The 57,186-nt window shown below is 60.9% G+C and carries 55 protein-coding genes and 1 tRNA gene (1 of these 56 only partly in view); 26 read left to right on the top strand and 30 right to left on the bottom strand.

Annotated elements, in window-relative coordinates; all coding sequences use genetic code 11:
* Both AABE20_RS05950 and AABE20_RS05945 read left to right on the top strand, forming a co-directional pair.
* Nucleotides 1–16, top strand: partial view of a hypothetical protein gene (locus AABE20_RS05950; protein ID WP_338332241.1) — the 3' end only. It extends 614 nt beyond the left edge of the window; the window shows 16 of its 630 coding nt (coding positions 615–630); its start codon lies beyond the left edge, outside the window; it ends in the stop codon at nt 14–16.
* A 193-nt stretch (nt 17–209) separates the two neighbouring features.
* The gene (locus AABE20_RS05945; protein ID WP_338332240.1) at nt 210–386 is read left to right on the top strand and encodes a hypothetical protein; all 177 of its coding nucleotides are present in this window, start codon (nt 210–212) and stop codon (nt 384–386) included.
* 72 nt (nt 387–458) lie between these two features.
* Here the strand turns inward: AABE20_RS05945 and AABE20_RS05940 are convergent, their stop codons facing one another.
* Complete coding sequence (locus AABE20_RS05940; protein ID WP_242401051.1) at nt 459–761, bottom strand: YggT family protein; 303 nt, start codon at nt 759–761, stop codon at nt 459–461.
* Between the two features lie 123 nt (nt 762–884).
* On the opposite strand from AABE20_RS05940, the gene AABE20_RS05935 reads away from it, so the two are divergent.
* A tRNA-Ala gene (locus AABE20_RS05935) sits at nt 885–960 on the top strand.
* Nucleotides 961–1,088: 128 nt separating this feature from the next.
* Here AABE20_RS05935 and AABE20_RS05930 read toward each other — a convergent pair.
* Both AABE20_RS05930 and AABE20_RS05925 read right to left on the bottom strand, forming a co-directional pair.
* Complete coding sequence (locus AABE20_RS05930; protein WP_338332239.1) at nt 1,089–1,478, bottom strand: hypothetical protein; 390 nt, start codon at nt 1,476–1,478, stop codon at nt 1,089–1,091.
* 112 nt (nt 1,479–1,590) lie between these two features.
* A complete protein-coding gene (locus AABE20_RS05925; protein ID WP_338332238.1) occupies nt 1,591–1,719 on the bottom strand; it encodes a hypothetical protein in 129 nt (42 codons plus the stop codon).
* A 147-nt stretch (nt 1,720–1,866) separates the two neighbouring features.
* On the opposite strand from AABE20_RS05925, the gene AABE20_RS05920 reads away from it, so the two are divergent.
* From AABE20_RS05920 to AABE20_RS05910, 3 genes are all read left to right on the top strand, one after another.
* Nucleotides 1,867–2,328, top strand: a complete 462-nt coding sequence (locus tag AABE20_RS05920) for a (2Fe-2S)-binding protein (protein ID WP_338332237.1) — start codon at nt 1,867–1,869, stop codon at nt 2,326–2,328.
* Nucleotides 2,325–4,535: a xanthine dehydrogenase family protein molybdopterin-binding subunit gene (locus tag AABE20_RS05915; protein ID WP_338332236.1), complete on the top strand. Its 2,211-nt coding sequence runs from the start codon at nt 2,325–2,327 to the stop codon at nt 4,533–4,535. The genes AABE20_RS05920 and AABE20_RS05915 overlap by 4 nt, the downstream gene beginning before the upstream one ends.
* Nucleotides 4,536–4,648: 113 nt before the next feature.
* Complete coding sequence (locus AABE20_RS05910) at nt 4,649–5,860, top strand: c-type cytochrome (protein WP_338332599.1); 1,212 nt, start codon at nt 4,649–4,651, stop codon at nt 5,858–5,860.
* A 124-nt stretch (nt 5,861–5,984) separates the two neighbouring features.
* On the opposite strand, the gene aldA is transcribed toward AABE20_RS05910, so the two are convergent.
* The 11 genes from aldA to AABE20_RS05855 form a co-directional block, all read right to left on the bottom strand.
* Nucleotides 5,985–7,430, bottom strand: coding sequence for an aldehyde dehydrogenase (aldA, locus tag AABE20_RS05905; protein ID WP_338332235.1), 1,446 nt, complete (start codon nt 7,428–7,430; stop codon nt 5,985–5,987).
* Nucleotides 7,431–7,532: 102 nt separating this feature from the next.
* Nucleotides 7,533–8,396, bottom strand: a complete 864-nt coding sequence (locus AABE20_RS05900) for a LysR family transcriptional regulator (RefSeq protein ID WP_338332234.1) — start codon at nt 8,394–8,396, stop codon at nt 7,533–7,535.
* A 13-nt stretch (nt 8,397–8,409) separates the two neighbouring features.
* Nucleotides 8,410–9,246, bottom strand: a complete 837-nt coding sequence (locus AABE20_RS05895; protein WP_338332233.1) for an aldo/keto reductase — start codon at nt 9,244–9,246, stop codon at nt 8,410–8,412.
* Nucleotides 9,247–9,421: 175 nt separating this feature from the next.
* Nucleotides 9,422–10,036: a thioredoxin domain-containing protein gene (locus AABE20_RS05890; protein ID WP_408740734.1), complete on the bottom strand. Its 615-nt coding sequence runs from the start codon at nt 10,034–10,036 to the stop codon at nt 9,422–9,424.
* Between the two features lie 36 nt (nt 10,037–10,072).
* Complete coding sequence (locus AABE20_RS05885) at nt 10,073–11,434, bottom strand: outer membrane beta-barrel protein (RefSeq protein ID WP_338332232.1); 1,362 nt, start codon at nt 11,432–11,434, stop codon at nt 10,073–10,075.
* A 179-nt stretch (nt 11,435–11,613) separates the two neighbouring features.
* The gene (locus AABE20_RS05880; RefSeq protein WP_338332231.1) at nt 11,614–12,111 is read right to left on the bottom strand and encodes a c-type cytochrome; all 498 of its coding nucleotides are present in this window, start codon (nt 12,109–12,111) and stop codon (nt 11,614–11,616) included.
* 2 nt (nt 12,112–12,113) lie between these two features.
* Nucleotides 12,114–12,704, bottom strand: coding sequence for a methylamine dehydrogenase (amicyanin) small subunit (gene mauA, locus AABE20_RS05875; protein ID WP_338332230.1), 591 nt, complete (start codon nt 12,702–12,704; stop codon nt 12,114–12,116).
* Nucleotides 12,691–13,296, bottom strand: coding sequence for a redoxin family protein (locus AABE20_RS05870; protein ID WP_338332229.1), 606 nt, complete (start codon nt 13,294–13,296; stop codon nt 12,691–12,693). The genes mauA and AABE20_RS05870 overlap by 14 nt, the downstream gene beginning before the upstream one ends.
* A complete protein-coding gene (locus tag AABE20_RS05865; RefSeq protein WP_338332228.1) occupies nt 13,293–13,883 on the bottom strand; it encodes a MauE/DoxX family redox-associated membrane protein in 591 nt (196 codons plus the stop codon). The genes AABE20_RS05870 and AABE20_RS05865 overlap by 4 nt, the downstream gene beginning before the upstream one ends.
* A complete protein-coding gene (locus tag AABE20_RS05860) occupies nt 13,880–15,076 on the bottom strand; it encodes an amine dehydrogenase large subunit (RefSeq protein WP_338332227.1) in 1,197 nt (398 codons plus the stop codon). Before AABE20_RS05860 ends, AABE20_RS05865 begins: the two co-directional genes overlap by 4 nt.
* Before the next feature lie 140 nt (nt 15,077–15,216).
* Entirely contained in the window at nt 15,217–16,104 is an 888-nt protein-coding gene (locus AABE20_RS05855; protein WP_338332226.1) for a LysR family transcriptional regulator, read from the bottom strand.
* A gap of 61 nt (nt 16,105–16,165) precedes the next feature.
* On the opposite strand from AABE20_RS05855, the gene AABE20_RS05850 reads away from it, so the two are divergent.
* The 4 genes from AABE20_RS05850 (at nt 16,166) to AABE20_RS05835 (ending at nt 18,840) form a co-directional block, all read left to right on the top strand.
* Nucleotides 16,166–16,669 carry a PACE efflux transporter gene (locus AABE20_RS05850; protein WP_338332225.1) on the top strand — a complete coding sequence of 168 codons (504 nt, stop codon included), beginning with the start codon at nt 16,166–16,168 and terminating at the stop codon, nt 16,667–16,669.
* A 146-nt stretch (nt 16,670–16,815) separates the two neighbouring features.
* On the top strand, nt 16,816–17,052 hold the full coding sequence (locus AABE20_RS05845; RefSeq protein ID WP_338332224.1) for a (2Fe-2S)-binding protein: 237 nt from the start codon (nt 16,816–16,818) through the stop codon (nt 17,050–17,052).
* A gap of 72 nt (nt 17,053–17,124) precedes the next feature.
* Nucleotides 17,125–18,087, top strand: a complete 963-nt coding sequence (locus AABE20_RS05840) for an NAD(P)H-dependent glycerol-3-phosphate dehydrogenase (RefSeq protein WP_338332223.1) — start codon at nt 17,125–17,127, stop codon at nt 18,085–18,087.
* A gap of 219 nt (nt 18,088–18,306) precedes the next feature.
* Nucleotides 18,307–18,840, top strand: a complete 534-nt coding sequence (locus AABE20_RS05835) for a Dps family protein (RefSeq protein ID WP_338332222.1) — start codon at nt 18,307–18,309, stop codon at nt 18,838–18,840.
* 129 nt (nt 18,841–18,969) lie between these two features.
* Here AABE20_RS05835 and AABE20_RS05830 read toward each other — a convergent pair whose 3' ends face one another.
* Together AABE20_RS05830 and AABE20_RS05825 are read right to left on the bottom strand one after the other, a co-directional pair.
* A complete protein-coding gene (locus AABE20_RS05830) occupies nt 18,970–20,601 on the bottom strand; it encodes a bifunctional aspartate transaminase/aspartate 4-decarboxylase (RefSeq protein ID WP_338332221.1) in 1,632 nt (543 codons plus the stop codon).
* A 136-nt stretch (nt 20,602–20,737) separates the two neighbouring features.
* Nucleotides 20,738–21,949, bottom strand: coding sequence for an AI-2E family transporter (locus AABE20_RS05825; RefSeq protein ID WP_338332220.1), 1,212 nt, complete (start codon nt 21,947–21,949; stop codon nt 20,738–20,740).
* 216 nt (nt 21,950–22,165) lie between these two features.
* On the opposite strand from AABE20_RS05825, the gene AABE20_RS05820 reads away from it, so the two are divergent.
* Complete coding sequence (locus tag AABE20_RS05820; RefSeq protein WP_338332219.1) at nt 22,166–22,927, top strand: TetR/AcrR family transcriptional regulator; 762 nt, start codon at nt 22,166–22,168, stop codon at nt 22,925–22,927.
* A gap of 53 nt (nt 22,928–22,980) precedes the next feature.
* On the opposite strand, the gene msrB is transcribed toward AABE20_RS05820, so the two are convergent.
* Entirely contained in the window at nt 22,981–23,388 is a 408-nt protein-coding gene (gene msrB / locus AABE20_RS05815) for a peptide-methionine (R)-S-oxide reductase MsrB (protein WP_338332218.1), read from the bottom strand.
* Between the two features lie 328 nt (nt 23,389–23,716).
* On the opposite strand from msrB, the gene AABE20_RS05810 reads away from it, so the two are divergent.
* Genes AABE20_RS05810 through AABE20_RS05795 form a run of 4 tightly spaced genes read left to right on the top strand, consistent with a single transcriptional unit; the run spans nt 23,717 to nt 29,509 of the window.
* Nucleotides 23,717–25,213 (top strand): sodium:solute symporter, encoded by a 1,497-nt coding sequence (locus AABE20_RS05810; RefSeq protein WP_338332217.1) that lies wholly within the window; start codon nt 23,717–23,719, stop codon nt 25,211–25,213.
* Complete coding sequence (locus tag AABE20_RS05805; protein WP_338332216.1) at nt 25,210–26,187, top strand: N-acetylmuramic acid 6-phosphate etherase; 978 nt, start codon at nt 25,210–25,212, stop codon at nt 26,185–26,187. The genes AABE20_RS05810 and AABE20_RS05805 overlap by 4 nt, the downstream gene beginning before the upstream one ends.
* A complete protein-coding gene (locus tag AABE20_RS05800; protein ID WP_338332215.1) occupies nt 26,187–27,251 on the top strand; it encodes an N-acetylglucosamine kinase in 1,065 nt (354 codons plus the stop codon). Before AABE20_RS05805 ends, AABE20_RS05800 begins: the two co-directional genes overlap by 1 nt.
* Entirely contained in the window at nt 27,248–29,509 is a 2,262-nt protein-coding gene (locus AABE20_RS05795) for a beta-N-acetylhexosaminidase (protein WP_338332214.1), read from the top strand. The genes AABE20_RS05800 and AABE20_RS05795 overlap by 4 nt, the downstream gene beginning before the upstream one ends.
* A gap of 31 nt (nt 29,510–29,540) precedes the next feature.
* Here AABE20_RS05795 and AABE20_RS05790 read toward each other — a convergent pair whose 3' ends face one another.
* Together AABE20_RS05790 and AABE20_RS05785 are read right to left on the bottom strand one after the other, a co-directional pair.
* Nucleotides 29,541–31,238: a Na+/H+ antiporter gene (locus AABE20_RS05790; RefSeq protein WP_338332213.1), complete on the bottom strand. Its 1,698-nt coding sequence runs from the start codon at nt 31,236–31,238 to the stop codon at nt 29,541–29,543.
* Nucleotides 31,239–31,335: 97 nt separating this feature from the next.
* Entirely contained in the window at nt 31,336–31,887 is a 552-nt protein-coding gene (locus tag AABE20_RS05785; protein WP_338332212.1) for a DUF4142 domain-containing protein, read from the bottom strand.
* 497 nt (nt 31,888–32,384) lie between these two features.
* On the opposite strand from AABE20_RS05785, the gene AABE20_RS05780 reads away from it, so the two are divergent.
* On the top strand, nt 32,385–32,882 hold the full coding sequence (locus tag AABE20_RS05780) for a hypothetical protein (protein WP_338332597.1): 498 nt from the start codon (nt 32,385–32,387) through the stop codon (nt 32,880–32,882).
* A 28-nt stretch (nt 32,883–32,910) separates the two neighbouring features.
* On the opposite strand, the gene AABE20_RS05775 is transcribed toward AABE20_RS05780, so the two are convergent.
* Nucleotides 32,911–33,816, bottom strand: a complete 906-nt coding sequence (locus AABE20_RS05775) for a LysR family transcriptional regulator (RefSeq protein ID WP_338332211.1) — start codon at nt 33,814–33,816, stop codon at nt 32,911–32,913.
* Between the two features lie 142 nt (nt 33,817–33,958).
* Between AABE20_RS05775 and AABE20_RS05770 the strand changes: the two genes are divergently transcribed.
* Together AABE20_RS05770 and AABE20_RS05765 are read left to right on the top strand one after the other, a co-directional pair.
* On the top strand, nt 33,959–34,732 hold the full coding sequence (locus AABE20_RS05770; protein ID WP_338332210.1) for an SDR family oxidoreductase: 774 nt from the start codon (nt 33,959–33,961) through the stop codon (nt 34,730–34,732).
* 238 nt (nt 34,733–34,970) lie between these two features.
* Nucleotides 34,971–37,241, top strand: coding sequence for a TonB-dependent receptor (locus tag AABE20_RS05765; protein WP_338332209.1), 2,271 nt, complete (start codon nt 34,971–34,973; stop codon nt 37,239–37,241).
* 36 nt (nt 37,242–37,277) lie between these two features.
* On the opposite strand, the gene AABE20_RS05760 is transcribed toward AABE20_RS05765, so the two are convergent.
* Both AABE20_RS05760 and AABE20_RS05755 read right to left on the bottom strand, forming a co-directional pair.
* Nucleotides 37,278–38,411, bottom strand: a complete 1,134-nt coding sequence (locus AABE20_RS05760) for an MFS transporter (protein WP_338332208.1) — start codon at nt 38,409–38,411, stop codon at nt 37,278–37,280.
* Nucleotides 38,412–38,600: 189 nt separating this feature from the next.
* On the bottom strand, nt 38,601–39,140 hold the full coding sequence (locus AABE20_RS05755; protein WP_338332207.1) for a DUF1269 domain-containing protein: 540 nt from the start codon (nt 39,138–39,140) through the stop codon (nt 38,601–38,603).
* Between the two features lie 201 nt (nt 39,141–39,341).
* On the opposite strand from AABE20_RS05755, the gene AABE20_RS05750 reads away from it, so the two are divergent.
* Complete coding sequence (locus tag AABE20_RS05750; RefSeq protein WP_338332206.1) at nt 39,342–39,740, top strand: hypothetical protein; 399 nt, start codon at nt 39,342–39,344, stop codon at nt 39,738–39,740.
* Nucleotides 39,741–39,892: 152 nt separating this feature from the next.
* Here AABE20_RS05750 and AABE20_RS05745 read toward each other — a convergent pair whose 3' ends face one another.
* From AABE20_RS05745 to AABE20_RS05735, 3 genes are all read right to left on the bottom strand, one after another.
* Complete coding sequence (locus AABE20_RS05745; protein WP_338332205.1) at nt 39,893–40,489, bottom strand: histidine phosphatase family protein; 597 nt, start codon at nt 40,487–40,489, stop codon at nt 39,893–39,895.
* 8 nt (nt 40,490–40,497) lie between these two features.
* A complete protein-coding gene (locus AABE20_RS05740; protein ID WP_338332204.1) occupies nt 40,498–41,430 on the bottom strand; it encodes a ribose-phosphate pyrophosphokinase in 933 nt (310 codons plus the stop codon).
* A 579-nt stretch (nt 41,431–42,009) separates the two neighbouring features.
* Nucleotides 42,010–42,198 (bottom strand): hypothetical protein, encoded by a 189-nt coding sequence (locus AABE20_RS05735; protein WP_253631991.1) that lies wholly within the window; start codon nt 42,196–42,198, stop codon nt 42,010–42,012.
* Here AABE20_RS05735 and AABE20_RS05730 point away from each other — a divergent pair.
* The 4 genes from AABE20_RS05730 to AABE20_RS05715 all read left to right on the top strand — a co-directional run bounded on the left by AABE20_RS05730 (nt 42,119) and on the right by AABE20_RS05715 (nt 45,568).
* Nucleotides 42,119–43,582, top strand: a complete 1,464-nt coding sequence (locus AABE20_RS05730; protein WP_338332203.1) for an MATE family efflux transporter — start codon at nt 42,119–42,121, stop codon at nt 43,580–43,582. The genes AABE20_RS05735 and AABE20_RS05730 overlap by 80 nt on opposite strands.
* 22 nt (nt 43,583–43,604) lie before the next feature.
* Nucleotides 43,605–43,814, top strand: a complete 210-nt coding sequence (locus tag AABE20_RS05725; protein WP_338332202.1) for a hypothetical protein — start codon at nt 43,605–43,607, stop codon at nt 43,812–43,814.
* Between the two features lie 9 nt (nt 43,815–43,823).
* Nucleotides 43,824–44,402, top strand: a complete 579-nt coding sequence (locus tag AABE20_RS05720; protein WP_338332201.1) for a YqaA family protein — start codon at nt 43,824–43,826, stop codon at nt 44,400–44,402.
* Nucleotides 44,403–44,560: 158 nt separating this feature from the next.
* On the top strand, nt 44,561–45,568 hold the full coding sequence (locus AABE20_RS05715; RefSeq protein WP_338332200.1) for an SDR family oxidoreductase: 1,008 nt from the start codon (nt 44,561–44,563) through the stop codon (nt 45,566–45,568).
* Nucleotides 45,569–45,675: 107 nt separating this feature from the next.
* Here AABE20_RS05715 and AABE20_RS05710 read toward each other — a convergent pair whose 3' ends face one another.
* From AABE20_RS05710 to AABE20_RS05700, 3 genes are all read right to left on the bottom strand, one after another.
* Nucleotides 45,676–47,556: a Hint domain-containing protein gene (locus AABE20_RS05710; protein WP_338332199.1), complete on the bottom strand. Its 1,881-nt coding sequence runs from the start codon at nt 47,554–47,556 to the stop codon at nt 45,676–45,678.
* A 119-nt stretch (nt 47,557–47,675) separates the two neighbouring features.
* A complete protein-coding gene (locus tag AABE20_RS05705) occupies nt 47,676–48,575 on the bottom strand; it encodes a 4-(cytidine 5'-diphospho)-2-C-methyl-D-erythritol kinase (protein ID WP_338332198.1) in 900 nt (299 codons plus the stop codon).
* Nucleotides 48,572–50,449, bottom strand: coding sequence for a tetratricopeptide repeat protein (locus AABE20_RS05700; protein ID WP_338332197.1), 1,878 nt, complete (start codon nt 50,447–50,449; stop codon nt 48,572–48,574). Before AABE20_RS05700 ends, AABE20_RS05705 begins: the two co-directional genes overlap by 4 nt.
* Before the next feature lie 181 nt (nt 50,450–50,630).
* On the opposite strand from AABE20_RS05700, the gene AABE20_RS05695 reads away from it, so the two are divergent.
* Together AABE20_RS05695 and AABE20_RS05690 are read left to right on the top strand one after the other, a co-directional pair.
* A complete protein-coding gene (locus tag AABE20_RS05695; protein ID WP_338332196.1) occupies nt 50,631–51,476 on the top strand; it encodes a uracil-DNA glycosylase in 846 nt (281 codons plus the stop codon).
* Between the two features lie 211 nt (nt 51,477–51,687).
* Nucleotides 51,688–53,628 carry a transglycosylase SLT domain-containing protein gene (locus AABE20_RS05690; RefSeq protein ID WP_338332195.1) on the top strand — a complete coding sequence of 647 codons (1,941 nt, stop codon included), beginning with the start codon at nt 51,688–51,690 and terminating at the stop codon, nt 53,626–53,628.
* 178 nt (nt 53,629–53,806) lie between these two features.
* On the opposite strand, the gene AABE20_RS05685 is transcribed toward AABE20_RS05690, so the two are convergent.
* Both AABE20_RS05685 and hpnH read right to left on the bottom strand, forming a co-directional pair.
* Nucleotides 53,807–55,108, bottom strand: coding sequence for a hemolysin family protein (locus AABE20_RS05685; protein ID WP_338332194.1), 1,302 nt, complete (start codon nt 55,106–55,108; stop codon nt 53,807–53,809).
* 254 nt (nt 55,109–55,362) lie between these two features.
* Nucleotides 55,363–56,574: an adenosyl-hopene transferase HpnH gene (hpnH, locus tag AABE20_RS05680; protein ID WP_338332193.1), complete on the bottom strand. Its 1,212-nt coding sequence runs from the start codon at nt 56,572–56,574 to the stop codon at nt 55,363–55,365.
* A 437-nt stretch (nt 56,575–57,011) separates the two neighbouring features.
* On the opposite strand from hpnH, the gene AABE20_RS05675 reads away from it, so the two are divergent.
* On the top strand, nt 57,012–57,186 hold a 175-nt coding region (locus AABE20_RS05675), incomplete at its 3' end, for a 1-deoxy-D-xylulose-5-phosphate synthase N-terminal domain-containing protein (RefSeq protein WP_338332596.1).

Here is a 57,186-nt window from a genome sequence, read left to right as displayed (position 1 = left end):
CGCAGCGCAGCCCTAGTCCGCCGGTGCGGCCATACACCACCCCAAAAATGCCACAAGGCCATGCAGCAGATAGCTGTTGACCCTCAAAACCAAAGGAGTAGTGTGACGCTGTCAGATTTGTGAATGAATCCGGCAGGTTCTGCACAGTAGGCATTCCGCGCCAGAACTCCAGCAGCTCCTGCCTTACAGGCTACAAAAGGGTTTTTGGAATGGGCATTTATCTGTGCGTAACACTTCTGGGTCTTGACCTGATCGCTTACCTGCTGGGTGGCAACACCGCTGCTCTGGGCGTTGCGGTTGTGGCATTCCTGGTTCCGGTTGTCATTATGAGCAGCTACACGCTGACCCACATTGAAAAAGACGGCACCCCCGACGCTCATCACTGAGCCTTTACGGGTTATCCGTTAAAAAAAACCGCCAGCCCGTAAGGTCTGGCGGTTTTTTTGTGCCCTGACTGGCTAGTGCAGGATCAGAGCGCGGAACACATCGGCCAGTAATGGCTGAATAACGTACTGAATCCCCAGCAGCACCACCATGGGGCTAAAGTCCACCCCACCGGGTGTTGGCAGAACCCGCCGGACCGGGGCCAGAACAGGCTCGGTCAGACGTTCCAAAAACATGCCTATCTTCCAGACAAGCTGGTTACGGCTATCGAGTATGCCAAACGCATACAGATTGACGAAAATACAGGATATAAGGAGAATCCAGCAATAAATCTCCAGTATCCGCGTCAGCACCATGAAGAGCGAAAACACAAACACGATAAAAAACCAGCTCCTTACGACCAGCCTGAAAAAGCATAACACCCTTGGTTATATACGCCTTACAATACAGCTTGACAGAAAAATCGTAAGCCCTGTAAATCACTCGCTAACACAACAGGCGGGGCTGTAGCTCAGATGGGAGAGCGCCTCGTTCGCAATGAGGAGGTCAGGGGTTCGATTCCCCTCAGCTCCACCAACCGCCTTGTTCTTGTGTGAGCTTCATTCAAAATTTGAATTGTCTGTAAACCCTGGCCTCTCAGGGCTGCTGCTTGCCGCGTCCAGCGATTGGCTCTGCCTGCCCATGACCTTGCCGCCATACCGGATTCAGCCTGCCGCAAGCGACCCATGCTCCAAAGCGGCAGTTGTGCCAATGCTCCGCACACCGGCTGCCTTGGCATTGGCCTGAAGGGCGTTTTGCAGGCTCTGCACCGCATCACGCACCAGTTGCACCATGGCATCCCTGTTCTGGTAGCCCCCCAGTTCCAACGAGTTCTGGTACAGGCTCCAGACAGTGGACCAGATAATGGCGGGTGTGAGGTAGAGAGACCACGCGTTATCCGCAGGAAGTGCGTTTTTAATGTCCTGCAAAAGCTGTGCAATTTCCTTCAGATCGAGCGAGATTGCCATATCCTCGCAGGCCTTGTTTTCAACACCTGCGGCAAGGTGCGCCAACTTCCACAAAAGCGCGTCCGGTGTACCTGGGGTGGTATTCATGCAGAATCGTCCTCTCATGGTTATGCAAAAGCATGATGGGCGTGGCCGCCAGACGGAGCAACGCCACCATCAGCGCAGCAGAGTTTCCACCAGTTCAGATTAAAGCGCGCAATCAGGGCGCACACCCCGCAAACACCCCCACCAGCATGGGCATGGCATGCCCCGCCTGACCTGCCTGTCCGCCCATGTGGCGGGTGCGTCCGGTAGGTTTACGCCCCTGCGCGCCAAGGTGGCTGAACACGCACACCCTACTCGCGCATATATGAATATATTCTTGAATATACAGATAATTTTTCAAAAAATCCGAACACTTTATCGGCCCTTCCCATTTCGGAAACAAACCAATTCCATTACATTAGGGAGTTCAGACCTGCCCCAAGGAGCCACTATGCTAAGCCTGAACATAAACGGACAATCCCACCAGGTGGATGTCGACCCAGACACCCCCCTTCTGTGGGTTCTGCGCGATGTTCTGGGCCTGAACGCCACCAAATTTGGCTGTGGCATAGCCCAGTGCGGTGCATGCACCGTGCATATGGATGGCCGGGCCGTGCGGGCATGCAACCTGCCAGTCGGGCTGATTGGGGAGCAACACATCAGCACGCTCGAAGGGGTGGACCCGACAGACCCGGTGGCAAAGGCCGTACAGGCAGCATGGGTAGCGCTGGACGTGGTGCAGTGTGGCTATTGCCAGCCGGGGCAGATCATGGCCGCCATTGCCCTGCTGCGCAGCGTGCCCAAACCCACGGATGAGCAGATAGACAGCGCCATGTCCGCCAATCTGTGCCGCTGCGGCACATATGTGCGTATTCGCGCGGCCATTCACCACGCGGCGGGAGCACTGGCATGAACACACCAACACCACGCCCCACCATGGCCAGCCGCAGGCAGTTACTAGGGGCCGGGGGCGCACTTGTGCTGGCCACATTCTGGCCCACCATGCGCAATGGCCGCGCACAAAGCGCTGCCCGCTCTGGCAGCCCATCCGCCGAACAGGGCATGCTGGTCGAAAACGCGCAGGGGATCTTTGCCCCCAATGCCTATATCCGCATTGCCGCAGACAACCGCATAACCCTTATTCTACCCAATGTGGAAATGGGACAGGGCATTTACACCTCGTCCGTCATGCTCATTGCCGAGGAACTGGGCATAGACATGGCACAGGTGGAAATTGAAGCAGCCCCCCCCGGAGCCGGGGCGGAAATTACGGGTGGTTCCACCTCGGTCATGACCGAGTGGCTCCCGCTCCGTCAGGCGGGGGCTACCGCACGCAGCATGCTGGTGCAGGCAGCCGCCACACGCTGGCAGGCACAGGTGGCGGACTGCACAACCCGCTCGGCCGCAGTAATCCATGTGCCCACAGGCCGCACCCTGCCCTTTGGCGCGGTGGCCGCACAGGCAGCAGCCCTGCCCGTGCCACAAAAACCCACACTCAAGGACCCCGCAACCTACACCTTGCTGGGCAAACCCCAACACCGCATAGACAGTGCGGTAAAAGTGGCAGGCCGCGCCGTTTTTGGCATGGACGTGCAGGTGCCGGGGCAAAAAATCGGCACCGTGGCCGCCTGCCCGGTCGAAGGCGGCACACTGGCCAGCATGGACCGGGCCGCAGCCCTTGGGGTGCATGGCGTGCAGGCCGTGCTGGTCAATACACCCAACAACACGGTGTGCGTGGTGGCCGACCATTACTGGGCTGCCCGCAAGGGGCTGCGGGCACTCAAACCCCAATGGCACTACGGCCCCAACGCCCACGTAACCACCCAGACCCTATATGACCAGTTACACGACGGGCTGAGCGGCCCCGCCATTGTGGCCAACACAAAGGGCGATGCCCCGGCCATTATTGCCCATGCCTCCACCACGCACACCGCCACCTACCAGCAGCCCCTGTTGGCCCACGCCCCCATGGAACCCATAAACTGCACAGCCCATGTGCGGCCTGATGGATGCGACATATGGACCGGCACGCAGATTGCCGACCGCGCGCGGGACACAGCCGCCGAACTGACCGGCCTGCCAAAGGAGAAGGTGGCCGTGCACTGCCAGTATATTGGCGGGGGCTTTGGCCGCAGGCTGGAGCATGAATACGTAACCCAGTGCATAGAATTCGCACGCCAGCTCCCCTACCCGCTCAAAATCATCTGGAGCCGCGAAGAAGACCTGACGCGTGACCGCTACCGCCCCGCCTATGTGGACCAGATGACCGCGGCACTGGATAACAAGGGCTTTATAACCGCCCTGACCCACCGCATTGTTGGCCCCGCCGTGGTCGCACGCTGGGACCCGCCCGAACTGACCAAGGATGGGTACGACGAGGACCTTTCCGTCGCCACCATTATTACCCCGTACACCTACCCCGCCTACCGGCTGGAATTTGCCCGGCGCGAGGCCCCCGGCATTGTCACCGCATGGTGGCGCGGCGTTGGCGGCACGCGCGGCCTGTTTGTGGTGGAAGGGTTTATTGACGAACTGGCCCACCGCGCAGGGGCGGACCCCGTAGCCTACCGGCGCACCATGCTGGCGCAAAACCCCCGCGCACTGGCCGTGCTGGACAAAGCCGCACAGGCCGCAGGCTGGAACACCCCCCTGCCACCGGGGCGCGCACGGGGTGTGGCCGTGCAGTTTGCCTTTGGCACCTACATGGCCAGCATTGCGGAAGTGGAAATGCCAGAACCAGACAACGTTATTATCCACCGCGTAACCGCCGTGGTGGATTGCGGGCGCGTGCTCAACCCCGATCAGGTTGTCTCGCAAATCGAAGGGGGGCTGATTTTTGGCTTCAGTGCGGCGCTTTATAACGAGATCACGCTCGAAGGGGGCCGGGTGCAGCAAACCAACTTCAACACATGGCGCGTCATGCGTATGAACGAAGCCCCCCGCACAATAGATGTCCTGCTCATGCCCAGCACAGAAGACCCCGGAGGTATTGGCGAGGTTGGCACCGCCGCCGCCGCCCCCGTTCTGGCCAACGCCATGGCGGCGGCACAGGGGCGGCGCTACCGCACGCTACCACTCCTTTCCCCCCGCAATGGGGCAACTGGCACGGAGCAGGGCTAATGCGTAACCTTTTACCCACGCGCAGCACCCCCGGCCTGTGTGGCGCTGCCCTGCCCCACCGCCCATTGGGCCGTGCTTATGCCTGCCTCCGTGGCACTTTTTCCGCCTGCCTTATGGGCGGCATAGCCCTGCTGGCCCCCACACCCCATGCCCATGCCGCCGCCTCCGCCAGCGTGGAAAACGGGCGGTATCTGGCCCGCGCGGCAGATTGCGAGGTCTGCCACACAGCCGAGGGCGGCACCCCCTATGCCGGTGGCCGGGCCTTCAGCCTGCCCGGAGTTGGAGTCATGTATGCCCCCAACATTACCCCCGACAAAACCGCAGGCATTGGCGCATGGACCGACCAGCAGTTTGTGGATGCGGTGCGCAAAGGGGTGTCCCCGGGTTGGAAGCACCTCTACCCCGCCATGCCTTACCCCGCCTATGCCCGCATGAGCGAGGCAGAGGTCAGGGACATACGCGCCTATCTGGCAACGCTCCCACCCTCAGCCCAAAAAACACCGCAAAATGCAATCAGATTTCCATTTTCCATACGTGGGCTTATGGTGTTCTGGAACATGCTCAACGGCCCCGCCGCCAACTACGCGGATGATCCGGCCAAACCCGCGGACTGGAACCGGGGGCGCTATCTGGTGGAAGGACCGGGCCATTGCGCGGACTGCCATACCCCGCGCACAGCAACCTTTGGGCTGGATGGCACACGGGCACTGGGTGGCAACGTGGTCAATGGCTGGCGGGCGTATAACCTGACATCGGACAAACAGAGCGGGCTTGGCGCATGGAGTGATCAGGACCTTGCCCAGTACCTTGCCACCGGCCACGCGGATGGCCACGGCACGGCTGCGGGAGATATGGCCGATGTTGTGGGCCACAGCCTGCGCTACCTGAGCGCTGCGGACATTCACGCCATGGTAGTATACCTGCGCAGTATTGCCCCCCTGCATACGGCGGAAGATACCGTAACGCGCACCACACCCTTGGCGGGGGATGCCACACTCCCCCAGAACACACGCGGCGCACGCCTGTATGCCTCTGCCTGTGCAGGCTGCCATATGCCCGATGGCACAGGCCGCCAGTCCAGCTTTGGCACCATAACGGGGGCACGCTCCCTGGGCGCGGATAACGGGCGCAACCTTGTGCAGATTCTTGTACAGGGCAGCGGCATGCAGACCACAACAGGTGTGCAGATTATGCCGCACTTTGCCGGTGGTGGGCTAAGCGAGCGCGATCTGGCCGACATTGCCAGTTTTGTTATGACCCACTTTACCACCGCAACGCCCCACAACATGGAACAGGCCGTCCATAACGCCAAAGAGGCACAATAGCGGGCACCTTTGCAAAACTGCGGCTGAACACGGACTGTATACAAACCGCACAAACAAAAAGGCTGCGGAGCCATAACGCTCCGCAGCCTCTGCTTTGGGCCTGTTAGCCCGCACCAACCACCTGTCAGGCGTTCAGGTAAATGGTTTTGGTCTGCACGTAGGCTTCCAGACCGTGCTGCCCGTCCTCCCCGCCAAGACCACTGTTTTTGTAGCCATGGTGGAAGCCCTGCGGTTCTTCCCCCGCACCACGGTTGACGTACACCTCGCCAAACTCCAACTCCCGCGTCATGCGCAGCACCCGGCCAAGGTCCTTGGTAAACAGGTAGGCTGACAGGCCATACTGGCTCTCGTTCGCCAGTCTCAGGGCTTCATCAAAGTCGCGCACCTTGAGCAGGCACAAAACCGGGCCAAAAACCTCGTGGTGCACAATATCCATGCCGTGGGTCACATTGCTCAGCAACGTGGGAGCATAGTAGGTGCCGTGGTCGTACGGACCACCTGTCAGTCTGTGGCCGCCCAGTTCCAGCGTGGCCCCCTGCGCAATGGCTTTTTGCACCATGGCGTCCACCTTTTCCAACTCCGCCAGACTGACCTTTGGCCCCATATCCGTGCCCTCCTGCATGGGGTCGCCTACTTTGAGTTTTTCCACGCGGGTACGCAGGCTTTTTGTAAACTGGTCGTACACCGCCGCATGCACGTAAGTCCGTTCGTTGGCGGTGCAGACCTGCCCGCCGTTAAAAAAGCGCGCACTGACCGCCGCTTCCACCGCGGCTTCAATATCGGCATCGTCCATAACAATAAATGGCGCCTTACCCCCCAGTTCAAGCCGCACTTCCTTCAGATTTTCGGCGGCTGCGGCCATAATTTTTTTGCCTGCGGGGGTGGAGCCGGTCATGGTAATAAACGGCACATTCGGGTGAGCGACCAGCGGCACACCAACATCGGGGCCATCGCCCGTTACCATGTTCAGCACGCCTTCTGGCAAGCCTGCCTCCTGCGCCAAAGCCGCCAGCGCCAGACCGGAAAGCGGGCTTAGCTCATGGGGTTTGACAACAATGGTGTTGCCAGCAGCCAGTGCGGGGCCAATTTTACGCGCGCACAAAGCAAGCGGGAAGTTCCATGCCGCAATAGCGCCCACAACACCGTGAGGTACGCGGTCGATCAGAATTTTTTCACCCTCACGCTCGCCGGGAATAATCTCGCCTTGCAAACGGCGCGTGTTTTCTGCGGCAAAGCGCAAAAGCCCTGCGGCAAAATCCACCTCCACCCGGGCCTCCGCAATGGGTTTACCCATTTCGGACGTAATAATGCTGGCCAGTTTTTCCTTGTCCCGCACAAGCAGATTTTCCAGCGCGTACAAGTAATCCGCCCTTACGGAAGCCGTTTTGGCACGCCACGGACCAAAAGCCTTGCGGGCAGCGGCCACAGCCTTGTCCACATCCGCAATGCTACCTTTGGCGGCAGCCGCCAACTCCGCGCCATTTGCCGGGTTTTTGATGGTTACGTACTGGCCGGATGCAGGTTTGACCCACTGGCCGTTTATAAACAGGTCATGTTTTTTAACAGACATTTCCAATAGTCTCCTTGCCGTTGTGGTCATGAGTATTGGGGATGGAACACCACTTTATAAAGTGATGATATGTGAGCAGATAGCTGACAAAAAATGAATGCCTTATGCCGTTTGACCGCGCAGGTGGTCCACCAGGCGCATAAGCAGCGGTGTTGCCCCATCGCGCCGCCACACGCAGTAGACCGGGGCTTCGGGCAGGTCTGGCGGGGTCATAACGTGCAGGCCCTGTGCGTGGGGTGCTGGTAGCATCACATCGGGGCTACAGCAGACCCCAAGCCCCGCACGCACACAGGCAAAAATAACCTGATAGGACTCAATCGTTTGAATCCGCCTTGGCGTGACCCTGTTTTTTTTCATCCAGCTTTCAAACACACTGCGGTAAAAACAGTCTGTGTTGAACAAAAGAACATCTGTGCTGGCCCAGTCGATTGCAGCAACAGAAGCCACATGAACTGGCGCCACAAGCCGCAAATGCTGCGTAAAAACCAGACAACTTTCCAGCAGGGGGTGTTCGATTGGCCCATCGGTCAAGGCCAGATCGACCTCACGCTCCATTAACATCCGCTCCAGCGTGTAACTTGCACGTTTGAGCAGTTGCAACTCCACATCCGCAAAAGCCTGCATGAAGGAGGGAAGCCGCTGGGGCAAAAAATGGTGTAACGCCACATCCAGCGCTCCAAGGCGGAGCACACCACGGGGCACGTCGGGTTCAAAAAAATGCTCAAGGGCCGAGGCTTTTTGCACAACCTCATGCGCCTGAGCGTAAAACGCCCGCCCCGCCGGGGTTTCAATCAGCCGCCCCTTTTCCCGCAGGAACAGGGGGTGGCCAACACTCTGCTCCAACTCCCGCAGGCGGGCCGTTACGTTGGAGGCAACACAGTTCAGGCGGCGGGAGGCCGCCACAATGGAGCCTGCCTCCATAACCGCGCAAAAAAACCTGAGCTGTGCAAGCTTGAGGCTATCCATGCCCCAACGGCTCTTAGAACTCTTCGTACGTTGCGGGGTCCTGCCCGAAGGAGCGTCCATCGGGGCGGGCCAGCGTTGCAATATCCTTCATGTCCTGATCGGTCAGTTCAAAGTCGAACACGGACATATTCTCAACCTGCCGTTCGCGGTGCGAGGCTTTGGGAATGGGCACGGACCCGACCTGCACATGCCAGCGCAACACAACCTGTGCCGGACTTTTGCCCAAACGTTTGGCAATACCCGCGATCAGGTCATCGGACAGGATTTTGCCACCACGGCCAATCGGGCTCCAACCTTCGGTCACAATACCGTATTTTTGGTGGTAGGCCCGCATGTCGTCCTGTGGGAAATAGGGCGAAAGCTCGATCTGGTTGATGGTGGGCAGAACACCAGTTTCGGCATTCAGTTTGTCCAGATGCTCGGCCAGAAAATTGCAAACGGCAATGGAGCGCACATAACCACGCTTTTGCGCTTCAATCAGGGCCTGCCATGCCTCCACATACAACCCCTGCTTGGGGTTGGGCCAGTGGATGAAGTACAGGTCGTAATAGTCCAGCCCCGCGCGGTAGAGGGATTCCTCAATACAGGTCAGGGCTTCATCATATTTGTGGTGGCGGCCAGGCAGTTTGGAGGCAATGCTCAATTCCTCGCGCGCGCGCCCACTGCGGCGGACGGCCTGCCCCACGGCCCCTTCGTTTTCGTAATTAAAGGCGCTATCGAGCGCGCGGTAACCAACGTCCAGCGCGCTCACCATGCCTTGCACGCCCGCAGCGCCGTTCAGTTTGTATGTACCAAAAGCTATAAGTGGAAAGCTCCGGCCATCGTTCAGGGTTAGTTCAGGAATGCTCACGCCTGCGTTCTCCTTGATTATGGATGGACCCCGCGCAGTCCCCCGCACGGATCATTCTCAACGCTTCTGTGTGCATGAAGGTTCCCCCATCCACAAGGCGGGAACAGGCAGGCCGGGTACGCATGGTCCACTGGCACGCAGCCCAAAACTGGGCCACCAACCCGGCCACACGGGCTTAAACGGCGGCCCGGCCAGCTTTGCGGGTGTGGGTAATATAGGCCTGCACCGTGCCAAACCCGCTCTCCCACGCATTGAGCAGGCTTTCCAGATGCTCACGGTTGTTCACAAGCCCGCGCGCGATCAGCACACCTTGCTGGTCCAGCAAAAAGGCGGCGGGGAGTTTGTCCACCTCCAGCGCCCGGCCCAATGCGGGATCATTGATAAACCGTGCGGGCAGTGTGCCGGTCTGCTGTGCAAAATGGGTTTGCACAACCGGGTTATCATCCCCCGCCAGAACCAGCTCCAACTGCTCGGTCGCACAGAAGTTGCGGGCAAGTGGGATAACCTTGCGCGAGATCGGGCAGGTGGCGGACACAAACAGAAGCAGGCGGGGCGTAGCCCCACCCGCCAGCGGCATGGTCTGCCCATCCAGCGTTGCAAATGTGCCTGTGGGGCAGGCATCCCCCGGCTGGGGGCCGCGCGCGTTGGTTAACGCGCCCACGGGTGCAATTTCCTGAAAAAGCCTGCGCAGCCTTAGCACCATGCGATACGCCACAAAAAACGCCGCACAGAGCAAAAGGCTGAGCATACCATTCACAAGCACAAGGGTTTGCAGGCCTGCCTGTGTCATGCCTCAGCCCCGCTGCCCATGATGGTGCGTGTGCGATCAGTAAGACCAGATGGCATCGCAACTGAACCAGAACATATTGTTGGTGCCGTTATTGGCGTAGTTGACGGTCGGGTCATCCGTGGGAGAAACACGGTTGAACGGGCGGGTGCCGTTGAGCGACTTGTCCAGCCGCACTTCGGGGCGGATGGAAAAGCTGCCGCGTGGCAGTTTGAGGAACTCTGGCCGGTAGGTCACACCCACGGTCAGTTCCCCATAAGTCGTGCCCGGTGCGGAATCGTAGGGATAGCTGCGCCCGCGCAGTTCGTTCACGTAGGACATGGTAGAGGTGTTATTGCCCACGACATCGCCGGTATTATCCCGGAAAATTTCGCCACGCGCATTGAAGGTGAGCGAGGGCGAAAAGTCATGCGAGAAGTAGGTGGTAATGCCGTACACGTCGTCCTGTAGGTAGTCGTCGTGGTAATAGGTGGCATTGAGCGTAATGGAGCTGGTGTCGTTCAGTTTGTATGTGGCCAGAATATCGCCAATATATTCCATTTTCTGGTTGGCCCGGTTGCCAATCTCATACACGCTCTGCTGTGGGCCAAGGTACCCGATTGCCGCCACATCCAGCTTGCCATCCATAAGGCCACTCAGTTGCACGCCAAAATATCCTTTGGGGCGCTTGTTGTTTTTGGCGCCGCCAAACGTGGTGGAGTTACCCGCGTTCACCCCCATAACCCACGCTACTGTGTCGGTCATGTGCCATGTGGCCAGCACGCCCACGGTTTCGAACGGTACAATGTAATCGGAGGAATAGTTGTAGGAATAAAACGGACGTTCCAGCGCATCCGTGCCTTCAAACCCCTGAATACCGTATTGCTGGCCAATCTGGAGGTCTATGCCGCCCTTGCTCAGCCATGGCAGATGCGCATCAATATGGGCCTGTGTTGGCGCCCACTGGTACATGCCCGTCAGGCTGCCATCGCCCATGCCAATGGTCGGGTTAAAGCGCGCATCCGAACCGTACAGCACCTCAAACACAAACCCTATGCCGTAGCCGCCGCCAATATCGGTCGTCGGGTGGGAGAGCGTGCCTGTAATCTGGTTCAGTGTGGCGGTGTTGGCCCGGTCCACGTAGGACTGCGCCCAGTTGCGGCCTGTATGGGTCCACGGGTTACCGTTAACACCGGCTTCGACCACAAGGTGGCCTTCCAGATCGTCAAACCATGTATGGTTTTTGGTGAGTTTAAGATTAACCTCTTCCTTGTCCGCCTGCGCTTTTTCCGCCGGGGTTTCCTCCAGCACCAGAGGGCGCGCGGCATCACCGGGGGTTATTTTTTCCTGCGCCAGAGCGGGCAGCGCCGCCAGTTGCATGGTCAGCCACATCCCTACGGGCAAAGGGCGGCGAAGAAACATTCGTTTTTAGCTCCACAAATCAGAACAAAAAGGTCCAACAAACCCAACAAAGCGGGGGACTATCGTGTGTGCTTGGTACAGGCTGGATGAGGACTGATCAAAAGTCATTTTAAGTTTTCATGTCATCTGGCGCTCTTGCTGCCCGTGCTGTGGCCTGCTGGCCACAGCACCTGTACCGCTCAACCCTTGTTCGGGCTGTGCGCGCAGGCCGCAAGCGAGCGTTCGAGCACATGGGCGCGCAACGCCATAAAATCCGGGCCAGAAAGCGGATGCGCCCGCCACGTATGCACCTCGGCCGCCGTATAGGGCTTAAAGCCCGGCGGTGTGCTGCTGCCACCTAATGTGATCAGCACAAAGTTCATAACATCGGCCAGTGTCTGGTCATCGCGGATGAGGGACATGGACACACCGGGCACACGCACCAGATAGGCCCGCCCTTCCTGCGTGCAGGCAAAGCTGCCCACACTATTGCGCAGCATGGGCACAAAGGTCGGGCCGGATATGCCCTCTATTCCGTGGCACCCACCACAATGCGAAACGTAAACAGACTGTGTGTGGCTTAAAGTTGTCGCCCCTGCCACGGCGTCTGGCGCCGCGTGGGCGCGCACGGCGCCAGCCATAAGGGCCAGCACCGTAACGCAGGCAGGCAGAACACAACGCAACAACGCTGCGCGCATGATCAGGAGGCTTTCCCGATCACGGCTGCGGTGGAGCAGTTGTACATTTCCGACGTGCCGGTGCCAAAGCACCAGATAATGTCGTTATTGGCCATGGGGCGGTAGGAGGGCTGGTCACCATCGGTGCCAAGGCAGGTCACCTCGTTACACGAATCCTGACCACAGCAGTCCCGGTAGGCAATCATGTAGGAATTGCCATCCTGCGGGTTGTAGCAGCTCCCGATCCACGATGTGGGGGACGGAGCCGTACCGGGCGGACAGCTATGCACACCACCACCACAGGAGGTGCAAAGGTTGCCGTCAATGGCGCAGTAACGCCAGTAATCGCACGCATTGGGGTCTTTGACCTGCGCTTTGGCCCCAAACGGCGTTGGGGCTTTGGATGCCACCTTGCCCGCGGCAGGCGTTGCGGCCGAAGCACGACTGACCGGCAGCAGGGGGAACAGCGGCACGGCAGCCGCCAGCCCACCCAGACGGGCGACCACGCCACGGCGGGACGTATGGCCCGCAAAATGGCGCAGTACAGTTTCGGTCAGACGGTCGAACAGAGACGTGCCCTGTTCCGTTTTTTGAGTGTGTTCAGAAGGCAACATGCGCATTCGCTCCTGTATCGGCTGGCGCTGCGGGGTGGGTGGAGGCCACGCCGTCCAGCACCCCTTCAATCTGCCGGCGGGTATTAACAAGTTTTTTGGCCAGTATGGTGCCGCGTTCATCCAGCAGCACCACCGATGGCATACGATTGATCTGTAGGACCAGAGCCAGTTCAACCCCGGTCACAAGGGGCACGCCCTGCATTTCCGGCCGGGCCTGCTGCATGGCTTTAAGTTCAGGCTCGGGGCCATCCCCCACAAACACAAGGTCCAGCCCGCGTTCGGCGGCAATCTGGCGCGCAATGGGGGAAACCCGTTTGCACACGGGGCATTCCGCCGCCACAAACAGCAGAAGCTGCCTGCGGCCTGCGGGTAAAACATCCCCCACGGTAAACGGCGCACCATCCAGCGTATGCAGGATCAGGCGCGGAACAACCTGCCCCACATCCAGACCGGGCTTGACCTCCTGGTCCCCCAGTGGGGCAAGCCGTTCGTGCAGCACGCCAATCTGGCGGGCCAGTGCAACCAGCACCACGGCCAGCACCAACAGCAGCAGCACCAGAACGGCCTGCCATACATAAAGCAGAACGATCATGCTCCGTGCTCCTGCCGTGCCGAACCGGGCACCTGCACCGGAGGCAGTACCTGCATGGCCTGCCACAACAGGTACACGCACACACCCCCCACAACACCTTGTGCCCATGGCAGGGGCAAAACCCCCTGCCCGAACGCAAGGCCCACAAACGGCACAAGGGCAACCCCCGCACAGGCCACAGTGCGCAGCACCACCGCCCATGAGAGCTTTTGCCCTGCAACACCGGGCGTGCAACCGCAGGACAGGTCCGTGCGCCCACGCAGCACATTCATGCCCATGGCGCAGGCGAACACGACCAGCAAAGCCGCTGCCGCAAGGCTGCCAGCAGATGCCCCAATACCCGAAAACAGCAGAACAGCTACGCCAGTTTCGGCCAAGGCAAGCGCCCATGCCGCACTTTCGTAAGACCACTCCGGCAGCAGACGGTAGGCGGCCAATGTGGCCAAAAACGTGTCATGCGCACGCAGTTTGGCAACACCAGCAACCAAAAACAGGGCACCTATGCCACCAGCACACAAAGCCGCAACCAGTTGCCCTGCCTCAGCGCACCATGCAGGCACCACAAAGACCGACGCCTGAAGGCTCATCCTTCACCCGGCGCAACCGTGAAAATCAAAGACGTGCCAAGCCCTTTCATGGTCCGCAGCAGCTTGCCGGTGCGGGCGTCGGAAATAAAGAAGTTGCCTTCCTCATCCGCTGTAAACATCAGCGGGCTTGCATCTTGCGTAACGCCAACCATGGTGCTGGCAACCTTGAGCGGCATACGGCGGATCCGCTTGTGGGTGTCCGTGTTGTACACCCAGACTTCCGTCCCGGCGTCCTTGTGGGTCCAGAAGGTGCCACGGTGCATGAGCACATACAGTTCGTGTGCATTTTTATGCAAAGCGGACATCTGCCACCCACCCGGGCGCCACGTCACCTCAAACGGTGCGGTGGCATCGGATGCGGGTTTAAGCCCGGCCCCTTCCTGCAAGGACCATGCAGGCTGCACAACGCTGCTGGCGGACAGGGTGGTTGGGTAAACCTTGCCGCTATAGCTGATAAAATACGTAGCACCATCTTTGGCTACACTGGGGCTTTGTTCAAAAATGCCGTCTTTATCGGGCTCAAAGAACGCAGCGCTGTGGGTCACACTGGCCTTGCCGTCAGCCTCGATGCTGACATTGGTCAGCGTACCATCCCCACACAGGGAGGAAAAACCGGCATTGCCCCAGGCGTAGGCCAGTGCGCAACCGGGAATTTCCACCGTATGGGTGACCTTGTGTTCCTTTGTGTCCACCACTTCCACCGCGTTGGCGGGGCTCATCTGGTACACATAGACCCGTGCGCCATCGGCACTGATGGCCAGATTGTTGCGCTTGGGTGTGACCAGCGCGCGCGAGGGCAGTTTTTCATCTGCTGTGAGTTTAAGGGTCTGGGCGTCGTATTCGGCCAGAAGGTCGTTGCGCGCACCACGGTTACCGCGCTCCCATGTGGTTTCCCCCACATAAAAGTGGCTGGCGTCGGGAGCGATAACCACGTTGGGGTTGTAGGCTGCCTGCACCATGCCCAGCAGTTCGCCACGGTCGGCGTCCACCACATCCACACGGCCATCCTTGTTATGGGTGTAAACCGCGTCTTCCACCAAAATGGTGTGGGGGCTGTAGGGCTTTAGGGTGACCACGTCGCTCTGCTCGGTTTGCAGGACGGGTTCGGCGGCCTGAACGGTGGCTGCTGAAAAAAAGGCCGCACTGCCAAGGAGCAGGCCAAGCCATGATTTGCGGGGGCTAAGAACGGACATGCAGACCTGTTTTTTCTCTCGTTTCCATCAGGATTTTCGTATCATAACCGTTACTGTTGCCTTTTCAACACAAAATTAAAGACACACGTCGGGAACCTGACACAACTGCGGATCAGCCGGGCGGAACAGCCCGCTCCAGTCTAAAAATTTCCTTCTTTTTTGAAGAATCGTTGCAAAAGCCACCGTGCCGCAACCCCGTACGACCCCTTGGCGTGCCAGACCACCGCAAGGGGCACCAGACGGTCGCCTGCATCAAATTGTTGCTCAAGTACAACTATATCGGGTGCGGCGGGGGAGGCCGCCAGAACATGGTCGGACACAAAAGCCCAGCCTATGCCGTGGCGCACCAGTTCCAGAATGACCCAGTGGCTTTCCACCCACCAGACCTCGCCCGCCACGCGCAGGTAATGCCGCTCGCGCTCGCGCCCACGCGCGGCCACCAGAATCTGGCGATGGCGTTTGAGGTCCTCCCACGCCACGGGGCCACCTTGCGCCAACGGGTGGTTGCGCCCACACACCAGTTTGAGCGGCACCCGCCCAATGGTGCGGAACGCAAGTTCGGGCGGCATGCGGTGCTGCTGCCACATAACCCCAAGCTGTGCGGCGCCATCGCGCACAAGCTGGCCGACATCCTCCATGAGCGGGAACAGGATTTCCATTTCCACATGGGGGAAGGCCTGTGCAAATTCGGCAAAAACCGGGCCAAGGGCGTGTTCTGGGTACAGTTCGTCTATGGCGACAACCAGCTTGTTCTCCACCCCGCTTTCCAGCGAGCGGGCAACGCCGATCAGGTGTTCGCGCCGGTCCAGCACCACGCGGGCCTCGCGCAGCAGGCGTTCGCCATCCACACTCAGCACCGGGGTGCGCCCCGTACGCACGAACAGGACCACCCCAAGGTCCACCTCCAGATTGGCCACATGCGTGCTTATGGCCGACTGCGCACGCCCCAACGCGCGGGCCGCGGCGGAAAAAGACCCGGCATCCACCGTGGCCACAAAAGCTTCAAGCTGTTCGAGAGAAACGTTCATCCATCTGTTTTTCTGATAGGTTCCATCTTTCCTTTGCTATCAGGCGCGATAGATTGCCGCCATGTCAACTTACTCATCCACCCACCCCACGGCCCTGAACACGGCAGGGCGCCCCACACCGCAAGCCGCCCTGCCTGCGGTGCCCATGCGCTCGGGCATGGACCGCCTGCGCCATGTTCTGTTGTTCGAAGCCTTTGCGCTGGCCATAACCATTCCCTCTGGCAGCGTCCTGTTTGGCCTGCACGAATCCGCCATGGGCGTTATTGGCATTGGCAGCGCCATAACCGCCATGGTGTGGAACTACCTGTACAACATTGCCTTTGACCGGGTGATGGGCCGCCTCTACCACACCACGCGCAAGACCATGCGGGTGCGCGTGGTGCATACTCTGGTGTTCGAGGCCGGGTTGCAGCTCGCACTTGTGCCGGGCATTGCGCTGTACGCCCATGCCTCCATGGTTGCCACATTGCCGCTCTCGCTCTCGCTTGCGCTGTTTTATCTGGCCTACGCCTTTGTGTTCAACATGGCTTACGACCGGCTCTTCCCCCTTCCCCACCGGGGCTGACCCCACGCCGGGGCACGGGGCTGGGCACTGCCCTGCCCCGATCACTTTTTTGGGGAGCGGGGCACAGTCTTGTGCGGAAAGTGTTGCGACTAATTCTCATTTATGGTTGAGTAGGATTCAGACTCGCAATCTTGAGGTGCAAAGTAATGGTTGTCTGCTCCTGCAACCTACTGACTCATAAAGACGTTGAAGCCGCCGTGGCCGATGGCGCAAACCACCCGCGTGAGATTTATGCCGCGCGGGGGTGCAAGGCCCAGTGCGGCAACTGCGTTAAAGGCGTTGTGTGCCTACTGCGCGAAGCCAAGCTAAGGCACATGCAGCAGGCCGAACTGGCCGCCCATGCCGCCCGCCAGCAGGGTGTGGCGCTGGCAGCCTCCGCCTAAGCGCCAACACGTCCACCAACCCCAGCTTTACCACGCTTGCACAGTGGCCGGGCTTCTGGCACCGATGCGGATATGAGCGATCCAGTTTTTGTTTTGGGCGGAGGTGCATGGGGCACCGCACTGGCCCTGCATACCGCGCGCACCGGAGCGCCGGTGTACCTGTGGGCGCGCAACGCCCAGACCCTACCCAACGGGGCCATGCCCCGCCTGCCGGACCACCCGCTCCCCCCCACCGTTCACCCCTGCTCCACACTGCCCCACGTTGCCCCACGCTGTGTGCTGGTCGCCGTGCCTACGCAGCATTTGGCCTCCGTTCTGCCCATGCTGCCTGCTGGCATTGCCGCCATCCTGTGTTGCAAGGGCATAGAGCGCACAACACTGGCTTTTCCGCTGGATATTCTGGCGCGTGAACGCCCCGATGTGCCCGGCGCCGTGCTGTGCGGCCCCAACTTTGCCCGCGAGATTGCCGCAGGCCTGCCCGCTGCCGCCGTACTGGCCGCACAGAACGCCACGCTGGCGCAAAGCCTGAGCAGCGCGCTCTCCACCCCCCTGTTCCGCCTTTACGCCAGCACAGACTGCGTGGGGGTGCAGTTGGGAGCGGCCGCCAAAAATGTTATTGCCGTGGCCTCCGGCGTGACCATTGGCGCAGGACTGGGCGAAAACGCCCGCGCCGCCCTGATTACCCGTGGACTGGCCGAAATAACCCGGCTGGCCATAGCCCTTGGCGGGCAGGCTGCCACACTGGCGGGCCTTGCGGGGCTGGGCGACCTGCTGCTGACCTGCACCGGGGCCTCTTCTCGCAATTATCAGATGGGTCTGGCACTGGGGCAGGGTATGACAACCCACACAGCACTGAACAGCCTGCCCGGCGTGGCCGAAGGGGTTACAACAGCCGCCGCCCTGCAAGCCCTTGCCCGCGCACATGGGGTGGAAACCCCCATTACCGACTGCATTGCCGCCTTTATGGAAGGGCAGATAACACTGGAGCAGGCTACGCACAGCCTGCTCAGCCGCCCGCTTAAAAGCGAGGTGTAACCAACCCGCACACGGCATGCTCCGCACGGCACCTACGCACAGGCCGGGGTCAGGCAGAAGGCTGGCGGAATAGGGTTACGGGTTTGTCACGTTTATGTGAAAGCCGGAGTCTTTGCCCGTGCGGGGTTGCATCCGCGCACAGGCTTTCCACGTTGAGTGCAGCGGCGGAGGAACTCCCCGGTCCGCAGACTGACATTTATTGGAAAGGCTGGCATTCCCATGACCAAACCCAATGCTTCGGAACTCCACATCAAGGAATATCTTGGCACCCCCACAGACCTGAAGGCCGACAAGGTCAAGGCTGTTGCGGCTGGTCTGGCCGAGGTTCTGGCTGATGTGTTCGCCCTGTACATCAAAACCAAAAACTTCCACTGGCATATGAGTGGCCGCCACTTCCGCGACTACCACCTGCTCCTGGACGAGCAGAGCCAGCAGATTTTTGCCATGACCGACCCCATGGCCGAACGTGCGCGTAAAATTGGCGGCACAACACTCCACTCCATTGGCGAGATCAGCCGCAAGACCGCCATTTTGGATAACGATGCGCTCTACGTGACCCCCGAGGACATGCTGGCCGAACTGCGTGAAGACAACCTGACCCTGACCAAGCGCCTGCGCGCAGTGCATGACCTGTGTGATGATGCACACGATGTGGCCACAGCCAGCCTGCTGGAAAACTGGATTGACGAAACAGAGCGCCGCACATGGTTCCTGTTTGAAAGCACACGCCCGGTTTTTGGCAAAAACGACTGACGCACCTGCCCCTCACGCCCCCCAAGGTGGGGCAGAGGGGCCTGAACTGGCACGCTGGAGCAGGGTTATCCCTGCCCCGGCCCAGACTGCTCCGGCTTGCGCCGCCCTTGATCCTGACCGCCCCCGGCCTTAGTGCGCCAAAGGAGCGGGGGCCTCGGCCTTAATCCCTTTTTCCGTGCAGTAACGCGCGTAATATTCATCCGCCATGCGCCGCAGGGCGGTGCCTATGGCTGCGTACTGGTATTCGTTCAGATTAGCGAGCGAGGCACGGGCCGAAGGGCGTTTGACAGCAAACCCATCTCCGGGCAGCAGTACAACGCCTGTTTCCTCCGCAATGCGGAACAGGATGGTCTGGTAATCGACCTTGGTGATCAGCCAGCGGGCAAAGCGGCGGCCATAAAGCTGGGTCACCACGTTGGACAGGTCGATGAGCGTATAATAATGGGTGCTGCCCTCATCCTCCGGCGCTTTTACGCCAAGGTCGCGGTACAGGGCCAGTTCGCGCCGGTGCAGCAGGCGTTTGAGCGCGGATTTATAGGCATCGCGCCCATCCATAAGCGCAAAGAGTGCGAACAGCACCATCTGCACCTGCTGTGGGGTGGACAGGCCCGCCGTGTGGTTAAGGGCCACGGTGCGGCTGTCGGCAACCAGCCGGTCAATAAACTTCAGAGCGCGCACATCAGGCGTCAGGGAGGCGTAACGCCTGTCCAGTTCCTGCTTTTCGGCATCGGGCAGAGCGGCCAGTGCGCGGTCCAGCACGTTGTTCTGGTGCATGGCCACAACCCCAAGCCGCCAGCCGGTGGAGCCAAAATACTTGGAGAACGAATAGACCAGCACCGTATTGTGCGGGCAAATGGCGTAAATGGAGCGGAAGTCATCGGCAAAGGTGCCGTACACATCGTCGGTGACAATAATCAGATCGGGGCGTTTTTTAACAATTTCGGCAATACGGGCCAGCCCCGCATCACTCATACGCACCGATGGCGGGTTGCTGGGATTGACCACCAGAAAAATTTTAACCGCAGGGTCAAGCAGCTTGTCCAGCTCCTCCGGCGGGTACTGCCACCCGGCTTCGGGGTCTGCGTTAATGGCCACTTCCTGCAACTGGTAGTCCCGCAGTTCGGGAATTTCCACGTAGGGGGTAAAGACCGGCATGCCAATGGCGGCCTTATCCCCCGGGCGGATCAGCCCGTTCTGGCGCAGGGAGGCAAAAATATAGCTGATGGCCGCAGTCCCCCCTTCCAGCGCAAACAGGTCTGTTGTGCCCTCGGCCATGGTGCCGCCTGCCATTTCGTGCAGCAGGTAGTGGCGGACCACTTTTTCCGCGTAGCGCAGCATGCGTGGAGGGGTTGGGTAGTCACACCCCAGAATGCCCGCTGTTGCCTCCAGCAAAAACGCATCGGCTGGCAGGCCCATCTGGTCGCGCACATAGGATAAGGCGCGGCGCAGGAACGCAATGCCGGGCACATCCTTGTTGGCAACCAGAAAAGCCTCAAACCGTGCCTCTATGCCTTCGCGCCGGGGCAGGCCACCCACGCCCTCCGCCATGTAGGAGAATGTGAGGGCGGAATCGGCTGCGGCAAACATGCCAAGCTGAAAAAAGCCCTGCCGGGGCAAGGTCGCCAGAAAGTTGGGGTTGCCCCGCCCTGCATCCAGCATGGCCCGTTGCGCCCGCCCCGAGGCCAGCCGGATAAGCTGGTCCTTGAGTTCAAACGGGCTGAGGTGCCGGTATTTCTGAAAATCGTCGGCTGGGCTGGACATCCCGTGCTTCCTTCAAGCGGATATTCTTGTTGTGTGGAATGTGCATGCACACAAGCGGGAAAACCACCCCCAAAAACGCAGATCGCGCCTGTTTTGTCCTGTTTTTTACGCTTTTATGCCAAAATGCTAGGTTGGGTCAGACCTGTTCGTCCTCTGGCAGGGGGGCGGTCAGGTGGTCGATCACCGCCAGCAGCACGGCGGTAATGGGCGAGGCAAAGGCAAAACCCCACATCCCCAGAAAAGCGCCAAAAATGGTCTGGGACAAAATGGTCAGGGCGGGCGGCATGCTCACCGCCCTTTTTTGAATGAAGGGAGACATGACATACCCCTCAAACGCCTGAATAAAGGCATACAGCCCCGCCACCATAAGCGCCTCACGCGGGCTGATGGACAGCGCGATCAGCAAAGCAGGCACCGCCCCAATGAACGTGCCCAGATAGGGAATAAAATTGGCCGTACCCGCAACCAGCCCCAACGGAAAAGCCAGCGGCATGCCCAGCAGGGACAGGCCAACCCATGTGAGCACGCCCACCACGGTCATATCCAGCAACTGCCCCGCAACCCAGGCAGACAGCACATGGGCCGTGGTGCGAATTAACTCGCGCGCGGTGCCACGGTAGCGCGTGGGCACAAGCCGCAGCAGACCATTGGCATACAGGTGGGGGGAGAGCGCAAAATACACTCCCGCAATCACAATAACCACCAACGTACCCGCCGAGCCAAAGGTGGAGGTCAGCACGTTGGTCATGGACCCGGCAAAGTCCATGCCGCCCCCGGCCCCTTCCGAGCCAAGGGGGCCGGATGTCTGGTTACCGCCAAAAAAGCGGGGCATGTGGTTCAGCACCGAATGCCCGACCGGATTCCTGTCCAGTGCGGCATGCAGGGCGTCGCGCTCATGGGTCAGGGCCGCATACAGGTGGGATAGCTGGGTTACCAGTTCCGGGCCGGACACATGCACAACAACCGACACACCCCCAACAAGGGCGGCAAGGAACAGCACCACCGCCACCCATTGCCGCACGGGCAGCACCCGGCAGATCAGCCGCGCCGCCCCATGCAGGACCACGGCAACAAGGGCTGCGGCAAACACAACCATAACCACAGCACCGCCAGCGTAAATGAACAGCCCCACGCACAGCGCCGCCACCACAGCCACGGAAAGCTGGTAAAACCGCCGCAAAATACGCTCCAGCTTTTGCACGCCAAAGGCCAGAACGGCTATTTGCTCAGCACTGGCAGTGCTCCGGGCATCCGGGCCTGTGGGGGGCGTAGGCTCCGGGCGCGCACTGGTCTGGTCCGCCTGATTGGAGCTGTGAGGGTCTTTGCCCTCAAACGTCTGCTGTTCCACTGGGGTTATTTCCTGACATGATCGCGCGCCACATGGTATGGGTGTTTTGTGTGTGGCGGAAAAGAGCCGCCGCAACACCCCCTTTTTCTTGCAACACATTCTTGCGCTGCACGGAAAGACCTCGAAATAAAAACACGACACGGGTATAAAACGGCCACATTGCAGATGTGTTACCATACCCCCACCCAGCACCTGCTAACACAAAGCGGATAATCGTTGTCTAAGCCCCCTGCCCCCCGTTCGCCCAAAGGGTACCTGAGCAAGGCCCTTACCTTTGCCGCTCGTCCGCTGGACATGGCAAACCCCTGCCTGCAGGGGCGCAAGCGGCGCTGTGGGCGGCCCACAACCGATGTAACGGAAGATCTGGACCAGTATCTGCTGGAAATAGCGGCAGGTCTGTTTGTGCGGCATGGCTATGCGGGCACGTCCATAGACCAGATCGCCCGCAAGGCCTGTGCGAGCAAACAGACAATCTACCGGCGCTACCCCTCCAAGGAGGCGCTGTTTATTGCAGTTGTGACCAACCTGACCGGCTCTGTTCTGCGGGCTATGGAACAGACCCCCCTGACCAACCCGCTGGAGGAGCTGCGCCACATCAGCCGTCTGATGCTGGACCTGACCCTGCGGCCAGATGCACTGGGCACTTACCGGATTCTTATAGCCGACGGGCACCGCCACCCCTCCTTGCAGCAGCAGGCGGTGGCAGCCATTGGTCAGCCTTTTCATAACAATTTTGTCCGCCTGCTCAAGGCGGCGGAGCAGAAGGGGCAGATCAACCCCGGCCATGCAACGGACACAACCGCCCGCCTGCTGACCGGCATGGTCACCGGCTGGCCGATGGAAGACAGCCTGTTCGGCCTTGACCCGCTTAAAACCGAAAAAGAACGCGATGCGTTTTTTAACGAAGCATGGTCTTTTTTCCTGACCGCCGTAGGGGGCAGGCAAATGGCCCCCGCGCCGCAGGGCGTGCAGGCCTGAGCGCTCATGCGGTTCGCCCCCCGCCGCCTATATGGCAGGGGGGGCTGGTCGGTTCAGGTTTTGTCTGGTGTGGCGGGTCTAAAGTCCAGCGCAAGGCCGTTCATGCAATAGCGCAAACCTGTGGGCGGTGGACCATCGTTAAAAACATGGCCCAGATGGCCCTCGCACTGCGCGCAGTGGGCCTCCTCGCGCACCATGCCGTGGCTTGTGTCCCGCCGGGTGGCAACACCGCCGGGTTCGGCCGCCCAAAAGGATGGCCACCCGCTCCCGCTCTCATACTTGGTGGTGGAGCGGAACAGCAGCGTGCCGCACGCCGCACAATGGTATGCGCCTTGGCGTTTTTCGTCATTCAAGGGGCTGGAGCCGGGGTACTCCGTGCCATGGCCCAGCAGGATCTGCTCCTGCTCGGGGGTCAGGGGGGCGCGGGGGCCACACCCGCCAGAAGTGCAACTGCTGGTCATAACGGTTCCTTGTGCTGGCGTGGGTCGGTCACGGGCGCCGGCCAGTCCGCCCGGACCGGGGCAACTCTTCCGTAGCAGGTTACCGCCTGCCCGCCCCCTGCGCCAAGCCCCCTGTTTTTCACACCCAGGGGAGTAAGCACACCAGCAGGCTGGCAAAGCAGATAGAGGGTTGATACCCCCGCACGCTGTTCCTAAAGTTTGTGCCACGCCCTACCAGCCACCACCCCGGCCAGTCCGCCATGGGGCGTGGCCCACGTGGTATGGCCCCGCCCGGTCTGCCCTTTGTATTTTTTACACCGCCCCCATACGGTATGAACAGGACCACGCCATGCCCCTTACCGACCTGCTGGTCATGCTGGCCTATCTGGCGGCCATGCCGGTTGTGGCCCTTGTGCTGGCAGGCCGTCAGGCCTCCCCCGCAGCCTATCTGGAGGGGCATAAGGACCTGCCGTGGTGGGCGCTGTGCCTCTCGCTCGTGGCAACGGAAACCTCCACCCTGACCGTTATCAGCGTACCGGGCATTGCCTACGGGTCGGGCATGGTTTTTGTCGGGCTGGCTCTGGGCTACCTTGTGGGCCGCGCCATTGTGGCATGGTGGTTCCTGCCCCTGTACCAGCAGGGGCATATGCTCAGCGCGTATGACTGGCTTGGCCAACGCTTTGGAGCGCCCATGCAACGGCTGGCATCGGGCACATTCCTGATCACCCGCTTACTGGCCGAAGCCGTGCGCCTGTTTGCGGGCATGCTGCCCCTTGCGACCATGCTGGCGGTCCTGCATGTGCACATTCCCCAGCCCGTGCTGCTGGGGGCCATTATGCTGCTGACTTTGTTTTACACTGTATGTGGCGGCCTGCGCGCCGTGGTCTGGTCGGACAGTCTTCAGTTCGGGCTGTATCTGTTTGGGGCTATGGCGTGTGTGGCCCTGCTCTGGCATGGCGCGCCCGCTGGCACGTGGCACACGCTGCAACAGGCCGGGCGGCTGCACCTGTTTGCCCATAACGCCTTTGTGCTCAACAGCCCCTTTACCCCCCTTGCCGCCATTGGCGGGGGGGCTTTGCTGTCAGTCGCATCGCACGGAACCGACCAGCTTATGGTCCAGCGCGTGCTGGCCGCCCGCTGCCTGCGTGACGCCCGGCTGGCCCTTATGGGCAGCGCGCTTGGAGTGGGTGTGCTGTTTGCCCTGCTCAGCCTGACCGGGGTTCTGCTCTGGGTGCATAACGGCGGGCAAACGCTTGCGCAGGCAGGCTTTGCCAGCCCGGATGCCATTTTTCCCGCCTATATTGTGCATGACCTGCCACCGGGCCTGCGCGGGCTTATGCTGGCAGGGATTCTGGCGGCCACCATGGGGTCACTCTCGGCCACACTTTCGGCCATGACGGCGGCCAGCATGGGCGATTTTGCCCCCCTATGCGCACGGGCCGCCCGCACCCTGCGCTGCTCCACACTGGGGTTTGCCCGGCTGGTAACCGTGGCATGGGCCTGCGCGCTGGTGGGCTGTGCCGGGCTATTTGCCCATTCCAGCCAGTCTGCCATTATGCTGGGTCTGTCCATTGCCGCATGCGGGTATGGCCCCATGCTGGGCACGTTTGTTGCAGGCATGGCCATGCCCCGCGCCACGGCCCGCACACTGGCCCCGGCCTTTGCACTCAGCGTGCCCCTTATGGTGTGGGCCATGCTGGCCTTGCACCCCAACGGGCATGCCCTCGCCTTCCCCTGGCTGATCGTACTGGGCATGGTTGCCCTGTTCGGACTGGCGGGGTTGCTCCATATCATGCACGTTAGCCAGCCCCCCCTGCCCACCCGTAACCGGAGGCCAAGACCATGACCACACAACAAAGCCCACACCAGCCCCCCCGCACGGAAATGCAGGACCCACGTTATGACGGGCTGGACACATGGCCCACCAGTACGGTGCTGGAAAGTCTGCTGGAAAGCCAGCTTGCCGCAACTGCCGCCGTTAAATCCGCACTGGTGGACATGGAGGCCGCCATTGCGCAGGCTGTCCCCCGGCTGGAGCGGGGCGGACGCCTGTTTTACGTAGGGGCGGGCACATCTGGCCGGATTGGTTTGCAGGACGGGGTGGAGCTGATCCCCACCTATGGCTGGCCCTCCGAAAAACTGGTGCTGCTTCTGGCTGGGGGAGAGGCCGCCCTGTTCAGCCCCGTTGAAGGTGCGGAGGATGATGAGGACGAAGCCCAGCGCGCCATAACCCGCCACACCCCCACCGCGGATGATGTGGTGATCGGCATTGCCGCAAGCGGAAACACCCCCTACACCTGCGCAGCCCTTGCCAGCGCGCGCTTTTGTGGCAGCCTGACCATTGGCCTGTCCTGTACCCCCAACTCCCGCCTGCTGGCGGAAACGGACATAGGCATCCTGACCGAAACAGGGCCAGAAGTGGTCGCGGGGTCTACACGTATGAAGGCGGGCACGGCACAGAAAATCTGCCTCAACCTGCTCTCCACCACCCTTATGATCCGCCTTGGCCACACATGGCGGGGGCATATGGTGGACATGCGTATTGTTAACGCCAAGCTGGTGCACCGCGCCCTGCGCATGATTACCCAACTGACCGACTGCTCGGACGAGCAGGCTCAGGCTGCGCTGCTCAAGGCGGATGGCTCCATCAAACTGGCCATATTGCTACGGCAGGGGCTGGAGCCAGCACAGGGGCGCATGCTGCTCCGCCTGTGCGACGGGCATTTGCGCCGCGCGCTGGAACTGCTGGCCGTACAGGCCGCACGCGGCGTTGGCCCCGCCATGCAAAACCAGACCCAGCCTGAACCCACCGTGTTCTAATGCCCCGGACACAAACCATTCTGGCGCTCGATGGCGGGGGCACCCACACACGGGTCGCCCTGATTACCCGCCAGGATGCCCGCGTGCTGGCCCACACCACCGGCCCCGGCTGCAACCCCTATGACCGGGCGGAATGGGCCAGTAACCTGCATACCCTGCTGCGCGCCCTCCCCCATACCGGCCTGTGCGCCGCCGTGCTGGGCATGGCCGGGTATGATGCGGCACGCCCCTCCTCCCACCAGCAAAGGGACGTGGCCCGCGCAGCCCTTGGGCCAGACATACCGCTGGAACTGGAAAACGATGTGCAGACCGCCCACCGTGGGGCCTTTGCCGGGGGCAAGGGTGTTTTTGTGCTGGCAGGCACCGGCTCGGTCGCACAGGCCCGCGCGCAGGACGGCCGCACAACCCGCGCAGGCGGCTGGGGCTGGCTGTTTGGTGATGAAGGGGGGGGCTACTGGATAGGCTGCCGCGCCCTGAACCACGCAGCCCGCTTTCTGGACAACCCGGACGTTGCCTTTGCCCCCTTTGCCCAGGCCGTGCTGCACGCGCTGGACCTGCCCACCCAAGGGGCCTACGCCCCGGACGCCCTGCGCGAATGGCTGCGCACGCGCGAACACCCACGCTCCGCCGTGGGAGATGTGGCAACAACTGTTCATGCTCTGGCTGTAGCCCACGACCCACATGCCATAGCCCTGCTGCACGCGGCGGGCACCCATCTGGCCGAACTGGCACGTACGGCCAGCCACGGCCTTGGCACTGGCACTGGCACTGGCACTGGCACTGGCACTGGCACTGGCACTGGCACTGGCACTGGCGCAACACCCACGCCTACATCTGTCCAGCCCATGCCTGACCTACCGTGGAGCTATGGCGGCAGTGTTATGAACAGCCCGGTTGTGCAGGCCCGCGTGGCCGCAATGTTGGGCCAGCCTGCAATGCCCCCCATTCTGCCCCCGCTGGGCGGGGCCGCCCTGCGCGCCGCCCAACTGGCTGGCTGGGCGGTGGACACAGCGTGGGCGCAGGCTCTTTCCCTCACACTCCCGGCGCAAAAAATACAGCCATGACCACAGCATTTTTCAAACACATATCAACCAGAACCCTGCTCCTGTGTGGCCTTGCCCTGCTGGGAGCCACCCCCTGCACAACAGCATGGGCGCAGGAAGGAGCAGAAACGCACACAACCGACCTGCCCCCCGCCTTTGTGCGCAACATGGTGCGCCCGCCGCTGGTTATGCCCGCCCCGGCTGTTTTACAAACATCGGGGGCGGCCTTTGCCCTCCCCCAAAGCCTGAGTGTGCGCTGGGATAGCCCGCCCACCCCACTTTTGCTGCGCGCGCTGGAGCGGCTGCGCATCCGGCTTGGCATACTGGCTGGCAGGCCCATAAACTTTACACAGCCCCCGCCCCAGCAGGGCGCGTTCGTGCTGAACATCCGCACGGCAAAGGACCCCGCATTCCCCGGCCCGGCCATGCGGGAAGGCTATACGCTGGACGTGGCCCCCACCGGCATAACCCTGACCACCCAAGGCCCGGCAGGTGTGCTGCATGGCCTGACCAGCCTGAGCCAGCTTGTACGGCAAGAACGGGATGGCCCGGTACTGGCGCAGGCCCATATTGAGGACACCCCCCGCTTTGCATGGCGGGGGCTTATGCTGGACACCAGCAGGCACTTCATGCCGCTGCCCGACCTGCTACGCCAGTTGGACGCCATGGAAATGCTCAAGCTGAACGTGCTGCATATTCACCTCTCCGATGGTGCGGCCTTCAGGGTGGAAAGCAAAGCCTTCCCCCGCCTGCATACCATTGGCAGCCACGGCCAGTATTACACGCAGGAACAGATCCGCCAGCTTGTGCGCGAGGCCACGGACCGGGGCATCCGTGTGGTGCCCGAGTTTGATACGCCGGGCCACAGCTACGCCATGCTGCTGGCCTACCCCCGCTACGCCGCCAACGCCCCGCTCAACACCACCGACCGGGCAGAAATCAACCGCGCGGCACTCGACCCCACAAACCCCGCAACACTGGGCTTTGTAAACGCCGTATATGCCGAAATGGCCGCCCTGTTCCCCGACCCGGTCTTCCATATTGGCGGGGATGAGGTCGTGGCCAGACAATGGGCGCAGTCCCCCCATATTGCAGCGTATATGAAGCAGCACCACGTGGCCTCTGTTGCGGCCTTGCAGGCGGACTACACCCGCCACGTAGCCCACGCCCTGCGCCTGCGGGGCAAAACCGTCATGGGCTGGGATGAAGTGCAGGAAGCCGACATTCCGCCTGACACCATTATAGAAAGCTGGCGTGGCCCCGCTCACACCGCACAGGCCACAGCGGCAGGCCACGATACGGTTATTTCCGGCCCGTATTATCTGGACCGCCTGCTCCCCGCGCTTGCCTATTACACCACAGACCCGCTGGACATGCGCAAGGATGCGGCAGAAGCGCGGGCCGCAGCACAAACCACCGGCCCCACCCCACCCGATGCACCACCCCCACCCGCCAGCACGGACAAACCAGAGGACGCCCCCCCCCCACCCCTGACGGATGCCCAAAAAAACCACGTACTGGGGGCCGAGACCGCCCTATGGGCCGAGGTTGTCTCCCCCGATATGCTGGATGCACGGGTGTGGCCACGGGCTGCGGCACTGGCCGAGCGGTTCTGGTCCGCACCAGAGCGGTGCAATGCCACAACCCTGTACCCCAGACTGGCCATTATGGCCGACCGGCTGGACCTTTTGGGCCTGCAAGCCCGCGCCAACACCCAACGCATGCTCGAACGGCTGGCGCCGGGGGAAACAGAAGCCGCAAGTGTGCTGCTTCAGGCTGTCTCCCCCGTGCGGAACTACGCGCATAATCATGAATTTTTGCAAATCCGGCACAAACAGACTGCCACGTTGCAACAGTTGGGCACCCCGGCCGACATAGCCAGCCCCGACAGCTTTGATGCCGAAACCTTTAATGCGGAGGCGCAGGCTTTTATTGCCGGTCATACCGAACTGCGCCATGACCTTGAAACCATGCTGACCCGCTGGGCCAATAACGACAGCGCATTTGCCCAAGCCGCAGCCCATAACGCGGGGCTAACCCCGGCCCTGCCAGCCTCCGCCCAACTGGCCCGGCTGGCGCGCGCTGGTCTGGCTGCCCTGGGGGAAGGCCATACCCTGAACTGGCGCGAAAACGCACGCACGGCTCTGGCTGACGCCAAAAAGGATATTGCGGCCTCGGCCAGCATTCATGTGGTCACCAACACCCCCCAACCCGCAGGCGACCTGATCCAGCGGATTGTGCCGGGGGTGGAGGTGCTACTGGATCAGGCCATACCGTAAGGGGTATGCGGGGTCTGGGGTTCCCCCTCCCTCAGACCTCGCGCGGGAGGCGCTGGGCGAGGGCGTGAATAACCTCTTCCTCGTAATCCAGCTCTTCCTGCAATTTCCACTCCGTCTGGTCATTAATGTCCTGCTGGGCGACCAGTTCACGCATGGTCTGGCGCTCCGCGCGCAGGATTTGCAGGCGCAGGGCCAGTTCCATGCGGGAATGCCTTATGGCGTTCCGCCGGTCCGCCTGCGTAATGCGCGGTGTTGCATCCTCCTGCTCCAGACGGCTCTGGTAGAGCTTGGTCAGGCGGTCGATCACCTCCAGCCGGGCGGCCTCCAGTGCGGCCTTGTCCTCCTCGGTTTCGGGCGGGGTTTCTATGGCGGGCACGGTTTCGGCCTTGTGCAGCAGGTCCAGCGCCGCGCGCAGCAGCTTCTGGCGGGCCATGTTTTCCTCCTGCGCACTTTTATCCACCAATTCGGCGGGAATGAACTTCAGGCACAAAGGAATAATCACGCTGGCCACAAGCAGGGAGAGAATAATAACCCCTGCCGCAATCACCACCACAGGCTCACGCGTGGGGAAGGACATGGTGCCATCCTCCCCCGTAGGCAGGGACAGCACGGCCGCCAGCGTGACCGCGCCGCGCACACCCGCAAAGGTTAGCAGCAGGCTGGCGGCAAGCCCCGTAGGGTCAAACGGTACGTGGTTGATCCGCGCAGAAGCCCAGCGGCAGGCAATGGACAGCCAAATCCCCACAAAGCGCATGACCAGCATAATGCCGTAAATTTCCACCACCAGCAGACCAAGCCGCCACATGCCCACATGCCGCGCCAGCACCAGACTATGCGCACTTTGCAGCAGGCTGGGCAGTTGCAGCCCCAAAAACAGGAAGATCAGCGCATTAAAAACATAGCTGACCATGGTCCATACCGTGGTCGATTGCAGGCGCGTGGTGGTGGAGGCATCCTCGATAATGCCCGAGAGCTTGACCACCATGCAGCCCGCAACAGCGGCCAGAATGCCCGAGCACCCCACGGCTTCGGCCAGAGCGTACATCAAGAATGGCAGCAAAAGCACCAGCACGATCTGGGACTGTGTTTCGTCATACCCGGAGCGGGTGAGCATTTTGTTCAGGCGCGCGGCAACCCACGCCACCACGGCGCCAATGGCCAGCCCCCCGCACGCCACCAGCATAAATGTGCCAAAGGCCTGCTGGTAGGAGAACTCGCCGGTCAGTGCATCGGCCATGGCAAAGCGGAAGCAGACAAGGCCCGATGCATCATTAAACAATGCCTCGCCCGATAAAAGCTGCAACAGCCTTGTGGGAACACGCCTGCCCTTGATCAGGCTGGACACGGCAACCGTATCGGTGGGGGAAAGGGCCGCGGCCAGCGTAAAGCAGACCGGCAGGGTTAAAACTGGCAGAATCCAGTGAATGGCATAGCCGCACAACAAGGTGCTGAGCACCACCAGCCCAAAAGCCAAAAACAGGATTGGCCCGCGCAACTGCCCAAATTCGCGCAGCGGCATACGAAAGGCATCTGCAAACAACAGGGGGGGCAGAAACACGAACATGAACAGTTCGGGGTGCAGGCGCACATTCATGCCCGCAAGCCCGGCCCCCACGCCCAGCGCAATCAGAATAACAGGTTGCGGCACCTTCTGGCGGAACCGCAGGGTGAGCAGGCTGCTGACGGCGGTCAGCAGGAGCAGCAGCAGAATGATTTCGATTGTCAGCATGGTGCATGCCCTTTGCGGGGCTTCATGTTTTTGTGCAAGCAATTATCAGCCTGGAGCCGCATAAAGGGCCACCCGCGTCTGGCGCGCACCACTGGGCTTAGCGCATAACGGCCTGATAATCGGCCAATCTGGTCTGCACGTCCCGCGCGATTGTGACCAGATCAGGATTTTTGGATGTGGCGATCAGGCTGGCAAGCACCGGCCTGATTTGGGCATGCGCGGCTGCAAAGTAACGGATATAGCGTTTGTCAAACGCCGCACCCTGCCTGTGTTGCAAACGCTCGATCTGTTTTTGCTCGGCTGGTAGGGGCTGGGCTGGCAGGGTCAGGGTATGGGCGGCGGCAACCTTGGCCAGCCGGGCCTGTATGGCGGTCAGGTCCTTGGCTATGGTTTCACCCAGCACGGCAATATCGCTCCGCGCGGCATGGGTTCTGGCGGTGTTGCCTGCGGCAATCTGGGTCAGATCCAAGGCATTGAGCTTTTGTACAAACACGGCATCCGCCGCACTGAACGGGGCAGGTTTTGCCAATGCAGGCAGGGGCGGAGCGGCTGGCTGTTCGGGCGTAATGTAGGCGCACCCACCCAACCCGACCAGCATGAGCATAAAGGGAGAGAGCGCACGCGCCTTATGGCGGAACAAAAACGACATAACCGGCAGTTCTCCCTAACAGGGGCCAAAAGCGGTGTGGCAGGCACACCCAATATGAAAAACAGCGTTTGCAACAGACAAACAGGCAGACAACGCTTGTAATTTTTACAACCCAAACAGATGTCATACCCATATGGGCACATACGCTATGATGAAAGCATATAACACGGAAGGCAAGACCGGGATGGACGCATTTATTTGCCACAACCGCGCAGGGCTGATCTGGAGCATGGCCAATTTATAATAGCGGCAACCACGCACTTTACTGGTTAGGATATATTTTACACTTGGTTTGCGCCTTGCATCCTGCGCACAGAACACAGTAGGCTTAGAGCACAAGCTATGCCGTGCGGGGGCATGCGCCAAGTCTGGCTGTTGGGATATTCCGTTATATGACCTGTCGTCTTTTTAGCATCCTTGCCCTTTCCTCCCTCTCTCTGGGGTTAAGCGGATGCGGCTATTTTGACTCGCGCGCAGCACACAAGGCGCAGGTCACCATGATCGGCATGACATCATACGACCTGCAGGCCTGCGCCGGTCTGCCGTCCGCCACCAAACAACTGAACGATACCACCCAGATTTTTGTCTATAACGGCACACAACCGCAGCCCAGCTACGGAGGCTCCACGCTTATTCCCATTGGGGATATTATGACAACCGTAGGCCAGCTTGGCGGCGGTGGGGGCACCACCTGTTCTGCCGTCATTCGGCTCGACCACGACCGGGTGGCCGATGTACACTACACCGGCAACAATGATGAACTGATTGGCACGGACGGGATATGCTCCATTATTACCCGTGGCTGCTCCCGCCAGCCTGAAGGCACAATGAACAAAAACACCGGCAGCCTGCTGTTTGGCCCGGTTTCCGCCTTCCATGAACCCAAAGGCGCCAACCAGTCGCCCGGCTCCACCTATTCCTCCCAGTCTGGCACGGTCCAGCTTAACCCGGACCCCAACTCCACCAACCCGGTTATTATCCCCCGTCTGCCATAGACGCACCCGCACCCGCGCAGTGCCGGAATTAGCGCAGATGCGGGGCCAAAAGCCCTTCCAGCCACCCCGCGAACACTTGCAGGCGGGATGAGTGGTGCCGCCTGTGCGGGTATAAAAGGCTCACCGGCATGGCGGGCGCGCACCACTGGGGCAGAACCACACATAACTGCCCGCTTTGCACAAGGGGGCGCACATCATACCCCGGCACCTGAATAAGCCCCAGCCCGGCCAGACAGCAGGCGATCTGAGTTTCCGCACTATTAACCGTAACGGGGCCGGGCAGGTCCAGCGTATGGAGTTGCTCGCCCTCCTCCCACTCCCATGCCTCCACCCGCCCGTTGGCGGGGGACATATAGCGCACGGCCACATGCCCACCCCCCGCCAGATCGGCCGGGGTCTGGGGTATGCCGTGGCGGGCAAGGTAAGCCGGACTTGCCACGTTAAGCAGGGTCATCCACCCCATGCGCCGCGCGATCAGCCCTGAATCGTGCAAGGCGCCAACCCTTAACACGCAGTCCAGCCCTTCCTCCGTTAAGTTGACCGGCCTGTCCGTCACCCCCATTTCCAACTGTATGCCCGGATGGGCGGCCACAAACTCCGGCAGGGCCGGAGCGACAATCAGGCGGCCAATGCGGCCTGGCAGGTTAACCCGCAGCACCCCGCGCACAGACCCGCGCTCGCGGCGGAACAGGTCTTCCGCCTCGTCCATATCCGCCACCAGCCTTACACAATGTTCGTAAAACGCGTGCCCGTCCGGTGTTGGGGTGACCGAGCGGGTGGTACGGGCCAAAAGCCTTGCCCCCACGCGCGCCTCCAGCGCCTGCACGGCGGTGGATACGGTGGACCGTGGCAGGCCCAGTGTTTCCGCCGCACGGGTAAAACTGCCCGTCTCCACCACCCGCGCGAATATACGACACTGATCTATGCGGTCCATTGGCCTGCCCCACCCAACATTGTTCGCAAATGCTGACAGGTCTTATCATATTCCCGCCCTTTATTGGTTATTTACAAATGATACTGTGAACGGACCAAAAAACGGGCACGCGCCTGTTTGCACATGGCAAGGCGACACACACATGACCACCCACAGCATAACTGGCAAAACTGTTCTGATCGCAGGCGGGGCCAAGAACCTTGGCGGGCTGATCGCCCGCGATCTGGCCAAACAGGGCGCTAAAACCGTGGTTATTCATTACCACAGCCCCACGGCCGAGGCCGAGGCTCAGGCAACACTGCAAGCCGTGCAACTGAGCGGGGCCAAAGCCTTTGCTTTTCAGGCGGATCTCACACAGCCCGGCGCCGTTGCTGATCTGTTTGCAAAAGCACAGCAGGCTACCGGAGGCCTGGACATAGCCATTAACACCGTGGGCAAGGTGCTCAAAAAACCCATAGCCGACACCACGGACGAAGAATACGATGCCATGTTCGCCATTAACACCAAAGTGGCGTTCCAGTTTATCCGCGAAGCAGGCAAACACCTGAACAACAACGGCAAGCTGCTCAGCATTGTCACCTCCCTGCTTGGGGCTTACACGCCGTTCTACAGCACCTATGCCGGAGCCAAGGCGGCGGTGGAGCACTTTACCCGTGCGGCCTCCAAGGAGTTGGGGGGGCGTGGTATTTCGGTCAACGCCATTGGCCCCGGCCCCATGGATACTCCGTTCTTTTACGGGCAGGAAGAACCCGAGGCCGTAGCCTACCACAAGGGTGCGGCGGCTCTTTCCCCCTTCAGCCATACGGGTCTGACCGAGGTGGAAGATATTGTGCCCCATGTGCGCTTTATGGTGTCTGACGGGTGGTGGATGACCGGACAGACCATTTTGGTCAATGGCGGTTACACAACAAAATAAGCCGACTTTACAGGTCTTTTTTGCAAGCACCTCCCTTGACCGGCAACGCTGGCGGGGAGGTGTTTGTACATCGGGCATTCCCTGCCTCCCCCTCTTTTGGCCACCCTGCCATGCGTTGCACAAATGCAACAGACGGTTTGCCGGATTATGGCCACGCCCATAATTTGATTGTTATGTTATAATATAACTAATAGCTATGCGGCCCTTGGCTCAACTCCAACTCAGGCGGCATGCAATTATGACCTACCGACCATCTGGTCTTCTCCTCTGCTCTTCCTTTTTGAGCAGCCTGCTGGCAACAGGCCATGCAGCAGCAGCCCAGACGGCCACGACCACCACGCAGGTCACAGCCCCAACCAGCACCAGCACCAGCACCAGCACCAGCACCAGCACCAGCACCAAAGCCACCCCCAAAAGCCCGGTGCGTAAAGGGACGGAAACCGTGCAGGTTATTCCCCAGACCACCACGCACGAGGCGGAGCAGGTTATTGTGACCGCGCATCTGGACCGCACGCGCTCCGAGCTTTCCCCCACCACGGGGGCCAGCGTGTACCGCTTTAGCCGTCAGGCTCTGGAAAACATTCCCGGTGGGGATAATGCACCGCTCAATCAGGTACTTTTGCAAGCTCCCGGTGTCGCGCAGGACAGTTACGGCCAGATCCATGTCCGTGGTGACCATAACGAGGTCCAGTTCCGCCTTGATGGCGTGCAACTGCCCGAAGGGCTGAATGTGTTTGGTCAGGCGCTGATGACCCGCTTTGCCGATAGCATGTCCCTTACCACTGGCGCATTGCCCAGCCAGTTCGGGTTCCTTCAAGCGGCCGTGGTGGATATTACCACCAAAAACGGCACCACCAATGCAGGGGGCAACCTCTCCATTTACGGTGGGGCGCGGGATTACTTTTTCCCTTCCCTGCAATATGGTTTTCACAAGGGAAAATGGGATTTCTTTGCCACGGCGGACTTTGTGCATGACCGGGTCGGCATTGAAAACACCACCGGCTCATTCAATGCACCGCATGACCTGAGCAACCAGTACCACTTTCTGGGCCATACCCGTTACACAGTGGATGAAGACACGCGCATAAGCCTGATTGCGGGTATTTCCAACGCAGAATACCAACTCCCCAACAATCCGGGCCAAAAATGGAAATCCAGCTACACGCCCCCCGCAGGCTCCATAACCAGCAGCGATAGCCTGAACGAGCACCAAAAACAGATTACCGACTTTGCAGTACTTGCCCTGCAAAAAGAAATTGGCGCATTCAGCCTACAGGATTCCGTATTTACCCGGTACAGTTCCCTGCGTTATTCCCCCGACCCAATGGGGGACCTGCTTTATCTGGGCAATGCCCAGCAGGCGGCCCGGTCTGTTTTTTCCACCGGCACACAGCATGACGTAACATGGCGCGCAGCACGCAGCCACACTGTGCGCTTTGGCCTTCAGGCCTTTGTGGAACGCAATGTTTCCAAAACAACGTCCAACGTCATCAACACCCAGACCAACCTGCCCATAACCCTGCATGATGGCAGCGGCAAAACAGGCATGGTTTATGGCATTTACGCACAGGACGAATGGCAACCCCTGCGTAACCTGACCATAAACTACGGGCTGCGCTTTGATGGTGTGAGCGAATACACCGCCGAACACCAGTTTAGCCCGCGCGTAAACATTGTATGGAAACCCTGGCACGGCGGCACCTTGCATGCAGGCTATTCGCGCTACTTTACGCCCCCACCGTTTGAGGTGGTCAGCACCACGTCTCTCACCCAGCTTGCAAACACAACGGCCGCCCCCAATTCGACCGTAAACAGCAAGGTCCGGGCCGAGCGTGACCACTATTTTGATGCAGGTTTTGACCAGACCATCCTGCCCGGCTGGCATGTAACCTTCGACGCCTATTACAAACTGGCTAAAAACCTGATTGATGAGGGCCAGTTTGGCGCACCCATTATTCTAAGCGGCTTTAACTACCGCCACGGGCAGGTTAACGGGTATGAGGTCAGCACGTCCTACGACCGTGGTCCGCTCTCCCTTTACGGCAATTTTGCCTGGTCGCGCGCCATTGGTAAAAAAATTACCAGTGCCCAGTTCAACTTTGAGCAAGGAGAGCTGAACTACATCAGCAACCACTGGGTTCATCTGGACCACGACCAGCGCTGGACCGCCTCCGCAGGGGCTGCCTATACGTTCTTCCGCAAAACACGCGCCCCCCTGCGCCTGTCCGCCACCATGGTGTATGGCAGCGGCCTGCGCGCGGATGACGAGGCAAACGGCATACCCAACGGGCTTGCGTTAACGCCTTACGCCACCGTTAATTTTTCCGCCGTGCAGACTATTCATAACACCTTTGGCAAAGCATGGCAGGGCGATACACAACTCCGGCTGGATGTGATCAATCTGGGTGACCATACCTACATGCTGCGCGATGGATCGGGCATTGGCGTGGGCGCCCCCCAATACGGCCTGCGCCGGACTATTCTGTGCGGGATTTCGCAAGGGTTTTAGACCACAGGCACGGGCGGGGCATGTTGTGCCCCACCCTTATTGTGTGGGCCTGATAACAAACCGACCGGCGGCAAGCGCCAGCAGGGCCAGCACGGCAATGCCCACACTCCATGCCAGAACCGCATAAGCCCCGGCCGCGCCCAGAACCACCCCACCACACAAGGCCCCGGCCCCAATACCCGCGTTAAACCCGGTCACACTGAAGGAACATGCGGCCTCACGCTCATTGGGGGCCAGTTCCATGGCGTAGTTCTGGGGGGCCATGTTCATAAACGCGCTGACAATCCCCCACACCACCATATCCACCCAGACCAGACCGGGCAGCCAACCTGCCGCCACCATAACCCCGTGGCTGGCAACAAGTGCGGCCGTTGCCAGCCCGATCAGGCGGCCAGCCGAGCAGGGCAGACGCGCACCCACCCAGTTACCGCCAATGCCCGCAACACCATAAACCAGCAACAGCACGGGAATGAGCTGTTCAGGACTATGCGGAATGCTCTGCAATAGCGGAATAACATAGGTGTAGGCCGTAAAATGCGCGGTAATAACCAGCATTGTCAGCACCGCAATATAAGCAAAAACCGGCTGGCGGAGCAGACGCCACAGGTCCAGATGCCTGCGCTGGGCGGGCATGGGGGGCAGCAGCACCAGTGCTGCGGCAAACACCACCAAAGCCCCCACGCCACAGGTTGCAAAAGCCGCACGCCAGCCCAGCCACTGACCAATGGCGGATACAAGGGGAATCCCCCCCGCAAACCCCACGGCAACCCCCGTAAAGGCCCAACCCGTGGCCCGCGCCACAGGAATGTCCGGGGCCAGCCGAACCGCAACCCCGGCAATAACCGACCAAAAAATACCATGCCCAAGTGCCAGCACCACGCGCAGCACGGCCATGACCGCATAATTGGTAACAAAGGCGCAGGCCACATCCACACTGCCAGCAAGCAGCAAAAGGCTGGCGACAAGGGTCCGCCGGTCCACACCGGAGGTGAGCAGGGTTAAGGGAATGGCGGTCAACGCCACCAGCCAGGCATACCCCGTAACCAGCAGCCCCACTCTGGCGGGGGAAACCTGCAACCCCTGCGCAATATCGGTCAGCAACCCGATCGGCATGACCTCGGTCACAAGCCAGATAAACGCCCCCACCGAGAGCATGACAAGACGTACCATGGCAGCGCAACCCGACATAAAGGAAAAGAAGGCAAACCTGCCCCTACTATGCCGCGCCAGCGCGCACAACAACGCATCCGATCAAACTCCGCCCATTGCCGCGCAAACGCCGCATCCGCCACAAAAAAAGGGCTGGTGAACATACGCCCACCAGCCCCGGCTTACGCATGGCGTAAGACTATGCGCGATTTATGCCACCGGCTGGGCAGGTGCTGCTCCATCGCCCAGAGCAGCCTTGAGCTTCGCTTCTGCTTCGGGGGAGAGGGATGTCTGCAAAATACGGGCATGGCCCTTGAACTTTTGCAGGTCAGCCAGAACCTTGTCCGGCTGGGACTTGCGCACCAGCACAAACAGGGCAGAGGTGTTGGGGGGAATGGTGTCGCTCAGTTTGGTAATAAACCCGTCATCAATCCCGTAATCGGACATTTTGCCCGCCAGAGCGCCCGCACCGGCCCCAACCGCGCTGCCAATAACAAAGCCTGCCAGCGGGTTAAGGCACAAAAGCCCCACAATGGCGCCCCAGAACCCGCCAGAGAACAGCCCCCATGACGCCCCCGCTTTTTCCAGATTGATGCTCTGGTGCAGATGCGCCTTGCCGTTGGCGTCACGCGTGACCACAACCGCATCTTCCAGATCCAGCAGGTATTCCTTCTGGAGTGTGCGGCATTCGCTCAGCACCTTGGCCGCGTCATCAATATGGTCAAAGCCCAGCACGATCAGATCAGACATGGTATTTCCTTGCGTTTGTGGCCTGCCCCCAAACGGGGCCAGCCACGTGTACCGCCCATAATGTAGGGAGCACCCCAGACCTTTGCCAGAGCGCTGCGCACAGGGCTGCCAGATGTTTTTTATTTAATCTTTTCGCGCGCAACTCCACCCGCCCACGGCCCGTTGCAAAGGTATCTCCTTTTTTAACAACAGGGGGCTACCATGACATTCCTGAACTCCGTCACCAATGCCATTACGCATGTGGGAGACTTTATTACCGGGGCCACGTCCGACAAATCCGGTCTGATGACCGCCCTGAACGAGGTGCTCGGCCCCGTTCCCCGGCCAGACCGCCCCAGTAAGCTGGAAAAACGCGCACAGGCCATGGGCATGATCAGCACCGTTCGCCGCTGGCAAAGTGCGCCCCACAGCCCACCCGCAACAGAAGCGGAAGTACGCGGGTTCTTTTTGCAAGAAGAACTGGACTGGTTTTCCGAACAGACGGGCCTGTCCGATCTGGCGACCATGCGGATGATCCGCCAGATGCTGCCGCAATGCGTCAGACTCCGGGCCATTCATGACCCATCCCTGTTCCCGCAACCCTCTACAGTGCGGGAATAAGGGGCAAAAGCACCTTACAGCGGTGTGGTGGCCAAACATCTGGCCCCACACCGCACAGAGCGGCCAGCCCGAACGCATTGCCGCATATGCGCCAGCGTGCCAGCTTTGGCGCAATACCGCATGCAGACGTTCAGACGTTCAGACGTTAACAGTCAGGGAAGTTCGCTCAATGTCCAGCCTGCCTGTGCGTCATGCACAGCACTCAGCGGAATGGCGTTGGGCAGGCGCACATTGGCCGGTAGGGCCATAACCGCGCGTAACGCCCGGAACAGCGCGCCATGGGCCACAATAAGGGGCAGTCCATCCTGCTCGGTGGCGCGGTTGAGTGCGCGCGCCGCCCGACTTTTGAGCACGGCAAACGGCTCCGCCCCCGGCGGGGTGTATTGCTCGGCTATCCAGTCATCATACCAGTCGGCAATGGGCTGGCCTTCCTGCTCGCCAAAGCAGACTTCCGCCAGATCATCATCCACACTCAGGGGGAGTTGCGGCAGACCGTGCGCCACCAGTTCGTCACGCACAATGGTGGCGGTCCGGTGGGCGCGCTCAAGGGGGGAGCACACAATGCGGGTCATGGCGCCCGCCTTGTGTGCGCGCACGGCCTGCTCAATCAGCCTGCCTGCTTCCACAGCCTGCTCGATCCCGGTTTCGTTCAAGGGCACATCCGTGCGCCCTTGCGAAAGACCGGCCCTGTTCCAGTCCGTCTGACCGTGCCGCAGATACCAGTATGGACGGGGGAGAAGCACGGCCATTACACCTTTTAGTCAAACAGGGAAGATACGGAGCTTTCGTCCGAGACAGCACGCATGGCGCGCGCCAGCAGGCCGGAAATGGTGATCTGGCGAATATTGTTAGCCGCCATGACCGGCGCCGTGGCCTGAATACTGTCTGTCAGGGTCAGCATTTCAATCGGGGAATCGGCAATACGGGGTACAGCCTGCCCGGTCAGCACACCGTGGGTCACGTAAGCCCCAACCGATGCCGCACCCTGTTTGGCAATGGCCCGCGCCGCGTTGCACAGTGACCCGCCGCTATCCACAATATCATCCACCAGCAGGCAGTGGCGGCCGCTCACATCGCCAATCACGTTCATGACTTCGGACACGCCTGCGCGTTCACGCCGTTTGTCAATGATCGCCAGATCGGTGTTCAGCCGCTGGGCAAGCTGGCGTGCACGCACAACCCCGCCCACATCGGGGGAGACAATCATAAGGTCACGGTCACCGTACTGGGCGCGAATGTCGCGCACAAACAGCGGGGCCGCGTACAGGTTGTCCACCGGAATATCAAAAAAGCCCTGAATCTGCATAGCGTGCAGGTCCAGCGTGAGCACACGGCTTGCCCCGGCTTCCACCAGAAGGTTGGCGACCAGCTTAGCGCTAATGGGCGTGCGTGGGCCGGATTTGCGGTCCTGACGGGCATAGCCGAAATACGGAATAACGGCAGTAATGCGTTTGGCCGACCCACGACGCAGCGCGTCGAGCATGATCAGCAGTTCCATCAGGTTGTCATTCGTGGGCGTGCAGGTGCTCTGGATGACAAACACATCCTCGCCGCGCACGTTTTCATGAATTTCAACAAACACTTCCATGTCCGCAAAGCGGCGCACGGTTACGTTACACAGGGGCAGGTTCAGCTCTGCGGCAACGGCCTGGGCCAGTGGCAGGTTGCTGTTACAGGCGACGATTTTCATGACAAGGACGGTTCCCGGCCTCAGCTGTTACACGAATTAGGAAGGAAGGCTGCAGCGAGGGGGGGTTTAGCAACCACGCGCCCCATTGTCATCCATCCTTGCGCCTGCCCGGTGCATCTGGTGGACTGGCGTGCCCCAAAAGCCGCGCATGTCTTGTGTGTCCACTATCCTTAACTTGCGCAAATCCGCCCTTTTCTCTAAGTGGGAGCGTTGCGGTCAGGGCTGGCTTTTGCCCTACCCTACCCGGCCTGCCCTAGCCCACAGTTCTGGCAGGCATGGCCCACACCCCATATTTGTTGGCGTAAAACCTTGTGGCTGTGGCTATTTACGGCCCCTTTGGCACCATCTGGCCATTCTGGCCCCTATTTGGGCGGCCTTTTATGAGCCAGTCCGCGGCGGGTTTGAGGGTATGTGGGAATGGCACGGCAGAAGATCATTATTTGCATATCAAATGCGCGTTTAATGCATACCTTCCCAAGCAACTCCCTAACAGCTGCGCCTGCTCCTGCTGGCTCGCCCGCAACAGGCCGAGCTGGCAGAGCATTACCCCCGCGCCATAAATCAGCCGAGCCATGCGGTTTAATCCACGAACAGGTTATTCGCAGCGCCGCCCGGACGTGACATACTGCCCTGCTCTACGTCCACCCGAGCGCCCCCATACGCAAGGGCAAGCCCCAACGGAGCCAGCATGACCCGGCCATCTTCGCCCGGCAGCCGCCATAAAGCCTGTTTTACAACAGGCAGCATCATGCGGCACGTGCTGGTCATGGCCGGAACCGGGGCCATTGGGCTTATGGCCGTGTTTGCGGTTGATATGCTCAACATGGTGTATATCAGCCACCTCGACAACACCGCCATGACCGCAGCCATTGGCTTTGCCAGCGCCGTTATTGGGCTACAGATTGCCATTTCCATTGGTCTGACCATTGGCATAAGCGCGGCCACCGCGCGTGAGATCGGGGCCGGACGGCATGAGGAGGCCCGCTGCCTTGCCGCCTCCGCCATGATTGTTATGACCGGGGTTACCGGGGTGCTGGGCGTTGCCACAGCTCTGGGCGCGGCCCCCATACTCAGCCTGTTTGGCGCGCAAGGGCAAACACTAGTCGAGGCCACGGCTTACCTGCGTATCCTCAGCGTGGCATTGCCCCTGATCTGCATTGGCATGGGCTGCTCCGCCCTTATGCGTGTGGTGGGGGATGCCAAAGGCTCCATGCACATTACCCTTATGGGGGCTGTGGTAGCGGCCGTGCTGGACCCACTGTTTATTTTTGGGTTGCATGAAGGGCTTATGGGTGCAGCCATTAGCACGACCCTCTCCCGCGTTGTGGTGGCTGGGGCTGGCCTGCGTGGGGCGTTGGGGCACAGCATGCTGGCCCGCCCATGCCTGCGCCGCATTGTGCCCGATACGCGCAGGGTTGCTGGCATATCGCTGCCTGCCATCCTTACTAATCTGGCAACGCCTGCGGGGGGCGTGTACGTAACCCGCGCCATGTCTGGCTTTGGGCTGGAGGCGGTTGCGGGGCAGGCCTCGATCGAGCGGATGGTGCCGGTGCTGTTCTCGCTCGTCTTCGCACTCACTGGCTCTGTTGGTCCGATCATGGGCCAGAATGTGGGTGCTGGCCGCCCCGACCGTGTGCGCGAAACACTAGCCGCAGCCCTTAAACTGGTTGTGATCAGCGTCGGGCTAACATGGGTCCTGCTCTACTTTGCGCAGGATCTGATTATTGCCATGTACAATGCACAGGGCAATGCCGCCGCCCTTTTGCACCTGTTCTGCACATGGACCATTGGTAGCTACCTGTTTGTGGGCATGCTGTTTGTGGCCAATGCCGCGTTCAACAACCTTGGCTTTCCGCTTTACTCCACCGCATTCAACTGGGGGCGGGCAACACTGGGCACAATTCCGTTTGTGCTGCTGTGCGAACACTATGGCCCGCAAGGGGTACAGGTGGGGCAGGCCATAGGTGCCGTGCTTTTTGGCACATTTGCAGTCTTGACTGCATTCCGCGTCACGCAAACACTCACATCTACTCCCGCGTCGCACCCTCCGGCGCAGGATATGCGGAGCACGCCAGTTTCCGACGTGCCAACCACCAGTGCAGAAGCCGCCATGGCGGAACTGGACGAAGTGGAGAGTGCCTCCGACCTTTAACCGAGGGAACAGGAATACGCACATGTCCAAGCTGACCACGGCTGAACGCAACGCCCTGCCCGATAGCGCCTTTGCCCTGCCCGGCCGCCGCTACCCCATACCAGACGCCACCCATGCAAGGGACGCCCTTGCCCGCGCGAGCGAAATGCTGCATCGGGGCAACCTGACACAAGCGGAATACGACCTGATCCACAGCAAGGCCAAAGACGTGCTGCGGCAAGAACAACTGTAACGGACCTGAATGCTCGATAAACTCTACGCCCGCGTTCTGCGGCACGCCGCCAGCCCCCATGCACCCTTATGGCTGGCGGCACTGGCCTTTGCAGAAGCCAGTTTTTTCCCCCTCCCGCCCGAAACACTGCTTGTTCCCATGGTACTGGCCCAAAAGGACAAGGCATGGCGTTATGCCGCCATCTGCACTGTGGCCAGTGTTGCAGGCGGGCTGCTGGGCTGGCTGATTGGCGCGCTGCTGCTGGATACGCTGGCAAAACCCATTGTGCATTTTTACCATGCCGAACACACGCTGGCCGCCCTGCAGGACAAGTTCCGCCAGTGGGGGGTATGGATTATTCTGTTCAAGGGGCTGACCCCCATTCCCTACAAATTTGTGACCATTGCCAGCGGCATGGCCCATTTTGCCATTATCCCCTTTATGTGCGCGAGCCTTGTGACCCGTGGAGCGCGCTTTGTGCTGGTGGCGGGCCTGTTGCGCCGCTTTGGCCCCGCCATACAGGATTTTTTGGAAACCCGCCTGCCACTGGTCACTGGCGTGTTCGCCATAGTGCTGCTTGGCGGTTTTCTGGCCCTGCGCTACCTGTAAACACAGGTTTGGGGCCACCGGCGCCATTTGTTCTATGGCGCACAGGGCAGAACCGCTCTGGCGCGCCTTGCGCTCCACACCCTGCTCACGCAGGTAGAAAGACCAGTTTTTAACACCACAACCCCACCACCAGAACCAACGCGGGAGGCACAACAGGCATGGCAACTCAGATTGCGGTCATTACGGGAGCAGGGTCAGGCATTGGCCGTGCGGCGGCCCGCGCACTGGGGCGCGCAGGGTTTGACGTGGCCCTGCTTGGGCGGGACGAGGAACGCCTGCAGGCCACGGCACAAAATCTGGCCCAGCATTCCATCCGCACCCTTGTGCTCAGTGTGGATGTGGCCGACGCACAAGCCGTGCAGGACGCCGCCCACCAGATTGAGAGCGAACTTGGCGCCATTTCCGTCTGGGCCAACTGTGCGGGGGCCACTGTTGTGGGGCAGGTTGCCGCCCTGAGTGCACAGGACATCCAGCGGGCAACACAGGTGACCTACCTTGGCAGCGTCAATGGCACACTGGCGGCCCTGAACGTTATGCGCCGCAGGGGGCAGGGGGCGATCATCAACCTCGACCTGGCCCCGACCCTGCGCGACCTGCCCCTACAGGCGGCAGAAAACGGCTCCCGCGCCGCCCTGCGCGGCTTTTGCAACAGCCTGCGCACGGAACTGCGCCACGATGCGGACCGTATTCGTGTTGTTATGGTGGACCTGCCCGCCATAAACACGCCGCACTACAGCTGGACCCGCAACCTGACCGGCAAACGCCTCAAACCCTTTGGCCCGGTGTATGAGCCAGAGGTGGCGGCAGAAGCCATCTGCCGCGCGGCCTTTACCACCAGCCGTTCGATCTCCATTGGCTGGGCCAACAGCTTTGCCGCTTTGTGGCGCTTTGCTGGCCCCGGCTGCCGCGAAGCCCGGCTGGCCAGCCACGGCTACAAAGCCCAGATGAGCCACGACTGGGCAGAAGGCCCCCAGCCGGATGACCTGTACAAACCCGTACCCGGCGCTTATGGGGCCGAAGGACCGTTTGAAGCCAAAGCCCGCAGGCTGAACAGCCCGTTTACGGTTTTTGTCTCCTCCGGTCTGCGGGCAAGCCTGTTTGGCGCACTGGCCGCCATGGGGGTCAGTGCGGCCTTCAACCACATACGGCAATGCCGCAAATCCTGACCCGGCCTTAACTCCCCCTCGCGCCCGCTTATAACCATACTGGCGCGAGGGAAATTAACGCACGTTTTTACAAAACCATATTTTATATAAACGAATTTTCTTATCCATTACGCACGCAACCTGCCCGTTTGCGCCTCTGCGGGTGGCGCCACCACAAACGGCCCTGCGGCATGGACCTGAATGGTGAGTAACCCCATCTGCCCTTCCTTCATGCCTTTAAGCGGGAGTTCGGCATAACCTGTGGTCCAGCGGCTTGAGGCATTGGCTTCCAGAGCGTGCCAACCCGGCCATGCCGCCCCTTCCGCCCGCAGGTGGCAGCCCTGCGCCACATGGCGACCGCCGCTGAACAGGGTTATGTCGCCCACCGCCACCCCAAGCATGCGCCGGTCATCCACATACGGGCCGATCACGACTGATGGCTGGCTACTGCGCGAAACCAGAAAAACTTTTTTGATCCCCGCAGGCAGCATGTAAAAATACTGCTCCCCATCGCGCCGTAACAGCCTGATACGCTGCCCCTTGTCCGTGACCAACAGCAGGTCCGGGTCCATGCTCAGCTCCGGTGTGCTCACCATTGGTCTGCACCCCGGCACGCTCCGCGCATGGGTGCGCAACTGGTCAAACACTGCGGCCAGCGCCGCACGCTCCTTTTGCGGAAGGGGGAGAACTTCCTTTTCCCATACATGGGGGGCCGCACGGCCCATACGCACCACACCCCCTGCCCAGCCATCCACCGGCCCGGGTTGCTGCGCCAGATAAAATTCGGTTGGCACGCCGTTGGCAACAAGCACCGCATGTGTTTCTGTCTGCACAAGCGTGTAATAATAGCTGGAAATACTATGGTCGTAAAAAATACTGCCACCGTTAACCAGCATACGCACAGGCACAAAACATCCGTTATGCAGCACCGTATGCTGGGGCGTCAGGAGCAGGTCCTGTTCGGGCAGATTCTGCCCCAGCGCATGGCGTAAAACCCGAATGGGGTAACCTGCTTCCTCCTCCGGCAGGTCGGGGCGGACCTGCACATGCCCCCGGTCGACCCACAACAGGCGCTGGGTGCTGGCTCCATCTCTGCCCCACACATCCACAAGGCTGCCAGTCTGGAGGGTATCCAGCGCCACACGCGCACCTTGTGTGTGAATATCCGTGCCCTCAATAAAGCAGGCTCTGGTGCGGGTCTGGGCTTTTTCGGGGGCAATGCGCAGCGGGCTGTGCGTGTCCGCCACACGGTATTCCCCTGCCTCCAGCACCGCGCCATGGGCCAGTTCCACGGTAAACCGCCCGACTTCCTCGCGGTCCTGCGCATACAGAACGAGGTTTCGGCAATGCCGATCCGCACTCACACGGTAGGTCACAACAGGCCGGGCCATGTTGCGGACCTCCAGCATGGTCTGCTCGGGGTTGTAACCCATGATCACTGTGCCAGACAGGTCAAACGCCGCATGGCCCGCATTGACCACCAGCGTGCCGCCCCCCGGCCCAAAGCGCACCGTGGCGCCACACAGCACATCGGGCAGGCTCACGCCGCAGGTCAACACGCCACCATGGGCAAGGTTCAGTTCCATACCATCCAGCGTGGCGCCCTGCTCCGTGGGGGCAAACATGGCGTACCCGCCCGCCACATGCACCCGCAACCCTGCAGGCACACCCAATGCAACGCCCAGCAGGGCATTGCCACCAATATAGAACGCACTCCCCAATGGAACATGCCCCGTGGCTGGGCCTATGCCAAACGTGGCATGCACCCCCGGCGGCACAATATAGGTTCCACCAGCAGGGGCAGGCACCGCACAGGGCAGGCCACGGGCACCAAGTATGACGTTGCCATTGACCTGCCCGCCAAAAATGGCGGGATGAATAACCCCGGCATAAATCCGCCCGCCATCGGGGCCGGTAATGGCAACACGGTAACCATCGCGCACCCCCAGAAAACCCTGATGGTCCGTAATCGCGTAGTTTACACCGTTGGTGTTGACATAGTTTACCATCGCCCGCGCCTTCCCCTTCAAATACCCTGAAGATGAACGAGTAATGGTCGAATTATAAAATTTGGTTAATAATTTTTTACAAGCTATGCGCGTTGACGGTAAATTAACTCCACAGGCGTTTATACCAGCCCGCCGCCCCACACCCACCATGCCGGATGGGCATCTTCCAGCCGGTCTGCCGCCTGGCGTGCGGCCTGCGGCGTGGCGAACAGGCCAAAACAGGTAGCACCTGACCCGCTCATACGGGTGAGCAGGCATCCATCCTGACCGCCAATATCGGCCAGCACATGGCCCACAGGGGGGCAAACAGCGCAGGCGGCATCTTCCAACGAGTTCCCCTGCTGCTTGAGAAACGCCACAACATCCGCAATATCCGCCCAGCTTTCGGGCAATGCCGCACGGGGCAAAAAAGCCCCGTCCCTGCGGCGGAACACCTCGGGGGTGGAAACAGCCTGCCCGCAATTCACCAGCACCATCCCGCATTCGGGCAGGTGGGCGGCAGGAGTCAGATTTTCGCCTATGCCTTCCATCCGCATGGTCTGGCTCAGCAGGCAGACGGGCACATCCGCCCCCAGTGTCTGGGCCAGTGCCAGCAGGTCCGTTCGGCTGGCCTGCACGCTCCATGCGCGGTCCAGCAGGCGCAGGGCTGCGGCGGCATCAGCCGAGCCACCGCCAATGCCCGAGGCCACGGGCAGTTTTTTTTCCAGCACCAGTGTGCCGCCCTGTGCCTGCCCTGTGCGTAGCCCCTGCAAGGCATGGGCGGCCCTGAGCACAAGGTTGTCCGCCCCGGTGGCGGCTGCATCCAGCACACGGCCAAACCGGCCTGTAATGTGCAGGTTCAGCGGTTCAGGCCCGGGCTGGTAGTGCAGTACGTCACCCGCCCCGGCAAACACGACCAGACTGTCCAGCAGGTGGTACCCGTCCGCCCGGCGGCCGGTTACGTGCAGGTACAGATTAACCTTGGCAGGTGCTGCCTCTGTAAATGCAAAGGTGGAAACATCCAGTGCTGCAACGGTCACGGCGTGTGCTTTCCTTGTTCCTGAGCGGGTTGGGTGGGAGCGGGAGCAGGGGGCGCCACGGGTGCGGCCACTGGGGCAGCCACGGGGGCAGCCAGCCCGGTTGGAGGCGTGGGGGGCACACCCGCTTTTTGCAAGGCCGCACGGATCAGGCTTTCATCCGCAGGGCTTGGGTGCAGGCCCAGTGCAACATTCCACTGGTCCACGGCCTCGGCCTTGCGGCCCACGCGCCAGTAGGCCTCACCCAGATGGTAGTTGACCTCCGGGTCCTCTGGCGTTTGTTCGGCGGCTTTTTCCAGCAGGGGAATCCCCCCCGCCAGATCGCCACGCTCCACGCGCACCCAGCCCAGACTATCTGTTATGGCGGCGTCCTGATCGTCCAACGCATGGGCCTTGCGCAAAAGCTGTTCTGCTTCGGCCAGATTCTCGTGCTGTTCGACCATGCCGTAACCGAGGAAGTTGAGCAGAAGCGGCTCATCTGGCGCGTAGGCCAATGCGGCGCGCGTATCCGTTTTGGCGGCGGCCCAGCCCCCTGCCTCGTGGTAGGCCATGCCGCGCAGGAACAGGAGCGTCCAGTCCGGGCTTTTTTGCGCGTTCGCCTGATCAATCGCGCGGGTATAGGCTGCTATGGCGGCCTTCCAGTCCTTGGTCTGGCTGTATGCGTTGCCCAGTGCGCGCTCGATCACAATCTGGCCCGGCGCCTGCTCCAAAAGATGCTGCAACAGCGGTATGGCGTCGGCTGGGTGGTCGTTGGTGGTTTCCAGCACCGCAAGGCGGAGCGTGGCCACTATGGCCAGCGGGTCCTGCGGGGGCACACGCACCAGCGTTTCCCGCGCGGCGGCAAAATGCTGTTCGTCGTCCTGAATTTCGGCCAGCATCAGCCGCGCATCCACCAGTTTGGGGTCCATGGCCAGCGCAAAGCCCAGCATTAGGCGTGCGGCCTCGTTAAACTGAAAGAGGTTGAGCGCGCTGCCTTCTCCCCCCGGTTCCTGCTGGGCCTGCTCGCGCGCCTGCTGGCGGAGCAGGAAGGCGGTCAGCACATACGCGCGGGCTATTCCCTCCCGCGCGGAGGTTACGGGGTAGTGGGCAATATTGGCCTGCAAGGCGGGGCCAGCCAGCCCCAGAATGGAGTCTGTTTCCACCAGTTTGCGAATAACCGCCCGCGCCTTGTCCTGCTGGCCGTGGGTCCACAGCCATGCCGCGTGCGAACGGGTCAGCAGCATGTCGTACCCCGGCATGACCTTTTGCGCCTGTTCAAACAGGGACTCCGCCCGGTCGGACTGGCCCGCCACCTGCGCAATAAGCCCGGCATGCAGGGTATAAAATGGCAGAAGAACAGAACCGGACGCATGGAGCAGGCTGTCTATGGCCTCATCCGCATGGCCCTGCGCCTGCTGGCACCAAGCCAGCAGCAACGGCATGATCAGACGGGCCATGGGGTCCGCTCCCGCGCGGTGATAATACTGCACGGCCTCGGGCCATGCGCCACGGACGGCAGCATCATCCCCCAGCACCAGAGCGGAGATCACGCTCCTGTCCTGCGGTGTTTTGTCTACGATCTGCGCCAGTTCCACGGCCTGCGGGTCACCCGCCATCACGCTGCGCACAAAGGCCTGCCGCAACAGGTCCATGTTGGCCGGGTCCGCCACCAGCGCCGTGCGGAAGGCCTGAGCCGCCTCCAGATCATCCCCCAGCCGCACGGCCACAATCCCGCGCAGGTAGGCTTCCGAATCGACACGTCCGCTCGCGGCCTGCTCAACCGGTCCACCTTTATGGTGCAAAGCATGCGCAGGCTCGGGTGCTGCGGCCAGCACGGGCGACACCAGCATGGTGGCGGACAACAGGAAAACCGTAGGCATAAGACGACAAAACAGCATAAGAACCCTATTCAGGCTGAGGCGGCAGCACCGGGTTGCCGCGGCAGGCGCCCCACTTCTGCCAGCATAGCAAAGAGGAACGACATGAACGGCTGGCTTTTCTCTACCGCGCTCATGCCAAACCGCCAAACCATCCGCTCCATATTCTGGTCCACCCCGTGGTTGTGGTAGGGTTGGAATAATGCACGATGCCCTCTCCCTCCTCCGCCTCTATACCGAATGGGGGGTGGATACCGCCGTAACCGACCACGCCACGGACCACCGCCACAGCGGGGCCGGAGCGTTCCGCCTGCCCCAGGCAGCCAGCCCCCGCGCGCCCCGCCCTGCGGCCGCCCCTCTGCCATACCCCGCAACACCGGCCACCACCAGCGCGCAGGCACAGCCCACACCCGCCACAGGGGCCGAAGCGGGCATTACCAGCCTGAGCGAGTCCATAGCCCTTGCCCGGCAGGCTGCCGCGCAGGCCGCCACCCCCCACGCCCTGCGCGCCGCCATGGAACAGTTTGATGCATGCTCCCTGCGCGGCACGGCCATGCATACACTTATACCCTCCGGCCCGACCAACGCCCCGCTCATGCTGATCGGGGAAGCACCAGATGCGGATGAAGACCGGAGCGGGCATGTTTTTTCCGGCCTGTGCGGCACCTTGCTGGACACGCTGTTAGCGCCACTCCCTCTGGAGCGCGACCAGCTTGCCCTTGCCACGGCCCTGCCATGGCGCCCCCCCGGTGGCCGCACCCCATCCGATGCCGAGCAGCGCATCTGCCTGCCTTTTCTACAACGCGCGATAACCCTGTTCGCTCCCCGCAGGCTTGTGCTGTGCGGTCGCCTGCCCGCAACCATGCTGCTGGGCAGGGACACCCCTCCCCCCCGGCGCGAATGGGGCACGCTGGAGCTACCGGGGCACGGGGCCATTCCTGTTCTGGCCATGCGCCACCCGCTCCAGCTCCGGGCCTCCCCCACCGCCAGACGGGAGATATGGCAAACGCTGATGATGGTGATGAAAACACTGCGGGACACGCCCTAAAGCAACCATTGGCATGGCTGCAATATCCCCATTACCGTCACAAAGAATTACAGCATGAAATAACACCAAATACCTTTGAAAAACAAAGAATTCCATAAGGAACAACCGTTGCGTTACGGCAAAGCGCGCAACGGTTTCTCAAACACGCCAACCAATGTTTACACAGAGTAAACTTGCTTTTTGCGCGCAAAAAGCCTAGACCCCGCCAGCCATGCGAGCGATAGGTCAAATTCCTCATCAGATCGCGGCAAAAGCCTTTTTGGCTGGCGCCGCTCTTTTGGCCAGCGCTTCCGTCAACACGACGAGAGCCCATGCCAGTTCCCCGGATCACGGGGCGGAACCGCACAGCGAAGAGCTGGCGATGGTTCTGCCGCGCCGGGCTTTTCCGGAAGGCGATGATCTTGTTCTACCCAGACCACTGCCACAGGATGTAGCCACCAACATCCGTGCCGTTTTCCGCCTCCAGCGCATGGGTGCGTTTGCCGAGGCGATCAACAGCACCACGCATCTGACCGATTCATTGCTGCTGGGCGAGGTGGAGGCAAACCGCTACCTCAACCCAAGCTACCACCCCAGTGCGACAGAACTGCGCAACTGGCTCAAACAATACACATCCTACGCGGATGCTCCGGCTGTATGGGCGCGCCTTGCCGCCCTGCCCGAACGCGGTGGCCCCATGCCTGCGGCCCCCTCCACCGAGCATCTGGCCCCCGAGCACGCAGCCCTTGCGGCAGGGCCGTTGCAGGAGTTCACCCGTAACCCCATGCTGGACCGCACCTTGCGTGAACGCACAACATGGGGCCTGAAAGGCGTGCACAGCGCCCTGCACCTGATTAGCGTAACGCCGGGCATGACCCCCGCTTACGCAGCCCAGTTGCAGGCCGAAACGGCACAGGCCATGCTGGCAGCGGGTGAAACCGATCTGGCGCTGGACATCAGCCGCACCGCCAACACCGTATCCCACGGACGCAATGCGCTGGCGGGCTATGTGACCGGGCTGGCCCTGTGGCAAAAACAGGCCTACGCCGAAGCCACGCAGTTTTTTGAACGTGCCTCCCACGCACCGCGCGCCACGCCGGAAATGCGGGCCGCAAACGCCTTCTGGGCCGCACGAACATACGAAAAAACCAACAACCCCCACAGCCAGCACCTCTGGCTCCAGCATGCCGCCACCTTCCCCCGCACGTTTTACGGGCTACTGGCGACCACCATGCTGCGCACGGGGGCGGCAACACCCCATAAGCTGAGCGAACGCCACGGTCTGGCAAGCTTTGCCCAACTGGAAAGCACGGGCAGCGCCAGCCAGAGCACGGCCTCCGCTCCGGTGCTGACCGAAATTGATATCGAAGCCGTGGGCAATACCGAAGTGGGCCGCCGCGTGTTCGCCCTGCTTCAGGTCGGGGAGCCGGATATGGCGGAAAACGCCATGCGCAGGGCTTGGCCCAGCCTGCATGACGTCACCCTCGCACGCTCCTTCCAGCTTGTTGCTGGTGCGGCCGGGCTGCACGATCTGGCGCGCGAGATGGAGGATTCCCTGCAAAGTCAGGCCACCACCGCGCAGAATCTGGACGATGCCCCCCTGCCACAACTGCGCCCGCGCAACGGCTTTACCATGGACCCGGCCCTTGTTTATGCACTGGCCCGTGTGGAATCCAACTTTGACGCCCGCGCCGTATCCGGGGCTGGCGCACATGGGCTTATGCAGATCCGCCCCATTACCGCGGACTTTGTAACCAGCGCCTCCACCAGCAACCCCAACCACCGGTTTGAACGCTCCGCCTCCGCCCTACACGACCCCAGCCTTAATCTGGAGATCGGGCAGCGTTATGTGCAGTATCTGGCCAAACTGACCCAGCAGGCCAACCATACGGAAGCCCGCGGTGGGGACATTATTCGCCTACTGGCCAGCTACAACGCAGGCCCCAATGCTCTGGCCCACTGGGAAAATCTGGCAGCATCCTCCGATGACCCGTTAATGTTCATGGAACTGCTGCCTAATCAGGAAACCCGGAATTACGTCCACCGGACCCTGACCTACCTGTGGCGCTACGCTGCCAAAATGAAGCTGCCCACACCTTCGCTGAGCGCTCTGGCACACGGCACATGGCCCGACTTTGCGGACGAAACCGCTCTGGCCAGCACCCTGCACTAAACCTTACCGGATGGCCCAGCCGCTCAGGGGCACATCCTGCGCGGGTTGGCCGTTCCTGCGCCCTTGCGCATGGCCCATACAACAAAGGGGCGCCAGCTTATGCTGGCGCCCCTTTGGCTTATCCAAACCCTGCCTGCTGGCCGGGCTGTATGCGTGGCATGCCCCCTATAGCGCCCCCTCAGTTCTCGGCCAGCGCCTGACGGCTGGCCCGCACACGGGCTACACGGCGGCCTTCCACTTCCAGCACCTCAAACAGCCAGCCATCATAGGCTACCTTGTCACCAGCCGCAGGCACACGCCGTAGCAGGGCCAGCAGCAGGCCACCCAGCGTGTGGTAGCTTCCTTCCTCCGGTAGCGAGCGCAGGCCCAGCATGTCCTTGATCTCATCCACCGAGGCTGTGCCTTCAAGGGTAATCACGGCATCCGGGGCTGGCACGTTGGCCGCATGGTGGCTGGACTGGGGCTGCTCGTGCGAGGTCTCGCCCACAATGGCGTCAAACAGATCGGCTGGGGTGACCACCCCTTCAAACGCGCCGTATTCATCCAGCACAAAGGCCATGCCAAGGCTGATGCTACGCATGCGTTCAAGCATATCCAGTGCGGAAATACTGTCAGGCACCACGACCATGGGCCGCATACCGGCCTCGATGGAGACAGGCATGCCCTCCAGCACCCGGTCCAGCATGTCCTTGGCCAGAATAACGCCCACCGGGTTATCCACCCCACCTTCGCACACCACAATGCGGGCGTAACTGGTCTGCTTGAGCACCTGCACAAGGGCCTCGCGCCCCGCATGGCGGTCTATCCAGCACAGCTCGTTCCTTGGCGTCATAATTGCGCGCACAGGCCGGTCCGCCAGCCGCAGGAGCCGCTCGATCATGCTGCGTTCCTCGTGCTCCAGCACGCCCAGACGCGCCCCTTCGGCTATGTAGGCCTTGAGTTCCTCTTCCGTCAGGTTCTGGTTGACCGCATCACTCGCGCCCATCAGGCGCAGCACCATGTTGGAGGAGGCGCGCAGGAGCATGACCACAGGGCCAGTCACACGGGCCAGCACCTCCAGCGGCATGGCCAGACGGGCGGCCATTTTTTCTGGCTCACGCAGGGCGAGCTGCTTGGGCACCAGCTCGCCCAGAACCAGCATGATGGCGGTGATAAACACCACAACCACGGTCATGGACAACTGCGGCGCAAAGGGTTTGAGAAGGGCAAACTGCTCCAAAATGGGGGTCAGATGCGCTTCAATCTGCACCCCGCCAAACGTGCCTTCCAAAATGGAGACCAACGTCATGCCCACCTGCACCGTGGGCAGGAAAATCTGCGGGTCCTCGGCCAGCCGCATGGCCCGGTCGGCACCACGCACGCCACTTTCCTGCAACTGCGCCAGACGCGGCTTGCGCACGGAAATAAGGGCCAGTTCACCCATGGCGAACACGGCATTGAGGAAAACCAGAAAGAAAATAACAAGAATGGAAAGTGCCATGGGTAAAACCAACACGCCTTTTGCTGTAGCGGGCTTTGCGCAACAAAAGCCCCGTGCGCACGATAGGGGATGATCCTGTGTGAGACCAGCGCCGAACATGCGACCCTCCCTACCGGCCATGTCCATGCAGGGGGTGAATATCTGCCCATCGGATAAAGCGGACCAAATCGGTATTCTTTTTACGGCGGGCACAAAAAAACGGCTCCCGAGGGAGCCGTTCCTTATTCCGCAGAACCGATTCGCACAGGGCGAAATCAGTCAGCGGCAGTGCTTTCTGCCGGTGTGGCAGCCTTGGGGGCCTCGTCATTCGCACCTTCGGTACGCACGACCTTGACCCGTGGAGCCTTGGCGGGCTTGCGCGCGGCAATGGCTTCCATCTGCTCTTCCACCTGCTTGGAAAAGACGTACTGGGCAGGGCGCTGGTTAGCCAGCGAGATTTCCGGCACCATCGGCTTTTCGGTTTCCGGCCCCATCAGCGCGACCTTGGCAATGTGCCATGGGCGGCGGACGGCATCCATAACGGCTGTGGATTCATAGCCGGAGTGGACCATGCAGTCGGCGCATTTTTCGTAGTTGCCGGTGCCGTAGTCATCCCACTTGGTATCGTCCATCAGCTCGCGGAAGGACTTGGCGTAGCCTTCGCCCAGCAGGTAGCACGGACGCTGCCAGCCAAACACGTTACGCAGGGGTTTGCCCCACGGCGTGCAATGGTACTGCTCGTTCCCGGCAAGGAAGTTCAGGAAGAGCGGAGACTGCGTAAACCGCCACTTTTTGCCCTTGCCCAGACGGAACACGTCACGGAAGAGCTGCTTGGTTTTCTGCCGGTTGAGGAAGTGCGCCTGATCGGGGGCACGCTCGTAAGCATAGCCCGGCGCGGTCATGATCCCGTCCACGCCCATGGCCATGACTTCATCAAAGAAGTTGGCCATACGCTGCGGGTCCGCCCCGTCGAACACGGTGCAGTTGATGGACACGCGGAAGCCGCGCGCCTTGGCCTTTTTAATGGCCGCAACAGCCCGCTCGTACACCCCGTCCTGACAGACGGAGGCATCGTGCATGGTCTTGTCGCCATCCAGATGCACATCCCATGAGAAGAAGGGGGATGGTTCATAATCATCCATCTTCTTTTCAAGCAGCAGGGCGTTCGTGCACAGATAGACGTATTTTTTGCGCGCGATCAGCCCTTGGATGATTTCGGGCATTTCCTTGTGCAACAGCGGTTCCCCGCCTGCTACGGCAATAACGGGCGCCCCTGCTTCTGCATCTGCATCCAGGCATTCCTGTACGGTCATGCGCTGGTTGAGAATAGCCGCCGGATAATCGATTTTTCCGCAGCCTGCACAAGCCAGATTGCAGCGAAAAAGCGGCTCAAGCATGAGCACCAGCGGATAGCGCTTGCGCCCCGTAATATGCTGTTTGACAACGTAACTGCCGACCCTGACGGCCTGCATTATCGGTACGGCCATAAACCCCCGCTTTGGCGCATCCACTTAACGCCTGTATCGTGACTGGTAGTAAGACAAGTCAGTATTGAGTATGTCCATAAAGCGCGCGACCAGACCTGCTGCCAGCTTGGCCTGCTACTCCACCAGTGGACTGTTTGAAGGAGCAACAGGCGCGGAACATATATAGCCACGCGTGTATGAGGTATTCGCCTGCATATAGGTGGCCTGCTTTGTCAAGCTCAAGTCTTTTTCGACCCCTGTTGCAAAAAAGACACAATCGGCAGCGACTTTTGTTTCCATGCTTGCGTTCTTTCACAAAACATTAAACCAAACCCCATTGGTTAGCGATGTCTGTCGGCATGTTAACGCGATGTAAGGCACGCCGGGGGGCGTCGCACACTGCCACTAAGGGGCAGTTCTGTGCCGTTTCCCGCTAAAAAGAAGATGGAAACAATCGCATGGACAGTTCTAAAAACCAGAACGCCGCGTCACCGATTCCCACTCTTGGCCGTTTTCCCGCACTGGACCGTGTTCGCGTTCCTGCGGATCTGCGCAACCTGTCTGTTGAGCAGCTCAAGCAACTGGCGGACGAACTGCGGGCCGAAACGGTAGACGCGGTTTCCACCACGGGTG

Source organism: Acetobacter zythi, assembly GCF_963921165.1.
In the GTDB taxonomy this organism is placed as follows: Bacteria; Pseudomonadota; Alphaproteobacteria; order Acetobacterales; family Acetobacteraceae; genus Acetobacter.
This window is presented reverse-complemented; position numbering and strand designations above follow the sequence as displayed.

Coding starts and splice junctions, on each gene's coding strand:
- AABE20_RS05945 (WP_338332240.1), top strand. CDS start 210: ATGGGCATTTATCTGTGCGTAACACTTCTGGGTCTTGACCTGATCGCT.
- AABE20_RS05930 (WP_338332239.1), bottom strand. CDS start 1,478: ATGAATACCACCCCAGGTACACCGGACGCGCTTTTGTGGAAGTTGGCG.
- AABE20_RS05920 (WP_338332237.1), top strand. CDS start 1,867: ATGCTAAGCCTGAACATAAACGGACAATCCCACCAGGTGGATGTCGAC.
- AABE20_RS05915 (WP_338332236.1), top strand. CDS start 2,325: ATGAACACACCAACACCACGCCCCACCATGGCCAGCCGCAGGCAGTTA.
- AABE20_RS05910 (WP_338332599.1), top strand. CDS start 4,649: ATGGGCGGCATAGCCCTGCTGGCCCCCACACCCCATGCCCATGCCGCC.
- aldA (WP_338332235.1), bottom strand. CDS start 7,430: ATGTCTGTTAAAAAACATGACCTGTTTATAAACGGCCAGTGGGTCAAA.
- AABE20_RS05900 (WP_338332234.1), bottom strand. CDS start 8,396: ATGGATAGCCTCAAGCTTGCACAGCTCAGGTTTTTTTGCGCGGTTATG.
- AABE20_RS05890 (WP_408740734.1), bottom strand. CDS start 10,036: ATGACACAGGCAGGCCTGCAAACCCTTGTGCTTGTGAATGGTATGCTC.
- AABE20_RS05885 (WP_338332232.1), bottom strand. CDS start 11,434: ATGTTTCTTCGCCGCCCTTTGCCCGTAGGGATGTGGCTGACCATGCAA.
- AABE20_RS05880 (WP_338332231.1), bottom strand. CDS start 12,111: ATGCGCGCAGCGTTGTTGCGTTGTGTTCTGCCTGCCTGCGTTACGGTG.
- mauA (WP_338332230.1), bottom strand. CDS start 12,704: ATGTTGCCTTCTGAACACACTCAAAAAACGGAACAGGGCACGTCTCTG.
- AABE20_RS05870 (WP_338332229.1), bottom strand. CDS start 13,296: ATGATCGTTCTGCTTTATGTATGGCAGGCCGTTCTGGTGCTGCTGCTG.
- AABE20_RS05865 (WP_338332228.1), bottom strand. CDS start 13,883: ATGAGCCTTCAGGCGTCGGTCTTTGTGGTGCCTGCATGGTGCGCTGAG.
- AABE20_RS05860 (WP_338332227.1), bottom strand. CDS start 15,076: ATGTCCGTTCTTAGCCCCCGCAAATCATGGCTTGGCCTGCTCCTTGGC.
- AABE20_RS05855 (WP_338332226.1), bottom strand. CDS start 16,104: ATGAACGTTTCTCTCGAACAGCTTGAAGCTTTTGTGGCCACGGTGGAT.
- AABE20_RS05850 (WP_338332225.1), top strand. CDS start 16,166: ATGTCAACTTACTCATCCACCCACCCCACGGCCCTGAACACGGCAGGG.
- AABE20_RS05845 (WP_338332224.1), top strand. CDS start 16,816: ATGGTTGTCTGCTCCTGCAACCTACTGACTCATAAAGACGTTGAAGCC.
- AABE20_RS05840 (WP_338332223.1), top strand. CDS start 17,125: ATGAGCGATCCAGTTTTTGTTTTGGGCGGAGGTGCATGGGGCACCGCA.
- AABE20_RS05835 (WP_338332222.1), top strand. CDS start 18,307: ATGACCAAACCCAATGCTTCGGAACTCCACATCAAGGAATATCTTGGC.
- AABE20_RS05830 (WP_338332221.1), bottom strand. CDS start 20,601: ATGTCCAGCCCAGCCGACGATTTTCAGAAATACCGGCACCTCAGCCCG.
- msrB (WP_338332218.1), bottom strand. CDS start 23,388: ATGACCAGCAGTTGCACTTCTGGCGGGTGTGGCCCCCGCGCCCCCCTG.
- AABE20_RS05810 (WP_338332217.1), top strand. CDS start 23,717: ATGCCCCTTACCGACCTGCTGGTCATGCTGGCCTATCTGGCGGCCATG.
- AABE20_RS05805 (WP_338332216.1), top strand. CDS start 25,210: ATGACCACACAACAAAGCCCACACCAGCCCCCCCGCACGGAAATGCAG.
- AABE20_RS05800 (WP_338332215.1), top strand. CDS start 26,187: ATGCCCCGGACACAAACCATTCTGGCGCTCGATGGCGGGGGCACCCAC.
- AABE20_RS05795 (WP_338332214.1), top strand. CDS start 27,248: ATGACCACAGCATTTTTCAAACACATATCAACCAGAACCCTGCTCCTG.
- AABE20_RS05790 (WP_338332213.1), bottom strand. CDS start 31,238: ATGCTGACAATCGAAATCATTCTGCTGCTGCTCCTGCTGACCGCCGTC.
- AABE20_RS05785 (WP_338332212.1), bottom strand. CDS start 31,887: ATGTCGTTTTTGTTCCGCCATAAGGCGCGTGCGCTCTCTCCCTTTATG.
- AABE20_RS05780 (WP_338332597.1), top strand. CDS start 32,385: ATGATCGGCATGACATCATACGACCTGCAGGCCTGCGCCGGTCTGCCG.
- AABE20_RS05775 (WP_338332211.1), bottom strand. CDS start 33,816: ATGGACCGCATAGATCAGTGTCGTATATTCGCGCGGGTGGTGGAGACG.
- AABE20_RS05770 (WP_338332210.1), top strand. CDS start 33,959: ATGACCACCCACAGCATAACTGGCAAAACTGTTCTGATCGCAGGCGGG.
- AABE20_RS05765 (WP_338332209.1), top strand. CDS start 34,971: ATGACCTACCGACCATCTGGTCTTCTCCTCTGCTCTTCCTTTTTGAGC.
- AABE20_RS05760 (WP_338332208.1), bottom strand. CDS start 38,411: ATGGTACGTCTTGTCATGCTCTCGGTGGGGGCGTTTATCTGGCTTGTG.
- AABE20_RS05755 (WP_338332207.1), bottom strand. CDS start 39,140: ATGTCTGATCTGATCGTGCTGGGCTTTGACCATATTGATGACGCGGCC.
- AABE20_RS05750 (WP_338332206.1), top strand. CDS start 39,342: ATGACATTCCTGAACTCCGTCACCAATGCCATTACGCATGTGGGAGAC.
- AABE20_RS05745 (WP_338332205.1), bottom strand. CDS start 40,489: ATGGCCGTGCTTCTCCCCCGTCCATACTGGTATCTGCGGCACGGTCAG.
- AABE20_RS05740 (WP_338332204.1), bottom strand. CDS start 41,430: ATGAAAATCGTCGCCTGTAACAGCAACCTGCCACTGGCCCAGGCCGTT.
- AABE20_RS05730 (WP_338332203.1), top strand. CDS start 42,119: ATGACCCGGCCATCTTCGCCCGGCAGCCGCCATAAAGCCTGTTTTACA.
- AABE20_RS05735 (WP_253631991.1), bottom strand. CDS start 42,198: ATGACCAGCACGTGCCGCATGATGCTGCCTGTTGTAAAACAGGCTTTA.
- AABE20_RS05725 (WP_338332202.1), top strand. CDS start 43,605: ATGTCCAAGCTGACCACGGCTGAACGCAACGCCCTGCCCGATAGCGCC.
- AABE20_RS05720 (WP_338332201.1), top strand. CDS start 43,824: ATGCTCGATAAACTCTACGCCCGCGTTCTGCGGCACGCCGCCAGCCCC.
- AABE20_RS05715 (WP_338332200.1), top strand. CDS start 44,561: ATGGCAACTCAGATTGCGGTCATTACGGGAGCAGGGTCAGGCATTGGC.
- AABE20_RS05710 (WP_338332199.1), bottom strand. CDS start 47,556: ATGGTAAACTATGTCAACACCAACGGTGTAAACTACGCGATTACGGAC.
- AABE20_RS05700 (WP_338332197.1), bottom strand. CDS start 50,449: ATGCTGTTTTGTCGTCTTATGCCTACGGTTTTCCTGTTGTCCGCCACC.
- AABE20_RS05695 (WP_338332196.1), top strand. CDS start 50,631: ATGCACGATGCCCTCTCCCTCCTCCGCCTCTATACCGAATGGGGGGTG.
- AABE20_RS05690 (WP_338332195.1), top strand. CDS start 51,688: ATGCGAGCGATAGGTCAAATTCCTCATCAGATCGCGGCAAAAGCCTTT.
- AABE20_RS05685 (WP_338332194.1), bottom strand. CDS start 55,108: ATGGCACTTTCCATTCTTGTTATTTTCTTTCTGGTTTTCCTCAATGCC.
- hpnH (WP_338332193.1), bottom strand. CDS start 56,574: ATGGCCGTACCGATAATGCAGGCCGTCAGGGTCGGCAGTTACGTTGTC.